A 56,967-nucleotide genomic window follows, 5' to 3' on the forward strand; every position below is an offset into this window, starting at 1 on the left:
ATCGCGGGATGGAGCAGTCTGGTAGCTCGTCGGGCTCATAACCCGAAGGTCGTAGGTTCAAATCCTGCTCCCGCAATCAAAAAAACTAAATATGGTTCCGTGGTGTAGGGGTTAACATGCCTGCCTGTCACGCAGGAGATCGCGGGTTCGATTCCCGTCGGAACCGTTATGGCTCGGTAGCTCAGTTGGTAGAGCAATGGATTGAAGCTCCATGTGTCGGCAGTTCGATTCTGTCCCGCGCCATCTTGCGGGTGTAGTTTAGTGGTAAAACCACAGCCTTCCAAGCTGTTGTCGCGAGTTCGATTCTCGTCACCCGCTTTAGTTTTTTTATTTTGGGCCTATAGCTCAGCTGGTTAGAGCGCACGCCTGATAAGCGTGAGGTCGATGGTTCGAGTCCATTTAGGCCCATTGAATTTTACTTGGTCCGTTGGTCAAGTGGTTAAGACACCGCCCTTTCACGGCGGTAACACGGGTTCGAATCCCGTACGGATCATGAAAGCATCCTTTGGAATGCTTTTTTTTTATGTTTTAAAAAAGGCAATTTTAAAAGTTTTTCCATAAATTAGGCACAGTAGGTCAAAATTTGTTATAATCAGTCCGTTGCAAGTTCCCGAAAGGATTCGCAGCTGCGAAGATGCCTTGTAACCGAATCGAAATTTAGGGGGAATACAAAAAATGACAGAGAAACATTTATTTACTTCAGAATCTGTATCTGAAGGACATCCAGATAAAGTGGCTGATCAAATCAGTGATGCTATTTTAGATGCGCTGCTTGCTGAAGATCCAATGGCACGGGTTGCCTGCGAAACCTCGGTGACGACCGGATTAGTATTGGTTTTTGGCGAAATCTCGACAAGTGCCTATGTAGATATTCAAAAAATTGTTCGCGAAACCATCAAAGGAATCGGTTATACACGGGCAAAATTCGGCTTTGACGGTGACACTGTGGCGGTATTGGTAGCCATTGATGAACAATCACCTGATATTGCTCAAGGCGTTGACAATGCATTAGAAGTACGCGATGAAGCGAATGAAGAAGAAATCGGTGCCGGAGATCAAGGATTGATGTTTGGTTTTGCTGTTGATGAAACACCAGAATTGATGCCATTACCAATTGCATTGAGTCACCGTCTTGTTCGGCGATTAGCAGAACTGCGTAAAACGAATGAATTGACCTATTTGCGTCCTGACGCAAAATCCCAAGTAACTGTCGAGTATGATGATCAAGATCAGCCTCGTCGAGTGGATACAGTTGTTATCAGCACACAGCATGATGATGCAGTAGACAATGAAACGATTCGTCATGACGTTATTGAAAAAGTGATTAAAGAAGTGATACCAGCTTCTCTTTTAGACGATGAAACAAAATATTATATCAATCCGACAGGACGATTTGTCATCGGTGGGCCTCAAGGGGATGCCGGATTGACTGGTAGAAAAATCATCGTAGATACTTATGGTGGATATGCAAGACATGGCGGTGGCGCATTTTCTGGGAAAGATGCAACAAAAGTTGACCGTTCTGCTAGTTATGCTGCACGCTATATTGCTAAAAATATCGTTGCAGCGAAACTTGCCCGAAAGGTAGAGGTTCAGCTAGCTTATGCGATTGGTGTAGCACAACCTGTATCGATTCGAATTGATACGTTTGGAACCGGAAAAGTCAGTCAAGAGAAATTGATCCAAGCTGTAAGAGAGAATTTTGATCTGCGGCCAGCTGGAATTATAGAAATGTTGAATCTACGTCGTCCGATTTATCGTCAGACAGCGGCATATGGACATTTTGGTCGTACAGATATCGACTTGCCATGGGAACAAACAGATAAAGTGGATGCTTTATTGGCAAGTGTGAAGGAATAAAGAGGCGACCTCTGTTGATGTAAATCAATAGAGGTTCTTTTTTTGACTTAGAAGAGGGGGAGATGAAAACGAATGTGACACGTGTGACGATTGCTGTTTTTGTTGCAACATTTATGACGGCTATCGAAGGGACGATCATTATGACTGCTATGCCGACGATCGTTGGTTCTTTACACGGGATCGAGATCATGAATTGGGTTTTTTCGATTTACTTATTGACTAGTGCTATGTTGACACCCATTTACGGTAAACTTGCCGATACCATTGGTCGTAAACCGATTTTTTTATTTGGGACACTGCTCTTTATGATTGGTTCCGCACTCTGTGGCTTGTCAAACAGCATGCTGACACTCATCCTTTCGAGAGCTGTTCAAGGAATCGGGGCTGGTGCGATGATGCCTGTTGCATTGACGATCATCGCCGACTTGTACCCTGTAGAAAAGAGAGCGAAAGTCTTGGGTTTGAACAGTACTGCTTGGGGGATTGCTAGTGTCGTCGGTCCATTAGCTGGTGGTGTGATTGTTGATACAGTCGGTTGGCACTGGATCTTTTTTATTAATGTGCCGATTGGTGTGTTTCTTCTTGGCATGATTTGGTTTTATTTTCATGAAAACAAAAAGACGAAGAAATCTGAGAAAATGGATTTACTTGGTAGTTTTTTGATGATGGTCACATTAGTTTCTCTGCTTTTAGGGTTTCAGTTACTAGGCGATCAGGGGTTAAGTGTTGCTGTGGTAAGCTTACTGATTTTGACTATTGTAACATTCCTGCTGTTTTATCGAGTAGAGAAAAAAGCAGCAGATCCATTAATTGATTTAGCGTTATTCCATTCTAGAACTTTTGTGGTAGTAAATATTGTCGCAGCACTAGCTAGCGGTTTTTTGATGGGTATCGATGTGTATATCCCAATGTGGATGCAAGGAGTCTTAGGAATGAGTGCAGGTATCGGTGGTCTTGTACTAGCACCGTTATCGATTTTATGGATGGTCGGCTCATTTCTAGCCAGCCGCTGGTTGCTGAAGCGGTCGGTTTCATGGGTCCTAACGGCTAGTCTATTAATTACGCTTGTTGGCGCAATCTGGCTTTTTATTACCCCAATGAAAACGTCTTTTCTCTGGTTTTTAGGAATCTCTTCAATTACCGGAATCGGATTGGGAGCGACGATGGTCGTTTGTACCGTGACTGCTCAAACCAGTGTTCCTCATTCACAAATTGGGGTAGCGACCTCCTTCAATACGCTATTAAGAACAATTGGTCAGACAATCATGGTTTCTGTTTTCGGGATCGTCTTGAATATCAGCAATAATTTTGGATTGAAAGAAGCAGGTATTCAAGATCAGGAAATCATGAATCGCTTAGTGGACCCAACTGCTGCTAAGAAACTTTCAACAGACATTCTGCTTCAATTACGAGGAATTTTGTACGATGGATTACATTGGGTATATGGATTAGGATTGTTGCTGATTGTGCTTGCTTTGGTGTTTGCCCGTACAATTCGGCGAGAATCTGGTACAATGATAAAAAAAGAATCGCAGGTGATTTGATGGCTTTTATACAAGCAAATATCTATTCAAATGTTCTTGAAATGGAAGTAATGGTAAACGTGATTCTCCCCCAAACTACCATCAAAAAGGTAGGTACAACTACAAAAAATGATCAAAAAGAATTACCAGTTCTATATCTATTACATGGAATGGGCGGTAATCATAGTGTCTGGGAAAGACGAACTTCGATCGAGCGCTATGTGAGCGACTATCAAATGGCAGTGATCATGCCTTCGACTGATTTGGCTTGGTATACAGATACAACTTATGATATGAAGTACTGGACCTTTGTTGCAGAAGAGTTACCGCAAATCTGCCGAGAGCTGTTTCCTCAATTGAGCAGTGATCGGGAGAAGACATTTGCTGCTGGTCTATCTATGGGGGGCTATGGTGCTGTTAAGTTGGGTTTGCGTAAACCAGAGAGTTTTGCTGCCGTTGCCTCTTTGTCCGGGGCTTTAGCGATTGCTGAAAGCATGGATTCTCTTTTAAAGATTCGAAATACTTCTTACTGGGAAGGGATTTTTGGCCCATTGGATCAGTTTCAAGGTTCAGAGAATGATTTGATCCATTTGATCGATACGATTGATCCGCAAAAGGCACCGCGCTTTTATATTAGTTGTGGAACAGAAGACCAACTGTTTCCTGCAAGTGAATATGCAGTTGCAAAAATGCAGGAACGTGACTTGGCAGTGACATTTGAGTCTGGTTCCGGAGATCACGATTGGCAATTTTGGGATCAGTGGATCCAACGGGTATTAAACTGGCTCGTTGAAGGAAAATAAAAAACATCAGAGACCGAAGAATAGTCAACGGTTCTCTGATGTTTTTTTTCGTTCGATACAAAACAGGACTGGTGGTTGGTTGCGCTGATTGATGAATTGATAGGACAGCACGTTAAATTGCGCTTGTGGTAATTGACGACAAAAGCGATGAACAGCTTCTAACTCTTCAGGTCCGCCTTCGTGGCCATAATAGCATACAAGGATGATCCGACCGCAAGGAACAATACGTTGGATCAATGCTTGCAGTGCCTGTTCGGTCGTCTCAGGTAAAGTAATGATTTTTTTATCGCTCTTTGGTAAGTAACCTAGATTGAAAATAGCTGCATGAACGGCATCAGGGACGTAATCCGCTACTGTTTCATGTCCTTGGTGGATCAGTTCAACTTGCGGCAGGAGTCCTTTTGCTAACAAGCGTTCTTTTGTTGTTGTTACTGCTTGTTCCTGAATATCAAAGGCATAGACTTTGCCTTCAGGTCCGACTAGTGTTGCCAACAGCTCGGTATCATGGCCATTTCCCATGGTGGCATCAACTACGGTCTGTCCCGGTTTGACGACTTCTTGTAAAAGGGTGTGGCTATAACGCATGGCTGTTTGTAGCATAGATAGCCTCTTTTCTAACATCAAATTTTCCTTGATAGGAGTCGCGGCGCAACATTTCTTTATCGATCTCATTCAAGACTTCCCATTTTTTGAGACTCCACATAGGTCCAATCAAAGCATCCCAAGGAGCGTCACCTGTCAGACGATGAATGATGATCTCCGCAGGAATCATTTCTAGTTGGTTGCAAATCAAAGAGACATAAGTCTCTCTTTGCATCAATTGCAGCTTGCCTTCATGATAGTCCCGGAGCATGCGGGTATTTCGCATCAAATGCAAGAGATGGAGTTTGATCCCTTGAATATCTGAGTCCAAGATTGTTTTCCGCACATTTTCCCGCATCATTTCTAATGTTTCACCAGGGAGTCCATTGATCAAATGGGTACAAACCTGAATGCCATGTTTTCTCAATTTAGCGACACCATCAAGATATGTTTGATAATCATGCGCACGGTTGATTGCGTTGCTGGTGGTTTCAAAGGTTGTTTGTAACCCTAACTCCACCCACAAATAAAAGCGTTGGTTCAATTCAGCTAGATAGTCTACCACATCGTCTGGAAGACAGTCAGGACGTGTACCGATAGAAACACCAACGACACCTGGCATGGTCAAAACTTGTTCAAACCGCTCTCGAATGACTGCAGCTGGGGCATGGGTATTGGTGAAATTTTGGAAATAAACGATGTACTTATCGACATGAGGCCATTTTTTGTGCATCACATCGATTTCTTTATGAAATTGAACGGGTAGCGGGGCTTCAGGTGCAACGATCATGTCGCCTGAACCAGATACGCTGCAAAAGGTACAACCACCTTTTGCAACAGTACCATCTCGATTGGGACAGTCGAAGCCAGCATCGATCGGTACTTTAAATATTTTTTCACCAAATTCCTGACGCAATGCATAATTCCAAGAATGGTAACGTTTATGCTGATTTTCGGCATAGGGGAATGAATTCATGGATTTTACCTTCTTTTCTTTTTTCTAAGATTGTTTTTGTTGGAAACGCCAGACAAAACGCTTTTCTAAATAGTACGGATAGGTCAGTAACAGCCAAGAGAGTCCCACACAAAATCCGCCGAGTACGTCGCTAGGAAAGTGAACACCTAGATAGATCCGACTGATACCGATCAGAAAAATCAGTAAGCCAAGCAAGATTCTCATACCCCAGCGTAACGCTTGTGACTGGAAAAAGACAGGAATCAGCAAAAGTAAGGTTCCATAAAATACCATGCTGCCAGTGGAGTGTCCGCTAGGAAAACTAGAGCTTGTCTCCAACACTAAATGTTCCAGTGTAGGTCTTTCTCGCATAAAGAATAATTTAATCAACGGATTGAAGACCGCTGAGATGCCAATCGTACCGAAACTGAGCCACAGTGCTTCGGAATAGAAGCGATTGATAAGCAACACGACCAATACAACAATGAAAAGCAGTCCAATCGTTACTGGATTAGCAAACTTGGTCACCCATAGGAAAAAGTCAGTCAAAAAAGGATAACCGCTACGGATCAAACGAGTGCTACTTTCATCGAAAGGATTCAGCCAAGTTGGATAGAATTTGACAACATAGCCTAAAAAGGCAAAAAGCAGCAAAAAACAGCTGCCGGCGAATTGATAATACAGTTTTTTGTTCATAAAAAAATCCTCATTTCTACAGGCAAACATAGTGAGTCTATTATACCATTTATCTTGGAGGGACAAAAGACAGTGGTGCAGGGGTGTTTCTTGAGGGACAATATTGTATAACAAGAAATTGTCGCTTACTTCTTCTTTCGAATAATGTACGTTAGATTACAAAGAGTTTACAGTTTGGCGAAAAGAAGGAAATAACTTTTATAAAATCTTAAGAAATTGTATACTAAACGTAGGAAAAAAATAGAAGACGGAGGAACGTTCATGAACATGAGTTTATCGCGCAAAGAGCGTCGCAGAGAAGGACAGTCCAGTGAATTTTATCAAACGATGAGAAAAAGTGCCGCTGTTGTAGGGACAACCATAACCGCTTGCTCAGTAGTAGCGCCTTTGCTGACTCCAGTTCAAGCGGATGCCGTAGAAAATACTGTGGTGAGAAGTAACTTTGCTGCACCTAATACAGCAGCATTCATTACAGAAATCGCAACTTATGCACAGCCTGTTGCCCAAGCAAATGATCTTTATGCTTCAGTCATGATCGCACAAGCCATTCTTGAAAGCGGCTGGGGAAGAAGTGCCCTGTCCCAATCACCTAACCATAATCTTTTTGGAATCAAGGGCAGTCATAATGGTCAGACAGTCTATATGAATACAGCAGAGTATTTAAACAATCAATGGTTGACTATGAAAGAACCCTTCAAAAAATACCCTTCTTACAAAGAATCTTTTGAAGACAACGCACGAACATTAAGAAATGTTTCGCTAGGAAACGGTAATTATTATTATGCAGGTGCTTGGAAGAGCAATACGTCTTCTTACCGTGATGCAACCCAATGGTTGACGGGGCGTTACGCAACAGCTCCCAACTATGCTTCTTCATTGAATACGGTGATCCAGCAGTATGGCTTGACTAAATATGATACACCAGCTTCAGGCAATGCCGGTGGTGGAGCAACGGTCAGTACGCCTAATACCGCTACAAATCCTGTCAGCAAGCCAGCAGCGACATCGTCAGTTTCTTCTGGTAGTCAAGGCTATACAGTTGCGTCAGGGGATTCTGTCTGGGGAATCGCTAATAAATTCGGCATCACAATGGATCAGCTATGTAGCTGGAACAATATTCGCAATAATTTTATCTACCCAGGACAAAAACTGACGATCAATGGTGGTACTGCCAAACAAACGACGAATACAGGGACCATATCTACCACGACAGCAAGTGCTGGTAGTTATACTGTTGCTTCAGGGGACTCGGTTTGGAGTGTGGCGAACAAGCATAGTATCACGATGGACCAATTGCGCAACTGGAACAATATCAAAAATGACTTTATTTATCCTGGTCAACACTTAGTCGTAAAAAATGATACTGGGTCAAAAAGTCAGGCCAACAAGACTACAGCAATAAGTTCTGTAACCAATGCTGGTAGTTATACCGTTGCTTCAGGGGACTCGGTTTGGAGTGTGGCGAATAAGCATGGCATCACGATGGATCAATTGCGCAGCTGGAACAATATCAAAAATGACTTTATTTATCCTGGTCAACGCTTAGTCGTAAAAAATTCTGGAAATAAACAGACAAGTAGCCCGACCACAGCTTCTACGAGCATTTCTTCATCAGCTGGCAGTCAAAAGTATACAGTGGCGTCTGGGGACTCGGTTTGGTCGATTGCTAATAAATTTGGTATCACGATGGACCAATTCCGCAGTTGGAACAATATCAAAAATGATTACGTCTATCCTGGTCAAAGCGTACGGGTCAGCGGTACGGCAACGGCTGCGAATCAGACGGCAAGTACGAGCAACTATACCGTAGTATCTGGCGATTCTGTCTGGGGAATTGCGGATAAATTTGGTATTTCCAGAGATCAATTTATTCAATGGAATAACATTAAAGACAACTTTGTTTATCCTGGCCAAAGCGTTCGCGTAAAATAGATTGCTATTCCGCTGTTTTTTTGATAGGATAAGTGCAAAGAATCTTTCACATTTGAGAAGGAATAGTAGAAACGTGTTGGAATCAAGAGAGTGCATGGCTGGTGGAAATGCACAGAAGACCTTTCGAACTCGCCTTCAAGTGATATTTGACTGAAATGAGTGTTTCTCAGAACCGCTCAAAGTAGGCAGATACGGCGATGGTCGTTAACACATCGAGGTCTGTTTCATAACAGATAAAATTAGGTGGTACCACGTTTATAACGTCCTATAAAAATCAATAGTGATTTTTATAGGACTTTTTTTTAAGTTCTGCTGATTTTTGATCAAGTCAGAGCACCAATTTTTAGGAGGCGTCCATAGTGAACTACAATCACAAAGAAATTGAAAAAAAATGGCAAAAATATTGGGCTAAGAAAAATGAGTTCAATACCCACGATCAACCGGATAAACCAAAGTTTTATGCGTTAGACATGTTCCCATACCCTTCTGGACAAGGATTGCACGTAGGGCATCCAGAAGGATATACAGCGACGGATATTCTAAGCCGCTTCAAGCGCAGCCAAGGATTCAACGTTCTTCATCCCATGGGTTGGGATGCTTTTGGGTTGCCTGCTGAACAATATGCATTGGATACCGGGAATGATCCGGCCGAGTTTACGAAAAAAAATATTGAAACATTCCGTCGTCAAATCAATTCACTGGGGTTTAGTTACGATTGGAATCGTGAGATCAACACGACAGATCCTGAGTACTATAAATGGACGCAATGGATTTTTACCAAACTTTATGAAAAAGGATTGGCTTATGAAGCCGAGGTTCCTGTCAATTGGGTTCCAGAGTTAGGAACGGTTATCGCCAATGAAGAAGTGATCGATGGCAAAAGTGAACGCGGCGGCTACGATGTTATTCGCAAACCTATGCGTCAGTGGATGTTGAAGATCACGGCTTATGCGGATCGCTTGCTAGATGATCTAGAAGAAGTTGATTGGCCTGAGAGCATCAAAGAAATGCAGCGGAATTGGATCGGTCGTTCTGTGGGTGCCAATGTCACCTTCAAAGTAGCGGGTAGCGATGCAGCATTCACCGTCTTTACGACACGACCAGATACATTGTTCGGTGCCACTTATACGGTTTTGGCTCCTGAACATGAGTTGGTACAAGCCATCACTACACCGGAGCAAAAAGCAGCGGTTGAGGCATATGTTGCAGAAACAGCGAAGAAGTCCGATTTGAATCGGACCGATTTGTCTAAAGAAAAGACGGGTGTCTTCACAGGGGCCTATGCGGTCAATCCAGCGAATGGGAAAGAAGTGCCAATTTGGATTGCTGACTATGTGTTGGCTTCATATGGTACTGGTGCGATCATGGCTGTGCCAGCTCATGACGAACGTGACCATGAATTTGCAAAAGCTTTTGGGTTAGAAATCATTCCTGTTCTGGCTGGAGGAGACGTTGAAGAAGCTGCTTATACTGAAGACGGTCCTCATATCAATTCAGAGTTTCTGGATGGTCTAGATAAAGAAGCAGCAATTGAAAAAATGAACCACTGGTTAGAAGAACAAGGAGTCGGTAAAAAAGAAATCAGCTACCGTCTGCGAGACTGGCTGTTTTCTCGGCAGCGTTACTGGGGTGAGCCTATCCCGATCATTCATTGGGAAGACGGTACTACAACCACTCTTCCGGAAGATCAATTGCCACTACGCTTGCCAAAAACCGATAATATCAAGCCAAGTGGTACAGGTGAATCGCCATTGGCGAATGTCAGCGAGTGGGTCAATGTCGTTGATCCAGAAACAGGCATGAAGGGACGTCGTGAAACGAATACGATGCCACAATGGGCGGGGAGCTCTTGGTACTTCTTGCGGTTTATCGACCCTCACAATAAAAATCGCTTAGCCGATTTTGACAAATTGAAACGCTGGTTACCAGTAGATATCTATATCGGTGGGGCAGAACATGCGGTGCTTCATTTACTTTATGCTCGTTTCTGGCATAAGTTCCTTTATGATCTTGGTGTCGTACCGACAAAAGAACCATTCCAGAAATTATTCAATCAAGGGATGATCCTTGGGGAAAACAATGAAAAAATGTCGAAGTCTCGCGGAAACGTCGTAAATCCGGATGATGTCATCGAACAATACGGAGCAGATACACTGCGCATGTATGAAATGTTCATGGGTCCATTAGATGCATCGATCGCATGGAATGAAAACGGCTTGGAAGGCAGCCGTAAATTCCTAGACCGCGTCTGGCGTTTGATCGTGGATGAAAATGGCAAAATGCGTGATCGAATTACTACATTCAATGATGGCAAACTAAGTAAAGTTTACAACCAAACAGTTAAAAAAGTTACCGAAGATTTTGAACAGCTTCATTTCAACACGGCTATTTCACAGCTGATGGTCTTTGTGAACGAAGCATATAAGTCCGATGCACTACCATATGAATATGTTGCTGGATTTGTCCAATTGTTGGCACCGATTGCCCCTCATATCGGTGAAGAACTATGGGCAATTCTCGGAAATAAAGAGGGCATCTCTTATGTGCCATGGCCAACTTATGATGAAAGTGCGCTAGTCGAAGATGAAATCGAAGTGGTATTCCAAGTGAACGGCAAAGTTCGGGCAAAAGCCAAAGTTCCTACGGATGCAGACAAAGCGACGCTCGAACAGTTAGCTCAATCAAATGAACTGGTAAAAGAACAATTGAATGGAAAAACGATTCGCAAAATCATCGTTGTACCAAATAAATTAGTCAATATCGTCGCTAATTAATTGAAAAGAGGGACTGTGCCATAAGTCTCCTACAAGTAAAACTATCCGAACATTAACTATTATTGCTCCTGCGGTGCAGGGACTCCTCGTCGCAAAAGTCAGAGGAATCTATCCTAGCAATAGACTATTATTCGGTTTAACTTGTTGGATGATGACTTATGGCACAGTCCCTCTAAACATGTCTAAACGGTCGGAGCAGATGCAACTCCGAGAAATAAGTCGAAATACCCAAAAATTTGAAAAGCAATTTCTGTGTATTCCTCCTTATTTCTCGGAGTTTAACACTTCTGTCCCCGCTTTTTTTGTACAAAAAAGCAGCGGTTCAGCTGATGCAAACATCAACTGCCGCTGCATACTATTTTTTGCGAATAATGCCGTAAAACAATACAGCTGTAGCCACTAATGGAATGAAGATCACCAATAGAAAGCCATTTGGATATGTTGCGCGAGTGAAGATTTCTGTGGAAGTATCATTTGTGCCGATCAAGTGGTTTGCTACTAAAAATTGTCCGACCAATGCGATCATTGCTAGAAAACCTACTGTTGCCCCTGTTCCAAAGAAGATTTTTTTCTTTGTGCTGTTCATTGCGTCTGCCCCTTTAATATTCTCTATGTCCCATTATACAAAAAATGAAAAAGTCTTCAATGCGATTTTGTCAAATCATTGATTCGTAATACACTTGAAATGAATTTGACATATTTTTCTAGTCAGCTGACTCTTTCTAAGTGAAACGGCAATCAAATCATTCGTTGAACTAAGAGGGGTCTCGTATAATAGAATTAACGCAAATGAAAGCGCAGAAAGAAGGAATAAAAATGGACTATCAATCTTTTGAAGGTCAAGAGGCTTTTTTCAATGATTATCAACGAGTAGCAAAAGCAGGTTACCAAGAAGAAGAAGTGATCGATGACGTGCTGGAACAGCTGAATCAGCAATTGACTGCGGACCAGCTAATTTACCGAGTGGAAGCGGAAAAAACGAAAGACGGCGAAGTCTTTCTGTTTCCTTTCAGCAAATTCATGTATACCGAAGATTTGGACGCAGCAATCTCGACAGAATTTCGCTATGATGGTGCTCCTTATGTCTATGAAACCTATGAGGATGAACAACCATAATTTTCAGCAAGGTATTTAAATCAAGAACTTTTTAAGAGGCATTTGCATAGACACAAAAATAAACACCCAAAGGATGACCCGCTTGATGCTGTCATTCTTTGGGTGTTTGTTGTTAACGGATAGGTGAGGCAATGAAAAAATCAAAGCAAACGCTGAGCGATTTGCAAATCACCTTCATAAGGTTCTTTTTGACCATTGACTTTCAAATATTGCTCAGCGCCTTTACCAGCTAGAATCACGATATCTTGACTAGCGGCTTCAGCAACCGCTGATTGGACCGCAAGGCTGCGGTCCATCTGTTCTTCAATAATGACAGTAGGTGCAGTGATCGCAGCGGCTATCTCGGCAGCGATAGCACGAGGATCCTCAAAGTTAGGGTCATCAGAAGTTAAATAGACTTTATCTGCATACTCAGAAAGCGCTCGACCCATGTCAGGACGTCGTGATTCTGCTTTGCCGCCGGCACTGCCGGTCACAAAAATCAGCCGTCCTTTTGGCCGCAATGTATGGGCTAGCTCACTCAGTGACTTAAAGCTTAAGTAGTTGTGGGCATAATCAACGATGATCAATGCGCCATTTTGTTTTTCCAGAACGATCATTCGTCCTGGAATCGTTACATTAGGCAAGACAGATTGTGCTTCTTCTTGGGTAGCTCCCGCAAGACAAGCAGCAACGATTGCAGCAGTAGCATTGTCGTGATTGAATTCTCCTAGCAAAGCCAACTGATAGTCGCCATTCACAAGAAGAATATCTTTTTCAGAATGGATGCGGAATGATTTAGGATCGCCCGATTCCGCTGGTAATACTTGATAATCTCCATCGCATTGGCCATAGGTGATCAATGGTACTTGATGAGCAGCACAAGTTTCTTTTAATAGTTCAAAATAATCGCTTTGTCGGTTAATGATCATTTGTTTACTATTGTGGATCAACTCGCGTTTGCAGAAAAGATAATCATCAAAGTCCGGATGTTCTACTGGACCGATATGATCGGGCGAAATATTTAGAAAGATTCCAATTTCATAAGTGATCCCAGAGACACGTTTGGTTTTATAAGCTTGGGAAGAGACTTCCATTACTAGATGTGTCATACCATTAGCGACTGCTTCGGCCATCATAGCATACAAGTCTAACGTTTCCGGAGTCGTCAAAACTGCTTCCTGATAGTTCTTTCCGTCAACAGTATTTTCTTCAGAGGAGAAAAAAGCTACTTTCTGATTGGTTGTTTTGGCTAAAATCTCCCGCACAAAATAAGCACAGCTCGTTTTGCCTTTTGTTCCTGTGATTCCAATTTTAAACAGCTGATCTTGCGGATTGTTGTAAAAAGCCTGGGCAATACAAGCCATGGCTGCTCGGATATCTGTAACGATGATGCCATAGGCGGAACAATTTTCATAAGGGTGTTCCGAAACATAACATTGAAGACCCTGAGCAACGGCACTTTCCAAATAGCTTTCTTTGAACGCGGCACCTTTACAGAAGAATAGCGTATTTGCGTCTGTCTGACGCGAATCATAACTTAATGAGGTAAAGATCAAGTCGTTCATTTCTTGTGGAACGGTATAATGCCATTCTTGGCCGATAAACTCTTTTAATAGATTTGCTTCGATCAACAACCCGCGGATCTGATGGGGGGTAATGGTAAGTAGTGACATCTTGGTTCTCCTCGTTTCAAAAAGTTTAGTTTATTATAGCATATTCAGGCAAATCGAATGGAAGACAGCATGCGATTGGTCGTTCTTCTTCAATAATGTGAAGAAACTTTAATATGTTGCAAAAATAGATTGCTCGAAGTCCTTTTTCGAATTAAAATGAAGGGGATATGTTTGTAGAAAGTTGGAGAGAACTGCCATGGATAATCATACGCAATCTGCGTCAAAACAATTAACGACACAAGAAAAAATGGCTCAAGGATCGGCTTGGATGACACTGGGAAACATTGGTTCTCGGTTGCTCGGTGCGATCTATATTTTGCCGTGGTACTACTGGATGGGAGCCAACGGAGATAAAGCAAATGCATTGTTTGGAATGGGTTACAATGTCTATGCTTTGTTTTTGATGATTTCTACTGCAGGAATTCCAGCAGCGATTGCGAAACAGATTTCCTACTACAACTCAAGAGAAGAGTATCGTACAAGTCAGCGCTTGTTCCTGAGAGCTTTACAGTTGATGGCAGGATTTGGGGTAGTAACTGCTGGTATCATGTACATAGCCGCTCCTTGGCTGGCAACCGCATCTGGTGGCGGAGAAGAATTGATTCCAACGATGCGCTCCTTAAGCGTGGCACTTTTGGTCTTTCCATGTATGAGTGTGATGCGAGGATATTTCCAAGGAAATCAAGACATGAAACCATTCGCGATTTCTCAGATCGTTGAACAGATCGCGCGAGTCTTCTATATGCTGTTGGCAACGTTTATTATCATGCGGGTGGTAGAAGGCGACTATACAGCTGCTGTGACTCAATCAACGTTTGCTGCCTTTATCGGCGTTTTAGCAAGTGTTCTGGTTTTGGTTTATTATTTCCAGAAGCAGCGGGTTCGGATGGATGTTTTGCTGGACATGAGCAAAGAAGAAACAGAGATCCAAACCAAAGAATTGGTTTTATCCACCATCAAAGAAGCGATTCCTTTTATTATTGTTGGTTCTGGGATCACAATTTTTAAACTAGTGGATCAGTATACCTTTGTTCGAATTATGAAAGGATTTACACAATATTCCAATGATCAGCTCTTAGACATGATGGCAATCTTTGGCAGCAATCCAGACAAGCTGACAATGGTCGTGATCGGCTTAGCAACGTCGATGGCATCTACAGGGTTGCCTTTAATCAGTGAAGCAGTAGCGAAAAAGAATCAAGGAAATTTAGCTAAATTGATCAGTAATAACCTCCAGTTGTATTCCTTTGTCATGCTGCCTGCTACGTTTGGAATGATCGTATTGGCGTATCCATTGTATACATTGTTTTATCGACCGGATACATTAGGGGCAAGCGTCCTCGTTGCTGCTTGTATCTCTGGCTTAATCCTGGGCTTGTTCATGCTGACTTCTAGCATGCTGCAAGGGATGTACCATAACACAGAAGCGGTTATCTTCTTCTTTATTGGTTTGTTGCTAAAATTTATTTTGCAGTATCCGGCCATCTGGCTGTTCCAAGTTTATGGTCCTTTAGTCTCTACAACATTGGCACTTGGTGTGACTTGCTGGCTGAATATTAGAAAAATGTTGACTAAAGGCCACTTCAATGCCAAGTTGACCTTTAGAAGAACGGTTTTGATTTTCCTGATGACTCTCATTATGTTAGTGATCGCGCTGATTGCTCGGCAATTGTTTGGTCTGGTCTTAAGTTCGGATCGCAAAGTCCAAGCCTTTATTCTTTCTCTACTGGTTGCAGCAGTCGGTGGCGGGGCCTATATTTATATGGCATTGAAAATCCGCTTAGCAGAAAAACTACTGGGCTCATCAATGATTCGTTTGCGTAAGAAATTGCGAATCAAATAACCCAATAAACCTGATTAGCCGCTGAGATCGCATGGATCGATCAGGCGGTTTTTTCAGTAAAAAAGATCGCAAAGAGAGAGGCGAGAAAACATGCGACTAGATAAATTCTTAGCAGATATGGGGTATGGCTCACGAAAAGAAGTGAAGCAAGCAATCAAGAAAGGCGTTGTTGCGGTCAATGGTCAACAAGTCAAAAGTGATAAATTCCAAGTAGCTGAACAAGAGGATCAGGTTTCGTTTGCAGGAGAACTGGTACGTTACCAGAAAGATTTCTATTATTTATTGAACAAACCGGCTGGTGTGATTTCTGCAACGACCGATCCGGAAAAGACAGTCTTGGATTTGTTTGCGGCGGAAGATTATCGCCGGGATCTTTTTCCAGTCGGTCGTTTGGATAAAGACACCGAAGGACTACTGCTAATTACGAATGATGGCCAGCTAGCTCATCGGTTATTGTCACCCAAAAAACACGTCGAAAAAGAGTATTATGCAGAAGTTCGAGGGATCATGACCGAAGAGGATCGTCACCAATTTCTCCAAGGAATCGAACTGGATGGGGAAACTCTCATGCCGGCACAGCTGACGATTTTAAAGGTAGACGAGCAGGCCGAGACATCCACGATTACCTTGATTTTGCATGAAGGGAAGTTTCACCAAGTAAAACGAATGGTGCAGGCAGTGGGAAAAGAAGTGACTTATCTCAAGCGTACTCGAATGGGCGGGTTACAGCTGCCGAAAGATTTGGCATTAGGAGAGTATCGCTCAATGACAGAAAAAGAGCTGGCACAGCTTTCTGCTGAACCAGCGGAAGATTGAATTGTTGCAGCGAATGAAGCCTGACGGCTGTGCCCAGTATGTGGAATGAGACTAGAGGCAATGTCTCTGCTGCTTCAGAAACATTCTGTCCATCACCAGAGCCCAGGCAGCGCTTTGATCTGCAGTGACTCTTGTGAGAATGGATGGGTCAAATAAAGTTCATAGGCATGCAGCTCAAGGCGAGCTGCAGTTTTTTTCTGATAAAGAGGGTCTCCGACGATAGGATGTCCAATGCTAGCAAGGTGGACACGAATCTGATGCGTACGTCCTGTATCTAATACACAATAGATCGAAGTCGTTTGGGCATTGCGAGCGGCAATCTCAACGTGTGTCACCGCAGATAAGCCATTGCGTGGGTCAATGACTCGTTTGCGACGGTCGTGGCGATCGCGTCCGATTTTTTTGCGAATGGTTTGGTTTTGATCCAATTGTCCCCAGACTGTTGCTTGGTAGCGACGATAAATTTGCTTACTTTCAAGCATTCGTCCCAAAATAGGCAAGACTAAGGGGTTTTTAGCAAATAAAATGACGCCGCTGGTCTCTTTATCTAATCGGTGAACGACATAGGGTCTTGTCTCTGGTGAAAGATATGCAGCCAGATCATTCATAAGTGTGTCGGTTTCATTTGGTTGGTTGGGGTGGGTTTTGATACCAGCGGGCTTATTGACAACGATCAGATGTTCATCTTCAAACAACACCGTAATCTTCTCTTTGTTCCCAGAAATCACTGGCTGATACGTGTAATCTGCTTCTTCTAGAAGAAGCGTGAGCTGATCCCCACCTGCTACTTCCTGATGAAAAAGGGCTGTTTCACCGTTGACGCGTACATTTTTGCGGGTTCGCAGTAAATGGCGTACTTTGCGAGGGACGAGCCATTCTTGTTCTAATAATTCCCGAATCGTTGTTCGGGGATGGTCATTAGGTAATGTAATGGTATATTCCATAAAAATCCCTTTCTAAGTTGTGATCTATTTGCTATTATAGCATCTTTAAGATTTTCTTATAAAAAAAACAACAAAAAACAGAAGTTTCGCTGATAGAATTGACGAGCAATCTTTTGTGGATGAAATTTACTGCTAGAGCCGTATTCCAAACGGTTTGATATATGCTACACTTTGTTAAAAGGAGCGTGGAGAAATGGATTTGAAACAAATCCTTCACAAGATAAAAGAATCGATCCAAACTTTCTGGCGTTGGATCAAGCCTTATCTACAGCAATTCCATCAATGGCGCAAACGCATTTGGAAGAAATATCATGTGAATAAAATAGTTATTTTACTGACTTTAGTGGGTATTTTAGTGATGAGCGGTTACTTGTTTTATATCGCCAAGAATACCAAAGTTAGTGAATTAGAATCAGGATTGAAAGAGTCCACTGTGATCTACGATGCTAAAGGAGAAGAAGCTGGGCAGCTCTATTCTCAAAAGGGCACCTATGTTGATTTAAAAAGCATTTCCCCAGCAGTCGTTCACGCACTGATCTCAACGGAAGACCGGAATTTTTATAATCACCATGGGTTTGATATCAAAGGGATCGCTCGGGCGGCCTTGCGGATGGTAGTCAATCGTAGTGCAGAAGGTGGCGGTGGGAGTACAATTACGCAACAGCTAGCAAAGAATGCCTATCTTTCTCTCGATCAAACCTTTAGTCGAAAAGCCAAAGAACTGTTTCTAGCGATTGAAATCGAAAAAAAATACTCAAAAGATGAAATATTGGAAATGTATTTGAACAGTTCCTATTTCGGTAATGGAGTCTGGGGGATTCAAGATGCTTCGCTCAAATATTTTGGTGTCAATGCTTCAGATTTGACGGTGGGAGAAGCAGCTACCTTAGTAGGTATGCTTAAAGGTCCATCAATTTATAATCCTATCGATCATCCAGAAAATGCGACGAACCGCCGAGATACTGTTCTAGGACTGATGGTGGACAACAAAATGCTGGATCAATCTGTGGCCGATCAAGAAGAGCAAGTTTCAATAGCTAGCCTGTTGTACGATGGCTATGGCAATTCAGAATCTGGCTATAAATATCCTTATTACTTCGATGCAGTGATCGATGAAGCGGAGTCTTACGGACTTGATGCGGATGATGTGATGAATCGTGGATACAAAATCTACACAGCACTGGATCAAAACTATCAGGCACAAATGGAAGCTGCCTATAAAAACGATGCGCTCTTTCCAGAAAATGCGTCTGATGGAACGATGGTCCAATCAGGTTCGGTGGCATTAGATCCGACAACTGGCGGTGTTCAAGCATTGGTAGGGCGACGAGGCGAACATGTTTTTCGCGGGTTCAATTTTGCTACCCAAATGAAACGCTCGCCAGGTTCGACAATCAAACCCATCAGTGTTTATGCACCTGCAATCGAAGCGGGCTATAATCCAGATAGTATTTTGGAAGACAAACCTCAAAGTTATTATGAGGCAAAGAATTACGATGGGACCTATTCCGGTGAAGTGCCGATGTATCAAGCATTGGCTCAAAGTTTAAATCTGCCAGCTGTTTGGACACTTCATGAAATTGGTCTCGACCGCGGATACAAAAAGACTCAGGAATTTGGGCTAACATTGTCAGAATCGGACAAATATTGGGGATTGGCGTTAGGCGGATTGGAAACTGGCGAATCACCGTTGACCATGGCTGCCGCGTATGGTGTCTTTGCTAGCGGAGGCTATTACTACCAACCGCATTTGATCACCAAAATCGTTGATTCAACGGGCGCGGTTATTGTAGATAATACTTCAGTCAAAGGAAAACAAGTCATCTCCAAAGAAACAGCAGACAAGATGACAAGCATGATGCTGGGTACCTTCTCTAATGGAACTGGGGTCAGCGCTAGCCCTTATGGCTTTACGATCGCAGGAAAAACCGGGACAACGGAAACAAACTTTGATTTATCAAAAGTCAATGATCAGTGGATCGTTGGGTATACACCTGATCTCGTAATCTCCACCTGGCTGGGCTTTGAACAAACGAGTGCCGAACACTATTTGACTGGAACCAGCGGGCAAGTCGTCGGCAAGATATTTAAAGCGGAAGCCGAAAGTCTGTTGCCTTACAGCCAAGGAAGTCAGTTCCAAGTAGCAGATGCCTATATGACTGGTGGGAAACTGATGGCAGCAGATGAAGTGCCAGATCCAAATGAATCAACGGACAACGATGACTGGAAAAAATCAGTTGACGAGTTTGCCGAAAATGCCAAAGAAGGATTAAAAGATTTTGGTGAGCGTGTCAAACAAGGAACCAAAGAGCTTTTTGGTAATCTATGGAATACGATCAATGGTAATTGATGTTAGCTTCTACTGCATGTGCATCCGAACAGTATGTTATAATAAGAAAAAAACAAAGTGAGGGAACAGTATGGCAAATATTTATGACACAGCGAATCAATTAGAACGAGAATTACGAGAATCCGAACAGTTTCAAGATTTAAAAGCCTCGTTTGATCGTTTGAAAGAAAACCAAGAAGCGTATAGCTTATTCAAGGAGTTCCAAGGCTTGCAACAAGCTTTGCAACAAAAAATGATGGCAGGCCAAGAAATGACAGAAGAAGAAGCACAGCAAGCACAAGAACTCTCTCAAAAAATTCAGCAAGATCCAATCGTTTCGGAATTGATGCAAAAAGAGCAAGCATTTAGTCTGGTGGCCAATGATTTGAATCGAATCATCATGGGCCCTGTGCGGGACTTATACGAAGCCTAAGCGCTAGCCTGCTGACTTACCGCAGCACAAAAGAGTCCAAGAGGGGTTCTCAAACAGAGGCCTCGGACTTGTGCCAATTCTATGCCAATTTACAGTGCTTTAGATAGCGTTAGAGGCTAATTTGAGCGGACAACATTCGAAGGATCGGGGACTTCCTCGACCCTTCGAATTTTTTGTTCAAAAAGGCGAACAAATTTTCGTGTTTTGCTGACGAAAAAACAAAGAAATGTTATGATAGAAGCAAAAGGGGGAAAGGTATCATGCGTTTTTTACATAGTGCTGACTTGCATATTGATCGTTCTTTCGAAGGGATCCGCATGTTATCGGATAACGTCAAAGAGCAGCTTCCGCTGATCAATCGAAAAATAATCAAAAAACTGGTTGATACGGCACTGGAGCATGAAGTGGATTTTGTTCTCTTGGCGGGGGATACCTTCCACCAAGCCCGTCCAAGTCTGCGGATCCAGCATGACTTTTTTCAAGAGATTTCCCGACTTGCGTCAGCAGAGATCCCTGTCTATATGATCTTTGGTAACCATGATTACTATGATCCGCAGCGTTATTGGTTTGATTTTCCTGAGAATGTTGTGCTGTTTCCCAGTGAGACGGTTGAAACGATCAAAGGCGTAACCAGAAATGGTGAGACCTATGCTATCAGTGGCTTTAGTTATCAGCAGCCTTGGATTACACAGAACAAGATCAGGGAATTTCCTAATCGCCAAGCGGTTGATTTCCATATCGGTATGTACCACGGGGATAGTGCGGGGGAACATTATGCACCATTTTCTGTGAGTGAAATGAAGCAGAAAGGCTATGATTATTGGGCACTAGGTCATATTCATGTTCCTAAGATCCTTTCAGAAGAGCCTGCGATCGTTTATCCAGGGACCCCACAAGGCAAAACGCAAAAAGAACAAGATACAGGCGTTGTTTTAGCCACTTTGAGTTCCCATGGTACCGAGATCCAGACGGTCGACGTAGCAGAAATCACATGGGCACAACAAGAAGTCTCATTAGCAGCTTGTAAGGATCAGCGTTCGATTTTGCAAACGATTTTGAAGGAGGTCAACACGAATCAGCCACGACTGATCAAATTAGTGCTGACAGATACGGATCAGTTATCTTCAGATTGGTTTTCTGAAACCGAAAAAAATGAAATGATCGCCTATTTGAACGAGCAGCTGTCAAGAGACGTATTACAGACAATTTATGCAATCGAAGTCTACAAAACAGAGACAGACAAAATTCCATTAGCGATCCCGGCGTCCTATGTTGATCAATTACTAGCTATTTATCAAGACCCGTCTATTTTTGCTGAAGGACTGAATGATTTGCTTCGTCATCCGTTGCTTTATCGCGGGATTGATCAAGGTGCCTTTCAAGAAGAGGTCTTACAGCAGACGAAACACTTGCTGGAGAATGATTTCCAGTGGGAGGAAGAAGTATGAGAATCTTAAAAGCAGAAATCACTGGGTTTGGCCGTTACCATGATCAAGTGATTGAATTTTCCCAAGGAAATCAATTGCTTTTTGGCAACAATGAAATCGGCAAGTCGACATTGTATCAGTTTATTGCGGCTATGCTGTTTGGTTTTCCTAAAAGAACAGCTAAGAAAAAGGATTATACCCCCAAAAATGGGGCCGCTTATGGAGGCAGATTGTGGCTAGTTGTCGAACCTTACGGGGAAGTGATGATCGAACGTTACCGTCAAATCGATCGAGGAAGAGCCAAAGTCCATTTCAACGGGCAGACCGGCGACGAGGAAATGCTGGCACAGTTGCTGCAACCCTTGAATCAGACGTTGTTTTTCGATGTATTTACTTTTCAGCAAGAACAACTTGCCCAAATTGACAAGCTGCAAGAAAATGAATTGCATCAAGCACTGATTTCTTTGGGAATCAGTGGGAGTCAAAAGATGCTGCAACAAGTGGCTCGCTATGAAGCAATCAATCAACAAAATTATAAACCGCGGGGACAAAAACTCCCTTTGAACCAAGCGTTGAAACGTTTGGAGAAACTACAGGAGAAAATTGCCCAAAAAGAAAGCGAAGAACATCGCTTGCAACAGCAGTATCAGCAGATTTCACAGATTCAAAAAGAATTGCGGCAATTAGAAGAACAGCAGCAAGTGCAAAGCGATGCTTATCAAGCTGTTCAACAACAGATCAGCCATTGGCCATTGTATGAAGAATGGCAACAGCTATCAAGCCAGCCAGCTGCAGTAGCAGAAAAAGACGCTCAGGAAATCAGCAGATTTTATCAGACCTATCAGCACTTAACAGAAGATATTCATCAAAAAGAAGCAGAACTTGATCGTTTGGAACAAGGGCAAGCTTCAGATAAATATTTCTTTTATCTGGACAACGAACATTTGATCACTCAGATCCTTCAGAAACAAGTTGAGATGGCCCGATTGATGGATCGGCAGGAACAGGCGCTAGAAAAGGAACAACAAGCACGAATGGCGTTGAACCAGCTGATCAATAGACGGCAATGGTCAAAAGAATCACCACCACTGCAGACAGAACAAATCCAGGAACAATTAATGAATCTGGAGCAAAGCGACTACCAGTTAGAGGAAGCAAACAAGCGCTTAGAGTGGTTAGAAGAGAAGGAAAATCATCTTCAACATGCTTTATCACGGTTGGAACAGGCGCACCCAGGATTGATGGGAGAGCAAAAAATGGCTATTCCTATGGTGCCATTAGTAGGTGGTTTGGTTGCTTGTGTTGCAGCATTCTTTTTACCGTCTCCTTGGCGCTGGTTGTGTATAGCGGCTGGCACCGTTGGTATTGGACTAGCAATTTGGGAGGCAATGAAACAACGTCCTCATAAACAAGGTGACAGCAAAAAACAATGGCAAGAGTTATTGTTGCAAACGGATCTGGTTGCCTCAGAGATCGCAGATCTGACAGAAGCCAATAATTTACAAAAACAACAGAATGAACGATGGCGTCAGGCGCTGCAACCTTTTTTTGGCACGGAACCTTATCACAGATGGTCGGTCTTCTTGCTGCAGTACCAAGAGGATGTTACTAATTATCAGTTGCATGCTCATCAGCTTCGCGAAGCCAAAGAACAACTGCAAGAGGTCACAGAACAGCTTCAGCCTTATCAAGCGATGTTTACACCTTTTGCTGATTGGTTGCCCCTGCAAAATAAGACAATACTGGAGCAGGCTCAGCTATTGCATGAATTCAATGAAGAGATGCAGGCTGTTAAATTGGCGCGTTTACAGCAGCCCAGCACGTTGTTGGCGCAGCAACTTGCTCGCAAAAAGGCGGAGCGGGCTGAATTGTTGAAGGCTTCTCAAGAGATTCTCTCACAAGTTGGCATTGATCAGCCAGCAGAAATCAGTCTTTGGCTCAAACAATGGGAGACGCATCAGCGAGCGGCAAAGCGGGAAGCCGAATTAGCAGTCATGCTGGATCCGATTTTCCCGGAACCAATCACACAAGAAGAATTGCTGGAAAAGAAAACGCAAGTGGCACAAAAGCAAAAAGAGCTGCACCAGCTTAGTCGACAAAAGGCAGAGCAAAGGCAACGGCTTGAACTAGAAGTAGCCGCCAGCCAAAAAAGCGGTACGTTGAGCCAGCTCTATCAGGAAGAAAGCGAACTGCGGGCAAAAATCGAGGAATTGGCTCTTGCTTGGAGCAGTCGACAATTAGCTGCTTCGGTATTGTCCGATTTGACGACTGAATTGTCTGAGCAACAATTGCCGCAATTACTAGAAAAAGCTTCGATATATTTCAGATTGCTTTCCAATGACCGCTATCACCAAGTAACACTGCATGAGGGGCAATTAGTTGCCAGCAATGCTAGCGATAGTTACTCGATCATCGATCTATCAACAGGAACAAAAGATCAGCTGATCATGGCGATCCGCTTCGGTTATCTTGCGTTGCAACAAAATCATCCTCTTAGTCCCATCATTATCGATGATGGCTGGTTGCATTATGATAGTGCACGAAAAGAACGGTTAGCGGAATTATTCGCTGAGTTTGGCCAATATTACCAAGTAATTTGTTTGTCTTCTGACCAAGAAATGGTAAGCTATTATCATAAATACCAGCAATCCGTACAAGAACTTAGTCAAAGGATGTGAGAAATTTGGCTATGCGCCAAATGTTAACATGAAAAAAATTCGAGAATTGACCGTAGATGAGACGTTTCAACTGTTTTTGTTGATTAAAAATGCGGAAGTTCGTATCGCAAAAAATGGCAAAAAGTTTATCGCGTTTACTTTTCAAGATACTTCTGGAACAATCGACGGAAAGTTTTGGGATGCTTCTGAGGAAGAAATCAATCGCTTCGAGGCTGGTAAGGTCGTTTTATTAGATGGAAAGCGAGAAGTTTATCAAGGAAATCCCCAAGTCAAGATTTTGCATCTGCGTCTGGCAAAACCAGAAGAACCTCATGACCCGAGCCAGTACATGGAAAGAGCCCCTCTGAAAAAAGAAGACATGGAAGAGGAAATTAATCAGACATTGTTTGAAATCACCAATCCTCATTGGAATCGTATCGTTCGTTTTTTGCTGAATAAATACAAGAAAGAATTTTTTGATTTTCCAGCAGCTAAACGGAATCACCATGCCTTTGCTAGTGGATTGGCTTACCATACAACGACCATGTTGCGAATCGGAAAATCTTTGATCAAAGAGTATCCGGAAATCAATGCACCGCTTTTGTATGCAGGAATTATCCTGCATGATTTAGGAAAAGTGATTGAATTGACGGGACCAATGACCACAGAGTATACATTAGCTGGAAATCTGGTTGGACATTTAGTGCTAGTAGATGAAGAAATCACCCAAGCGTGTATTGCTCTGAAATTTGATGATAAACAAGAAGATATCGTTGTGCTGCGGCACATGGTTTTGGCTCATCATGGATTGTTGGAATATGGCTCACCAGTTCGCCCAAGAATTATGGAGGCGGAGATCCTGCATCAAATCGATAACATCGATGCTTCTATGCAAATGATGTTGTCATCTATTCGCTTAACGGAACCAGGAGAATACACTGAGCGGATTTTTGGGATGGATAATCGTAGTTTTTATGTGCCGAAAGATGTATAAATAAAAAAAGATTGGCTTTTGCCAATCTTTTTTTTCTGTTATTTTTCAGAGGAATCTGTAGCAGATGAACTAGTTGTTTCAGTTGATTCTTTTGTAGAATCAGTTGCATTCTCTTTGTTATCTGATGCATCTGTAGCAGAAGAATCAGTTGAATCTTTTGTTTCTGCTGCAGAAACATAGTCAGAAAGAATATCAGCTAGATCTTCATCTTTCATTTTCACATTGGCAGCTTTCAGTTCTTTACCAATCGTTTTTGCCACGAATGTAGAATCGTTCAATAGCGTATTTTGTGCGATTTCTGTGATTTGATCTTTGTATTTATCCATGTCGTTGCCTTTGTCTTGGTTTTTGACCATTTTGACAATGTAATAGCTTGTTGTATAAGTAGAAGCATCCGTAGCAGAAATGACCTCTGAAATTTCACCATCTTTTAATGCAAAGGCAGCTGTTTGTACTTCAGCTGGCACAGTTGTTGAGGTTGAGTCGAATTTGACTGTACCGCCATCTTCTGCAGTCGCTGTGTCTGTTGATTTTTCTTTTGCTAATTTACTAAAGTCAGCACCATCTTTTTGAGCTTCTTTTAATACATCTTTTGCATCATCTTCACTAGTCAATTTGATCAATTGTGCTTCAACTTCTGGATGGAAAGAATCCCAAGCTGCTTTCAGCTCATCATCACCAATATCCATGTTCGCTTTTAGCCCTTCTTGTAATGCTAATTGCTGTCTGATTTGTTCACGATAGCTTTTTTTAGTAAGTCCAGAAGCTTCCAATGCAGACTCAAATTTATCACTGTCGCCATATTGTTTCGCAGTTTGATCGTATTGCTTGTCGATCATTTTCTCTGTAACATCATCCCCATATTTTTGATCGAAGACTTTTAAGACGATCAATTGGCGGATAAGACTTTGGTTATTCTGATCTGTTTTTGCTTGTTCGTAAAAATCTTCAACCGTGATTTTACCGCCTTTCATGGTTGCAATCTCATTACTTGAACTTCCGGAACAAGCAGCTAATGTCAAAACGCTCAGTGCACTGACTGCTGCTAAAATCAATTTTTTCTTCATTCGTTTAAGCACTCCTATTTTCTAAATATTTCAAAGAATCACAGCTAATACTATACCACACTCTTTTTTTAATTGGGAAGAAAACAAATGATGTTTCAAACAAAATTCATAGATTCTCCAATATTTGCTACTTATTTTCTTCTTGGGGAACTGATTTGGCTTGTATCGTCGTGACATGTTGGTTCAAACGATCCACGTGGGTCTTTATCCGCTCGATTCTTGGCTGTGCTTGGAATTTGAATGATTCAAAATCTTTTGTGAAAGACTCTTTGACAACAGGAATCGTTTCGTCAACCGTTTTACGCGTCAATGTGACAGCATCTTTTAAGTTTTTGACACTTTCATTAAACTCAAGAGTCGCTTCCGTGGTCTCATCGACATAACGAAGCATTTGTTCACGGGTTTCTTTACCGCTTTTTGGTGCAAATAGCAGCCCGCCTAAGCCGCCGGCGAGAGAGCCGAATAACAAACCTTTGATAAAGTTACCGATCATTTAGTCCACCAGCTTTCCGATTTTTTCAGCGATCTCTGTTAGCTGTTCCTGTGAGTAATCCTCTGCATGATTACCGAAATGCATCGAGAAATCATCTTTTTCATCGTAACGAGGAATCAAATGAATATGGGAATGAAAAACAGATTGATAAGCCAATTCTTTATTGTTATTGATTATGTTGAGTCCATTGATCTCAGGAAAGGCTTTTTCGATTGCCCGAGCGATTTTAGGAACGCGAGCAAAGACCTCTGCAGCAAGGGCTTCATCATACTCAAAAATATCCGTTACGTGGACTTTCGGAATAACTAATGTATGTCCAGGTGTTACTTGGGAAATATCCAAAAAGGCATAGACTTGATCATCCTCATATACTTTGTAACTAGGGATGTCACGATTGTTGATCTTACAAAAAATACAATTTTCCATTTCATAAACCTCCTTGTTCTTCTAGTCCTACTTTACCATATTCTGCTGATTTCGGCAGTTTTTGTTCTTGAATTCCTTCAAAAGCAGGCCATCGCTTCTTTTCCATGTAAAGTACGGATGTTTGTGGAGAGAAACGCTTGCATTTGTCCGCTTGCACCAATAGACTTAAAAGCAGAAATAGAAAAGGACGGATACGATGAAACCAATCATTAAAGAAACGTTACAGAAAAAAAAGACCAAACGAGAAAAAATCAGCTATCTTGCCTATGCATATAAGGAGTGGCTGATTGCAGGACTAGCAGTCATTCTAGTAGGAGGTTCGCTGATCTATTCGATGACAAGACCAAAAGAAGTTGTTTATACAGTGGCTGTTGTTTCTGAGACCAGTGAACAGCAGCCCACACAATCTGAATTTGAAAAAGCAGCGACGGATTGGGTGAAGCAAAACGTGGCGCCTGATCACGAAATAACAGTTACATTTGTTTCCTATGAAGATCCAGCCGCTGTCCAAGCCTTTACGACCCGTTTAGCTGCCGGAGCAATTCAAGCCGTCATTTTTGATGCGTCCGAAGCAGACATGTGGGTCGAGCGTTTTGGTAGCAGTGAGCTGCCAAAAGAACCATTGCAAGTAGCTGGACACGAGTATGTTGTTCAAATAACTAATAACGGAAAATAGCAGATTTCAAGAAGTAGATGACTGCTCTTTGACCGCTGCTTCATGGTATAATAGTTGATATTGGAGGAACGAAAATGACATTACAAGTAGAAAATGTAACAGGCGGTTATACACAGCTACCTGTTCTAAAAAATATTGATTTTTCGATCGCGGATGGTGAACTTGTGGGGTTGATCGGTTTGAATGGTGCTGGTAAAAGTACCACGATTAAAGAAATCATTGGTCTGCTACAACCTCACACTGGAAAAATCACTATCAACGGACTATCGCTGAAAGAAGATCCGCAAGCGTATCGCAAGCAGATCGGCTACATTCCTGAAACGCCTTCTCTTTATGAAGAATTGACTTTAAAAGAGCATATCGAAGTAACGGCAATGGCCTATGACATCCCCAAAGATGTCGCACTGCAACGGGCGGAGCGGTTATTAAAAACATTTCGCTTGGAAAATAAGTTGGACTGGTTTCCAGCAAATTTTTCTAAGGGAATGAAACAAAAAGTCATGGTTTTGTGTGCTTTTCTAATTGAACCAAGTTTGTACATCATCGATGAGCCTTTTTTGGGCTTAGATCCATTGGCAATCAATGCATTGCTTGAATTGATGAATGAGATGAAACAAACCGGGGCATCGATTTTAATGTCGACCCATATCTTGGCTACAGCTGAGAAATATTGTGACAAGTTTATCCTGCTTCACAATGGCGAGATTCGAGCCCAAGGAACGCTGTCGCAATTACAAAGCCAATTTGGGGCTGAAGGAGCTTCCCTCGATGAGTTGTACTTAGCATTGACAAAGGAGAGTCAGCTATGAAGGGGTTCTTCTCACAACGCTTGCAACGACACCAGAAACAGATGAGTCGCTATTTGCGTTATGTTTTCAATGATCATTTTGCGATCCTCATCACATTTCTAATGGGTGGACTGGGTCTATATTATTCGAATTTTTTAAAAACGCTCCCTCGGCCGTTCCCTCAGGGGGGGATCGTATTGCTATTGATCTGGTTGGCACTTTTGTCAGTCGGCAAGTTGGCAACATTGGTGAAACCAGCAGATTTGATTTTTCTTTTAGCTAAAGAAAAGCAGATGGCGGACTATCTTGCTCAAGCACTGCGCTATTCAATGTGGCTGCCTTTTGGGGTCTCCTTTTTAGTCGTTGGTGCGACGATGCCTTTAGTCGTAGTAGTTACTGAACAAACGTTTGCGAGCTTTTTCTTTTATTTAGGGACGATTTGGTTATTAAAAGTTACGGATCTCTGGTTACAGCGTTTGTCTCTTTATCAAGGACAAGAACAGCGTAACAACCAGCGTGTTCTGTGGGTGATTGCTGCAGTAAGCAGCCTTTTAGCTAGTCTGTATGTTGCACCTTGGGTTGGATTGCTCTTAGCTGTTCTACAAGCTGCTTGGTTCAACCTTCAGTGTCGTCCGACAGGTCTTCTATTAGGTTGGGATCGCATGATCCACATGGAAGAAACGAGACTTCATCGCATTTATCGGTTTATCAACTTATTCACAGATGTACCTCAAATCACAGCAGCAGCCAAACGCCGCAAGTATTTAGATGGTCTGTTGAATAGGATTCCTTTTGGACAGGAACAGACTTATCGCTATCTATATGCTCGCCGCTTTTTGCGAGGGGAACAATATAGCGGGCTTTTTTTCCGTTTGACACTGATTGGTGTATTAGTGCTTTTCTTTGTTCAAGAATGGTGGCTTAGTCTAGGGTTAGGATGTATGTTTCTTTATTTGATCGGTTTTCAGCTACTGCCGATGTATAATGAGTTTCAGTACATGATTTTGACTCATTTATATCCAATCGAGGAAGGGCAAAAACAGACAGCCATTAATTGGCTATTGCTTAGATTATTAGGCGGAGCTGCTTTCATTTTTGGTGTAGTCGGCTTGTTCCGAGCGGCAATTCTTTGGCAAGGAGTGCTAGTGCTGTTGGGCTTTTTGTTATTTACAGGACTCTTTTTGGTTTTCTATGTACCTGCCCGCTTGAAAAAAATGCAAAGTCAATAAAGATGGCTGGACGTTACTCGAAAAAACCGAACGCATATGCGCTTGACGTTGACTCTTTAGGAAGCTAGAATAAGAGATACTGTGAAATAAGGAGAGAAGCTAGGATGGATATTCGCTTGGATCAAGATTGGCGCCTGAGACCAATCAAAGGCGACACCGGCAAAGCCTACATTGGCTTGAAGGACAATGATAAAGTCTTTATCAAACGAAATACGACCCCGATGCTTGCGGCACTCTCCAAAGAGGGGATTACTCCTAAACTTGTGTGGACCAAGCGTACCGGCAATGGCGATACGTTGTCTGCTCAAGAGTGGCTAGATGGACGTGTATTGGACCCCGAAGAGATCGGTCAAAGAAATGATGTGATCGATGTATTGTATCATTTGCACCATTCCAAAACATTAGCGAAGATGCTGAGCAAAATCGGTGGTCAAGTGATGACACCAGAAAAAATGTTAGTTGAATATGAAGAAAACTTACCTAAAGCGGTTGTTCAAAATCGCTTTATTGCTATTGTTTATCGTTATTTAAGAGAGAATATTCCAGAATTTCAGGAACAAAAGGCCTCCGTTGTTCATGGGGATGTCAATTACCGTAATTGGCTTGTTTGCCAAAACTATCTGTATTTGGTTGATTGGGATTCGATCATGTTTGCGGATCCCGCAATGGATATCGGTACGATCTTAGGGCATTATGTTCCATTATCCAGCTGGCCGCATTGGCTAGTGCGTTACGGGATTCATGGCAGCAGTGAAGTGATCGAGAAAATTTATTGGTATGCTTTATTAAGTATGCTTCAGGAAGTAAAGAAGTACTACCAACGCGGGGATTATAAAGCAATGAATGCAGAGATTCTGCAATTAAAAAGAATTTATAGTGAATGAGAAGATGGAGCGAAGCAACAAGTTCCATCTTGTTTTTTCGGAAAGGAAACAACATGAGAGTAAGAAAACGTGCGGGAGCAGAAGAATTAGTCCAAGCGCATCCCGAATTTGTAGTAGCTGAACCGACAGCGTGGAAAGGCCGTTGGAAGGAACGATTTGGCAATGATCACCCATTGCATATTGAAATCGGTATGGGAAAAGGCCGTTTCATTACCGAAATGGCTAAAGCACATCCGGAAATTAATTATATTGGCATCGAAATGCAAATCAGTGTGGTTTCCATTGCACTGGATAAACTGATCGAACAAGATATCCCTAATGTGCAGCTGCTGCACGTTGACGGTTCCGCATTGACGAATTATTTTGCGGATCATGAAGTCGATCAAATCTATTTGAATTTTTCAGATCCTTGGCCAAAAAAGAAGCATGAGAAACGCCGACTAACATCGAAAGCTTTTTTGGCAGTCGATGAACAAATTTTACGTCCGAATGGTGAAATTCATTTCAAAACGGACAATCAAGGCTTATTTGAATATTCACTCGCCAGCTTTTCACAATATGGTATGGTTTTAAAACAAGTATGGTTGGATCTTCATCAAAGTGACTATGAAGGAAATATCATGACCGAGTATGAAGAGAAGTTTTCCAGCCGCGGTCAAAGAATCTACCGGGTAGAAGCCCAATTTGTGGCACCAGAAGATACGACCAAAAGTTAAATAAGCGAGTCTTAGCGTTCAGACTGTAGCACAAGGCAGAAAATGTCTTTGTTCTACAGTTTTTTTGTATAGAAAAGTAAAAGCTGCGTATCTCTTTTTAGGAGGGTGACAATGGACATTTGTACATTTTCAGATGAGTTGGTGGAGTATGCGAAGGTGCAGAAAATGCAAGATCTATCCATACTGCCAACAGTCGAAGGGATGACTCTGATTTTCAGCAAAAGTTACTATCGGCAAATGTATCGCAAAGTTACTACAGAAGACGCGCAACAATTGATCACTCGATTCAAATTTCTGGGCGGTATGGAAGTAGGAGAAAAACGAAGAGCGCAATTAGGGGCTATCAGCTATCCTTTGGCAGATGGAGAGCAGCGTATCCGGGTTTCGACTGTTGGGGATTTTCAAGGTCAAGAAAGTTTAGTTCTACGTTTTTTGCACCCTTTAGGTAAGTTCCATCGATTCTTTATGAATGAACAATATGAAACGATCGCAGATGCATGCCGCTATCGAGGGCTCTATCTCTTTTCTGGTCCTACTGGATCGGGGAAATCCACACTGATGTATCGCTTAGCTTCAGCTGCAGCAGGTCAGGTGATCACGATCGAAGACCCGGTTGAGATCGTTGAGCCTCGTTTTTTACAGTTGCAGACCAATCCAATGATCGGCCAGGATTATGATGAGCTGATTCGTTTGTCGTTGCGGCATCGACCTGAGCTATTGCTGATTGGTGAGATCCGCAACAAAGAGACGGCCAAGGCTGCGATCCGTGCGGCACTGACAGGACATCGGGTTTTTGCGACGATCCATGCACGGGGATTAACGGAAACAATTGCGCGATTGCAAGAGCTGACAGAGGAAGCAGCTGTGATCGACCAATGCCTCCAAGGAATCATTTATCAGCGCTTACTGCCAGATCTTCACGGAGTCCCTCACGCATTGATGGCCTACACCTTTTATGAACCCCACAAATCCTCAATGACTTGGGATCAAGCACTAACAAGGATCAGAGAAAAGGAGCAGATCACCCATGAGGTTTTTGACAAGGAAAAGTAAACGGCTTTCCCGCAAACAGACCCACGCCTTATTAGCCACATTTACGGTTTTATTAGAGAGTGGTTTCTCATTACAAGAGAGTTTGCTTGTTCTACTTCGCAGTGGCCAATTTGATCCGAATACAGTAAAAGATATTGATCAGCGACTGAAACAAGGTCAACGACTCAGACAGGCCTTTTCTTTGCTGCATTTATCTGAAGCCGAACAAAATCAGCTGGACTTGGCAGAGACCCATGGCAATCTGGTGGATACGTTGCAGCGAATGGTCGCTTACCAGATCCTTTTGGAAAAACAAAATCAGACATTACAAAAAGTGTTGGCGTATCCCCTTCTATTGCTGGTATTTGTCTTTACCGCTCTCTTTGCCATGCGTCGGTTTCTATTGCCTCAACTTCTGGCCTCCGGTATGATCGATGCGAATCATTGGGGCATTCTCTTTATTACGGCAGCACCATGGATCGGTGCGGTCATTGTAGGCGGATTGGGAGGTTTCGTTCTTGTTGTAAGAGGAATCTTTGCCAAGCAGACAGCGTTGAAGCGAGCCACTTTTTTGAGTCGATTGCCTTTTTTGGGAGACTTGTATCGCTGCTATCAAACTAGTTATTTTGCATTAGAGTGGGGAAAATTGTTTCAGCAAGGCTTGGAAATTCGTCAGATCATTATGTGCATGCAACAAACAAGTACAGCAACATTAGTACAAGAACTAGCTGTTCAATTAGAGCTGTGCTTGGCAAGTGGCGGATTGTTGCCGGACAAATTAAAGGACTATGTATTTTTGACGCCAGAGTTTTCATTGATTGTGTTCCAGGGCGAAATGCGTGGGAAATTAGGAGAAGAATTGTTTGTTTATAGTCAGCTTTTGACAGATCGGCTTTTCCAACAAATCGAGAAGAAAATCCAGTGGATTCAACCAGTCATTTTTTTATTAGTGGCCCTTCTGATCGTGGGTGTTTATGCTGCAATGTTTTTGCCGATTTACGGCAATATTCAAGGAGTGATCGAATGAGAAAATTGAAGCATCAAGGGTTCACATTGGTGGAGATGCTGATTGTACTGTTAGTGATCAGTATTTTGATTTTATTGTTTGTACCAAACTTATCCGCACAACGTACAGTGATAGATGAGAAAGGAAATGCGGCAATCGTCAAAGTCGTAGAAACCCAGATTGAGTTGTTCCAGCTTAATGAGAATCGAACACCTACTCGACAAGAATTACTAGCTGGAAATTATGTAACGGAGGAGCAGTATGCGATTTACCTTGCCCATCGGAACGAATAGCAGTTTTTTTACTTGGCGGGGATTTACAATGGTGGAGAGTTTGATTGTCCTCTTAGTCGTTTCGATTTTCATCTTTCTTCCGCTAATAGCTATCGACCGTTACCAAGCATATTTTGAAGTGTGGGGGTTTTGTGCTCGTTTGGAAAAAGGATTGGCAGTAGCACAACAAACAGCGATTATTGATGCTCGCGAAACGAAAGTCGCTTATTCTGATTCACCAGTTCCTACGATATATTTTCATTCGACGATCACAGGTGAAATCAAAATGGAGCCACTTGAAGTACCCTCGCAGCTCGCAGTACGTGTTTTTCCTGTACTTACATTCACCAGTCAATCTGGCAATTATACGCGGATGGAAACATTACGGTTTGAATGGATGGACCAAGAAAAAAAGATTACCTACAAATTTCTTTTTGGAAGTGGACGATATGATAAGATCATCGAATAAAGGATATATCATGCTAGAAAGTATCATTGGCTTTGGTTTGCTGACGACGAGTGTCTTCCTTTTTCTGACTGTCCAGACCCATATTTTACAGCAAAGTGCACAGTTACAGGCCCAGGTGGCTGCTATTCGGGTATTGTATGAAGAAGTCCAATGCCAAGCATTTGAACAGGAAGTCGTTTATTCGACACAACGTACAGAGTCGTATCAGTTGTCTTTCGGTTTCAAGCGTGACCGAAGCTATGGACGGATTGTAAGAGGTCCTCTTATCATGGAGATCAACTATGAAGAGTAAGGGTTTTACTTTGTTGGAATGTTTGCTGTCTTTAATGATCTTAGGACTCAGTGTGTTGTTGATCAACGGAATCATTCGCCAGATGCCTCAAGTTAATCAACAGCTTTTTGCTCGCAAAGACCAAGAATGGCAGATATTTTTGATTCAGTTAGAAAGGGAGCTTCAAACGTGTACGTATGTTTCAGTGAGTCCGTATACACTTTTTTTAAAAAGCAGCAAAGAAAATGTAGTCACGATCGATCGAATCAATGGGAAAGTCCGTCAAAGAGACAATAATGGCTACCATCCGTTATTGACGGAAGTATCATTGATTTACTTTGAAAAAAGGGCATCCTCGATCCAGTTTACAGTGACTTTCGAGAATGGAGAGGTGAGAATTGGTCAATGGCAGATTCCTGCATAAGGGCGGTATCTTTTTGTCAGCAATGATGCTGATTCATTTGCTGAGCCTTATGTTGCTAACGGTTTTAGAAAATACTCGGACAACTACTGATTTCTATATTAAGACTCTTCACATGTATGAGGCACGAATCATGAAAGAACTTTTTTTGGCGGATTATCAGCGGTTAACCTATGCCGAGCAGGGCAGTGTCAACTACAATGTAGGGAGGGTCATTTACGAACAAAAAGAAGAGCTGTTGTTGATTCAATGTGTCGTCAATCAGCGCACCTTCCGTTTTACCGAAATTTTGTCAGGTGATTTGGAAAAAATAGCAACAGATCTTGAGTAACTATAATACAGAAAAAGGCACAGACATACTGTGTCTTTTTTCTGTATAAAAGAGTTGAAAAGTATGTTTGTCTCTTCACAAATTATTCTGAAAGATAGCGATTGATTATTTTGGCTGAATCAGCTAAAATTAAACAGGTATGTATGTTGTTATAGTTTTGAAAAGAGGTGCAAGATGTCCCCAGAAAAAATGGAAGAGTCTTTTCATTTATCGCTAGAAGCGATTCAAGTGCTCCAAAACGCATTAGAAACATCTTATTTGGATGCATATATCGAGACGATCGAGAATTTTATTGATCAGTATCGCGTACGGGTGATCGACGGAGTACCTAGTGAAGCGGATGCTCAACGGTTGGAAGCGATTTATAAAAAATTAGAGCAGATACCCTTAACAGCAGAAGAACGGCGTAAACTTGCTCAACTACTTCTGTTAAAGGGCGGACAAACCGAACATCTGCAGCCTAATCATCAGCTGACACCAGATAGTATCGGTTTTTTGTTTGTGTATTTGATCGAGCAATTGACACCAGCGAAGCAACAAACCAAGATTCTGGACCTTTCGGTTGGAATGGGGAATCTTGTCTTAACGCTCTTGCTCAATTTGCAGTTAGCGCAAAGAGATGTGCAAGCAACAGGTGTTGACATTGATGAAACATTACTGAGTGTTGCTGCAGCTACAAGCGAATGGACTCAAGCCCCGCTGCATTTGTTTCATCAAGACGGGTTGCAAGAATTGTTAATCGACCCAATGGACATTGCTGTCAGTGATTTGCCAGTCGGCTATTATCCACAAGATGAAAAAGCAGCATCGTTTCTTACTTCAGCTCCCGAAGGCGAAGGACATAGCTTTGCCCACCATTTATTGATGGAACAAGCAATGAACTATGTGAAAGAAGATGGCTATGGACTATTCTTAGCTCCGGCTAATTTCATGGAAACTGAACAAAGCGATTATTTGAAGAAATGGCTCAATGAAAAAGTTTATCTGCAAGGAATCATTCAATTGCCAGACGAGCTTTTCAAAAATGAGCGATCAAGAAAAAGTATTGTGCTGATTCAAAATCATGGTGCAACGAGCAAGCAAGCACCAGTGTTACTTGCTAAACTCGCATCTCTCAAGGAACCAAAAAACATCAAGAAATTTTTCGAACAATTTGAAGCTTGGAAAGCATCAAATTTGTAATATAAATCGGATAAGGAGAAAATTATGTCTAAAACAATTGCAATCAATGCTGGAAGTTCAAGTCTAAAATGGCAGTTATATCAAATGCCAGAAGAAACGGTGGTCGCTAAAGGGATCGTTGAACGTATCGGATTAAAAGATTCGATTTTTACCATCAAATATGGGGAAGATCAAAAATTCGAACAAATCATCGACATCAATGATCATGAAGTCGCAGTAAAAATGCTTTTGGATCAATTGATCGAATTGAACATCTTAGGTTCATATGATGAAATCACTGGTGTTGGTCACCGTGTCGTTCATGGAGGAGAAGACTTCCCGGATTCTGTTGTGATCACAGATGAAGTGATGGAACGCATTGAAGCATTGGCAGAGTTTGCACCATTGCATAATCCAGCCAACTTGATGGGGATCACTGCTTTCAAGAAGATCTTACCAGATATCATTAGTGTTGCTGTTTTCGATACTTCTTTCCACGCAACCATGCCAAAACACAACTACTTGTACAGTCTGCCATTGGCTTACTACAACGACTATAAAGTTCGTAAATATGGTTTCCATGGTACAAGCCACCGTTATGTGTCAGAACGTGCGGCTGAAATGTTAGGCAAACCGATTGAAGATTTGAAAATCATTACTTGTCATTTAGGAAATGGCGCATCGATCACTGCAGTTGATGGTGGAAAATCTGTTGATACATCAATGGGCTTCACACCACTTGCAGGAGTGACGATGGGTACTCGTTCTGGTGATATCGACCCAGCTGTATTGCCTTATTTAATGGAAAAATTAGACCTATCGATCGATGAAATGATCGATGTTTTGAACAAAAAATCTGGTTTGTTAGGACTTTCCGGTATTTCTAGCGATATGCGGGATCTTGAAGCTAATTATGACAAAGAAGAAGTAAAAGTTGCGTATGATGTCTTTACTGACCGCATTCGTAAATATATCGGTGGCTATGTAACAACAATGAACGGTGTTGATGCAATCGTCTTTACTGCTGGTATCGGTGAGAACGATGCCCATGTCCGCAGTGAGGTTATCAAAGGAATGACTTGGTTTGGTTGTGAACTTGATGAAGAACAAAATGCCAAACGCGGCGAAGAGTTAGTCATTTCTACAGAAGATTCTAAAGTGAAAGTCTTGTTGATTCCAACAGACGAAGAATTAATGATTGCTCGCGACGTGGAACGTTTGCGCGGTTAATTGTCGGAGATCAATTGGAACAAATGAGTTTCATTATTTGAATAAAAAAAGTGTTAAGCCTTGGCTTAACACTTTTTTGTTTTGAACAGCTGTACACCTTGGATACCAATGAATAATGCTTGAAAGTTGCAAATTTGGTTAGCGCTATTCTTATTTTTCTTTATATTTTCAGAAAATCCAACGGTGGAACTCAAAACTTATCTAGCCATTTTCTCATAGCTTTTTTGACTTTGGTTCCATTTCGTTGTCAGAGGTTGCTTGGTTTACCAGCAATCCGTCCGCAAAGGCGGCCACGTCTTCGCCAGTTACTTGAAGAACACTTTTTTCTTGTTGCGCATTGTCTTCAAACAAATCCAACAGATCAACGAGTGGTTGGAAATCGCTGGCAAGATTTACTGGATCAACTTTCATAAAGTACTTTTGGATTTCTTTATAGACGATTCGATAATCATTCGGCAACTGATTTGCCCGTTTTTGCAGAGCACGCCATTCTTTTTTACCTTCTAATGCTTCTTTTATTCCCATCTTCATCCCTCACTTTAGTTTTTTGGTCACTTGATTCAAGTGTTCTCGCAATTTGTCTCGCTCATTTTTGGCACCAGCTGCTTCAGCGATTTCTGAGATGAAGGTAGTCATATTTTCACCGATCACGCTATTGATCGGCAGTTTTTCTGCGGCACTTTCTTCAAAAAGACCGACGATCCCTTCCAAGATAGGGTACAGATTTCTTCCAGAAAAATCACTGTAGCTCCAGATCTTTTGATTGTGTTCGCGCCACGCATCTTGGTAGCCAGCGGGTAACTTATCAATACGAAGTTGAAATTCTTTTTGTTGCTTATTCATGTCGTTACCTGTTATTTTGTCATAAAAGTTCATGGTGGGCCTCCTAATTAATAAATAGTTGTTTGTAGCGTCTCATTGACAGAAAAGAGAAAAAACTTAGTAATATGGCTAGCCACAAAAGGGTCAAGAGGCTGCTTTGGGAACCAAAAGAGAATGTACCAGCAAGCAAATTCTTTGTCGTTTCGATAATGGGCGTCATTGGCTGGTTCTCAGCAAATAGGCGCACAGGTTTTGCCATTCCAGCGACTGGCACAAAGGCTGGACTGATAAAAAGCAGGAAGATCAAAATATACGAAAAGGCTCCTGCTCCAGCATAATCTTTTGCTGTTAACGAGAAGGGGATAGCTAGCACAGTGAGACTAACGGCAAAAAGTACGATCAAAAGGGTGAAAAGCAGGAAGTCACCAATCGTTGCTTGTGGTCGATAACCCAATACTAGTCCGATCAGCAGTACAGAAAGTACAGAAATAAGCATAAAAATTGTTGAGGCGACAATGTGCGATCCTAGAATCACCCAACGTTTCATTGGCATAGATAATAATCGCGTCAGGAATCCTTTTGTTTTATCATTGTTGATCCTCAAAGCAGTGTAAGCCGATCCCATTGCCATAGATATCAGCAAAAATCCTGGCATAACGTAGCTAAGATAATCTGAAGGCTCTCCTGCAGTGCCCCCGACTAAAATATTGCCACCAATGACATAAACGAAAAAAAGTAAGATGAAAATAGGCATAACGATACTTGTAATGATCGTATCGACACTTGTTAAATTTTGTCTAACGATGCGGTTCGTTAATGTGAAAAGTTGCTTGATTGTCTTCATTTTTTAGTCCTCCTTTCCAGTAGCATCCAAGAATATTTCTTCCAAACTAAGTTCAATCGGAGCAGTTGTTAGAATGTCAATATCATTTTGCAAGAGTTTCATCATCGACTCTTTTAAATCATTTCTAGCAAGAATAATGGTGTCATTTTCAACCATATAGTGAATCGCAGATTCGTTTAGAAGAGAAGTCGCTTGATCGATCACTTTTTTTGGAACGATGACTTTGTGCAGATCTCTTGCTTGCTTTTTCAATTCTTGTGGTGTGCCAATCAATGAAATCTTCCCATCGTTGATAAAAGCGATTCGATCAGCTAAACGGTCTGCTTCATCAAGGTATTGAGTTGTCAGAAAGATCGTCTTTCCTTCTGCTTTAAGTTGAAGGATTAGTTGCCAAATCTCTAATCTGTTTTTTGGATCCACACCAGTAGTTGGCTCATCAAGAAACAAAATTTCTTTGTCAGGAAGCAGAGAGTCTGCAATATCTAGTCGTCGCTTCATTCCTCCAGAATAGGTAGCGACTTTTTTATAGAGAAAATCTGCTAAATGAAGTCGTTCTGATATGGTATCTATTTTCCTGCGAAGATGAGGGATGTCCAACAGCGTGCCAATTAATTTCAAATTTTCAAAACCGGTAAATTCATCATCTAGTGTGATCGATTGACTATTCAAGCTGATGACATCCCGCACTTGATCGGAGTCATTTCGTAAGTCTAACCCTAAAATTGTTGCATTGCCGGATGTAGGGCTAGCGAGTGTAGTTAGAATATTGATCAGTGTTGACTTTCCAGCACCATTTTCTCCAAGTAAAGTAAAGATTTCGCCTCTTTTGATTTCAAGAGTAATTCCTTTTAATACGTCAAGATCACCATAGGTTTTTGTAAGATGATCCACAGTGATGGCTTTCATAGTTATCCCTCATTCCTGATTGAAAAGTGTCTCGTGCTTGATTTTATCTAGCTGATCTACAAGAAACGTCCATTTACTCCAGAAATCTTGGAGGTAAATTTCCCCATTTGCGTTCAAACGATAAAACTTCCTTGCCGGTCCAAGGTCAGATTTCCTTTTTTCAACAGTTACCAATTCTTTTTTTTCTAAACGGAGTAAGACCGTATAGACGGTGCCTTCGACGATATCTTGAAACCCTAATTCGATCAGTGTATTCGTGATTTCATAGCCATAAGTCTCTTTGCTGTTATGGATGACTTGAAGCACGACACCTTCTAGCACACCTTTTAGTAATTCAGTCATTCCTTTCACATCGCTCATCCTCTCAAAAACCATTTGTCTCAATACCTAGTATTACTCAGTACTGCTACATAATAATACTTAGTAGATGGACTGTCAACTATTAAGTATCATTAAGCAGAGATGCAAAAAAAGTAACACCTTGAAAAAAGCTTCCCGCTTAGTGGCGAATGGTACTCAGGAGACTGGATCCTGTTAAACTGAGCTTTATTGTGGGCTGCTCTGCAACTTCTTCGTTCGAATCTAAGTTTGCAGCTAATCATCGAAGACAGTGATTAGCTGTTGCTCGCCGTTGTTATCACTCTTAAGAACAAGTTCAACAAGATAGGCTCTGATTTGATGAATTGTGTTCAGTAAAGAGAAATAGGACTTCGGTACCGATCATGGTGTGAATCATTGACATGAAATGTTAGACATCGATTGAGAAGGGAGCAAAAAAAATCGAGATTTATTGGGCTCTGTTATGAAACTAAGGATTGTTTCGTTAGGGAATGCCGCTGATACATAGGCGCCCAATGCACTTGATTTGACTGAGACAGTAAGCAAGCCTAGACTAAAAGAGGAAAGCTCACAATTGCTGCTCTTTATGCCCAGTCGGTGGAAATGTTCTGCCAGATGTTGAGAGAGGCTGTGTCCTGCTAAATAACAAAGAACATTGAATAAAAAATCGTCTGATTCAGCATATAAGTGTATGAATAAACATTGATGTGATGAATCAGGTTATTTTTATTAACAAATTCTTGAATCTAGAATAAAAAAACGGTAAAAATAATTTTAATCGATAAAAAATGTTATTTAATTAACGTACAATTTTTTAGGTTGTTAGATCAGTGATTTCCTAGTATCTAGTAAAAAACTCTCATTTTCGACTCAGCATATCGCCATTTTACAAAACATAATCTAAGCAAAATAACCTTGTAAAGGAAGCCAAACGGGAATAAACTGGCATTTGTGAATTTTCAGAAAAATTTCTAAATTTGTTTTTTATAAGGAGCCAGTAAGTATGGAAAAAGAAAAGACTTTCCTAGGACAGCCGCGAGGGTTGTCGACACTATTTTTCACTGAGATGTGGGAACGATTCAGCTACTATGGCATGCGGGCCATCTTAGTTTACTTTATGTATGATGCTGTAACAAATGGTGGCTTAGGCCTGCCTAAATCAACGGCTGTAGCGATCATGTCAATCTACGGTTCACTCGTTTATATGTCTAGTATCGTTGGCGGATGGATCTCTGACCGCTTATTAGGATCGAACAAATCCGTTTTTTATGGCGGGATCCTTATTATGTTTGGACATATTGTTCTGGCAGCGCCTCTTGGTATTGCTGCACTATTTGTTTCTATGATGTTGATCGTTATTGGAACAGGTTTGTTGAAGTCCAATGTGTCAGGGATGGTCGGCCACTTATATTCGAAAGAAGATGTGCGCCGAGATGCAGGATTTTCAATCTTTTATATGGGGATCAATATTGGTGGACTTTTAGCACCGATCATTGTGGGTATTTTAGGACAAAACGTCAATTACCATTTAGGTTTTTCAATAGCAGCTATCGGAATGTTCATTGGTTTGGTGCAATATTATGTTCAAGGGAAGACAACGTTGAAAGATGTTGCAACGACACCAACTAATCCATTATCTGCGCAAGAGAAAAAAATCTTTTTCCGTAACGTTATCATCGTACTAGTGCTTGTAGCAGTGGTTTTCGGCGGTGCAGCTGCGATGGGCTATCTGACCGTTGATTTCTTTATCAATTGCATCAGTATCTTAGGAATATTTTTGCCGATCTACTACTTTACTAAAATGTTGCGTTCTCGTGATGTGACACCGGATGAAAAGAAAAAAGTTTTAGCGTATATTCCTTTGTTCTTATCTGCAATCGTTTTTTGGTCCCTAGAAGAACAAGGGTCATCAATATTGGCACTTTTTGCGGCCGATCGGACACAAGATACGTTGTTTGGGATCACGATTCCGGCGAGTCTTTATCAAACACTAAATCCATTGTTTGTCGTGCTGTTGACACCGGTATTTGTTTGGTTGTGGACGAAACTTGGCAATAAACAACCTAGAACGGAAGTGAAATTTGCAATTGGTTTGATTTTAGCAGGTTTGTCTTTTGTCTTGTTGATGTTCCCAAGTATGCTGTTCGGAGTCAATCAACGGGTAAGCCCATTGTGGCTAGTCTTTAGTTTCTTTATCATGATTGCTGGCGAAATGTGTCTGTCACCAGTTGGATTGTCTGTAACGACCAAATTAGCACCAAAAGCCTTCGAAGCGCAAACTCTTGCTATTTGGCTATTAGCAGATGCTTCTTCGCAAGCGATCAATGCTCAAATTGCTCGTTTCTATACACCGCAAACAGAAGGGGCTTATTATGGCATTGTCGGTGGTGTTGCAGTAGTCGTAGGGATTATTCTTTACATGGCAAGAAAACCGATTCGTAAGCTGATTGGGAATATTCACTAATCAACGGACTTGATCTTGAAAAAGATCAAGTCTTTTTTTGCACTTTTAGTCAAGTTATGAGAAAATAAATGGGAACATATGTTCCGTAGGAGGGGTTAAATGCACACGCGACGCTATAAAACGATTCTTTCACCAAACAATACAATGAATCTCTATCGAGGGTGTACACATGACTGTATTTATTGTGATAGTCGCAGCAGCTGCTATCAGATGGCACATCGGTTTGAAGATATCGAGATCAAAGAAGCAGCAATAACGATTTTGGACCAGCAATTAAAGAAGCGCCGACAGCCTTGCATGATCGTTACCGGTGCTATGTCAGATCCTTACGTTCATGCAGAACAGCGTTTGAGACAAACGAGGCAAGCACTGGAAGTAATCAAAAAGAACGGTTTTGGTGTCGCGCTTTTGACCAAATCAACGCGTGTGTTGGAAGATTTGGATTTGCTGATAGAAATCAACCAGCAAACGAAAGCAGTTGTTAAAATGACTCTGACGACTTATGATGAAGCACTATGTAAAAAATTAGAACGACAAGTCGCTACCACTTATCATCGTTTTTTGGCGCTTAAGAGGTTTCAAGCAGCAGGGATTCCTACTGTTGTTTGGTTATCACCTATTCTTCCTTTTATCAATGACAGCGAGGAGAATCTGTTGTGGGTTTTGGACTACTGTCGCCAAGCGGGAGTGAAAGGCATCATCTGTTTTGGATTTGGGGTGACGATGCGGGAAGAAAATCGCGCATACTTTTATCAGCAACTAGACCGTGATTTTCCTGGTATGAAGGAAAAGTATCAGCAAGCTTTTGGCGATCGGTATGTTTGCGACAGTCCGAATCAGCAAAAGCTAATGGCTATTTTTTGTGCATTCTGCCAAACCTATCAAATCCTTTATCGACCAGAAGAAGTCTTTGCCTATATCCATCGTTTTGAAGACCAGCAGTTGACACTCTTTTAATTCGCGTCTTTTAAACAAATGAAATAGCCGCAAGGACTGAGAGTGTTCCAGTGTACGAGCAACACCTCGTCACCCTGTCACGAGGTGTGCCAGTTCTCTTATCCTGCGGCTATTTTTATTTGATTTTTCTGATATGCGATTCCTTATGGTGAAAAAAACGAACGTGGTCTTCTTAAAGAGCCTGCCAGTCGATGGGCTGCCGCATGACCTGCTGGTCGCGGATCAACAGCATGTCTTGGAAAGTTTGTTTTAGAAAATAGCGGTCATGGCTCACAGCAATTAACGTACCACCAAAGCGCTGAATCAATTCTTCAATTTCTTCACGAGCATAGATATCCAAATGATTGGTAGGCTCATCTAATAGCAGGACGTTGATTTTTTTATGAAAAAGTTTCAGCAGATAAAGGCGAATCTTCTCACCGCCAGAAAGATCCTGAATGCGTTTTGAGACATCATCCTGATAAAAACCGATTTGTGCCAGTTGTTGTCGTGCAGATTGTTCATTGCCTATGAACTGATAGGCAAAGGATAGGACCCGCATAGCGGGATTAGAAAATGAGAGCTTTTGAGGCAGATACCCGATCTGCAGATTACTGCCGGATTTGATCGTTCCCGCGTCAAGCGCCAAAGTACCTAACAAAAGCTGAATCAAGGTCGTCTTACCGGTGCCATTTTCACCAATGATCGCTAAGCGCTCACCACGGTAAATCGAGAAACTACTGTCTTCAAAGAGTAGCCGATCAGCCATGACTTTACCGATATTTCGGGCGATAAAGACTTCTCTGCCTGTTCGATCACTTTGATTGACTGTGCGTATCCTTTTTTTAGGAGGCAGCGGGGGCTTAACGAGAGTGATCTTCGTTAAACGCTTTTCAATTTCTTTGGCTTTACGGAAAAAGTCCTCATTGTCCCCTTCATTCCCCCATTGGCGATAACGGCGAATCATCGCTTTAAGCCGCTGGCATTCTTTTTGCTGCAGCTCATAGTTCTTAGTCAGTTCTGCGATTCGAGCTTGTTTCAATGAACGATATTGGCTATAGTTTCCCGGATAAGAAATCAATTGACCATCTTCGATCTCACAGATCCTAGTCGTCACTTTGTCCAGAAAAGCGCGGTCATGAGAGATGACGATATACGCTTTTTTCGTATTGATAAGATAGTTTTCCAGCCAATGAAGACTAGCTAAATCAAGATGATTCGTGGGCTCATCCAGTAAAAGCAAGTCATGCTCTGTCAACAGCAATCTTGCTAGTTCTACTTTGACTCGCTCCCCACCACTTAACGTCTGCAAAGAAGTTTCTTGCAACTGCGCTATTCCCAATCCTCTTAAACTAGCAAGAATCCGGTCTTCTAACAGATAGCCACCGAGTTCTTCAAATTGTAGCTGTAATTGTCCATAGCGGTCCAATAATTTCGATAAGTCAGCGTCAGGATCGCTCATCTGTTGTTCACAACGTCGCATCTTGCGACTTATCTCTTGCAGTCGGGGGGAAGAGGTTTGTAAATACGTCAGCACCGTTTCTGAAGAGGGCGAAAATTCTTGTGCCAAATGACCAATAGAAAGACTTTTACGTCGGCTGATCGTTCCAGTATCATTTTTCTCGGTCCCGAGTAATAAATCTAATAATGTTGTCTTACCAGAGCCATTGATGCCGATTAAACCAATCTTTTCACCGGGATCAATTTGGAAAGTTAATTGTTCAAATAGCGGGGTACCGCCAAAATTTTTACTGATTTTATTTGCTTGAATTAGCATGATCTCACTCCTTGAGACCACTCAAAAAAGCCATGGAAATCCATGGCCTGCGTTATTTTTATCTGATGTTGTTCGAGATAAACACCTTGAGATGGCCATTGATTTTACGAATATTCAACTGTTTTAGACAGACTCGTCCCTAAAACGGTTTTTGTAAAACCAATTGCATGGCTAAATGCGATATGGTAACGCTGATAATTGACGTTACATGTTATTTTAGTCATGCGCATCATGGTGTTTCCTCCTTTTGCTTATTTGCCAATAGTGTACCGCAAGTGACCTTACTTTGCAATTAGTCAGTTAGTTTTTTCTTGACTGGAACAATTTCAGAAAGGTTACTTGCCTTCGGTTGCCCAATCACTAATGGAACGGTCTCATGGACCACGTCACTGTAAGTGAGTCCAAACCAACGTTCCGGAGAAATAGTATGCCGTTTGATAAAGAGTTTGGTTAACATTACTTGCCGCTCCCATCGGGTTAATGAGGTGACATTCGACAACTCTTCTTCGATCAGAACAAACTGGAAGTCGCCAACTTGACGTCCCGGGGTCAATGAGTATTTTTGCGGCTGTTTTGGTAAGCGACCATCCTTCATCAATTCTTGAATAATTTGTCGGATGTAGACATTGACTTCTTGAGAAACCCGAAAACCTAAGTAGAGTTTCAATTTTACGATGAAATCTGTCTCAGCCATCGAGACTTCGTACTGTTTTGTATAAGGTTCATCTGTGACTTCCACATTCACAAACCAATAAACTTTGGCGCGTTTCGGCCGTTTATCAAGGATCGAATAAATAAACTGACGGCCAATCGTATTTCCTTGCAGTTTAGGAACTAAAAAGACGACATTGGTCTGAGAAAATGGCAATGTCTCATCATTCCGCAATTCCTGTAGTTGGGGAATGTATTCGGTCAAGTCAACTTCTTCGGCAGCTTGTTCTTGAATGTGGTTGCCCCATTCCCAAATGAGCATGATGGCGATAATCAAAGCGGCCATCAAAACCGCAACGAACCCACCGTGGAAAAATTTTGCGGCACTCGAGATGAAGAAGATGCCTTCGATAGCTGCAAAAAATAAGGTAATAAATGGAGCGATAAATCGCGCTTTTTTGAATTGACGCAAAAAGAAATATAACAAGACTGTGGTCATCAGCATAGTTACTGTAATCGCTAAACCATAAGCGGCCTCCATTCGCGTGGATGTCCGGAATAAGAGAACGACACCGGAACAAGCGATCCACAGCATCAGGTTAAGCGCGGGGATATACATTTGTCCGATGGAAGAACCAGGATACATGATCTGCATCCGCGGCAACAAACGCAACTTGATTGCTTCCGAAACTAACGTGAAAGATCCGGAAAGTAAAGCTTGGGAGGCAATGATTGCAGCCAACGCAGAAAAGCCGACGCCAAAAACGGTCCAACCTTGAGGCAAAGCCTGGAAAAAAGGGTTTAGGTTTTCAATCTGTTGATAGGCAGGATCTTGATAAACCTTTAATAACCAAGCAGCTTGACCTAAGTAATTAAGCATCAAACAGATTTTGATGTAAGGCCAGCTGGCATAAATATTCTTTTTGCCCACATGTCCTAAATCGGAATATAGTGCTTCAGCACCAGTGGTTGCCAGAAAGATATTCCCGAGAATGAACAGACCTGAGGTGTTATCAGGGCTAAACAGCAGCCCGATGGCATAACGAGGATCCAACGCACGAATGACAGACAGATCACCGGAAAAGTTGATCAAACCGACGATCCCCAAAAAAGTAAACCAACCAAGCATGATCGGTCCAAATGCTTTCCCAACGAATTCTGTCCCAAAGCGTTGCAGGCTAAAAAGAACGAAAAGGATCGTTAATGTAATCCAAACAATAATGGATTGATCATTCCCAAAATGATCATAAAACATCGGAATGCCCCGCAACCCTTCAATGGCTGTCGTGACAGTGACGGCAGGAGTTAGTACACCATCTGCCAATAACGCAGCGCCACCAATGATTGCCGGAATGATCAAGTAGCGGCTTTGCTTACGAACAAGTGTGTATAAGGAAAAAATTCCGCCCTCACCGTGATTATCCGCGTTCAAAGCGATTAAGACGTACTTAATCGTGGTAAGCAGAGTCAGAGTCCAAAAAACGAGGGAGACACTTCCCAATACAAAGTCCGGGGAGAGTGTTTTCAACCCGCCGTTGTCTTCAACGATTGCTTTCATCACATAGAGTGGGCTGGTCCCGATATCTCCATAGACCACACCCATGGCGACCAAAAGGCCTCCCGCGGTTAATTTTTTCATTTTACTCATAGATTTTCCCTCCAAATTGAACTGCAAAAAAGACCCAAGAGGCCCTTTGCCACTTAGGTCTTGCAAGAAACATCATAGACCAGCGGATTCCCGCTTGCTGTTGATCTATGATCATGGAAAAACCCATGTGCTACTCCCCTAAATTGCTATAATTATCTTTGTTTTGCTGATTCCTGTCAACTTTTTTCATTTAAAATGTAAATAAACATTTTAAATTTTATGTTTATTCACGTAAAATTACGTTAAGTCTTATTTCTAAGGGGGATAGTAAATGATTGAATTGAAACATGTAAGTAAAACGTACGGAACAAAAAAAGCATTGAAGGACCTTTCTTTGACGATTCAGCAAGGTGAGATCTTTGGTTTTTTAGGACATAATGGTGCGGGAAAATCAACGACCATCAAGAGTCTAGTTAGTATTTTACAGCCGACGAGTGGCGAAATCGTTTTTGATGGCAAAGCATTAGCCCAATACCGAGAAGAAATAAAAAAACAGATTGCTTATGTCCCGGATTCACCGGACATGTTTTTGCAGTTGACCGCCGGAGAATATTGGGATTTGATCGCAGCTGCTTATGAAGTACCGGAAACCCAAAAAAAGGTACGCTTAAATGAACTGGGACAGTTATTTGATATGACGACGCATGCAGAAGAAACGCTAGCCAGTTTTTCCCATGGTATGCGGCAAAAAACCATTCTAATTGGAGCATTACTGCCGGATCCGGATATTTGGATCTTAGATGAGCCTTTGCAGGGATTAGACCCGCAGGCAGCGTTTGATCTAAAAGAAATGATGAAAGCACATGCTGCGAAAGGAAAAACGGTTATTTTCTCGACGCATGTCTTGGATACTGCCCAACAGCTTTGTGATCAGTTAGCTATTTTGAAAAAAGGCGAATTGCTTTATAACGGTTCTGTCGATGAATTGCTTGCACAAAATCCAGATCTTTCTTTGGAAGCGATCTATTTAAAAATGACAGGTAGAGGCGCGGAAGAGCCATCGTTGATAGAAAATGGAGGCGAGTTCAGATGAACAAGCGACAGTTATTGACGTTGACAAGCGTCAATCTTCGGTACGCCAATCCGCAAGTCACAGATAAAGCCCGTAAAAAAGGAAAAAGCGGGACACAATTGACTCGTTATTTGATCCAACAATATGTATTATCAGGTTTCGTTTTTTTAGTGATTTACGGTCTAACAATGATCGCACTGGATTTCAGCCGTTTGCCAGGTTTTTTCACTTATTATGTTGCTCTTTTTGGCGTTCTAGGATTTTCTCAAGGAATCTCGTCCATTTTTAATGTCTTCTTTGAGAGTCAAGACTTGCCTGCATATTTGCCATTGCCTTTCCGGCAAGCAGAAATTTTCACCGCCAAGATTCTTGTTGTCTTTTTAACAGTGGCACCATTTGTTTTTCCGTTATTTGTCTTATTTCTTTTAACAGGAATGCGTTCACAGGTCTTTATTCTGCTCACGCTTTTGTTAGCGATTGTGCTCTTTTTATTATTTCTCGTGATTGTTTTTAGTATTTGTAGTTTGATCGTTTTTGGATTAGCTCGAACAAAATTGTTTCGTGAACATAAAAAAATGATGACCAGCTTGTTGTTGGGAATTTCTATGATCGTAGTAGTGGTAGGGATCTTGATGATGAATCAAACCAGTTCCTACGATACACAGATCATGGATCGCGGGGCCATTGCCTTTTTACTGCCATTTTTCTATATCATGCACAGTCCCTTTGCAGTTGCAGGAATCGGGAGCTTTGCTATTGTTCTAGTGGTTTGTTTGTTGCTGCTAGGAGCGATTCGGTTCTTTATTTTACCGAAGTTTTATGATCAGGTGGCGATGGCTGTGCCCGACCATGGAAGCGTGCGACGGAAGCAGAAATCCGGGCAAGGATTGTCGCAGATGTTATTCAGTTATAATTCCCAGCTGGTTCGTGATCCCAACTTGATTATGCAAGTATTGTCCACTTCACTGATGACACCGATCATTTTTATTGTGACATTTGCATTGAGCGGTACGTTTGATCTAGGACAAATGGATGCTCGTTTTTGTGGAGTGTTCTTTTTGGCAGGTATCGCATTAGCTGTGATGATGGTCAATCCAACCTCTTTTATCAGTACCTTGATTTCATTGGATCAGCAAAATTTTCTGTTTGTTCGTTCATTGCCGTTGTCTATGAAAAAATATTTACAAGCAAAATTCCGATTTGGCCTAATGCTTCAAATGGTTTTGACTGGCGGGATTGCCTTATTGGCGATTTTGCTCTTTAAGATGCCGATCCTATTGGCAACGACTTTCTTTCTAGGTACGTTACTTGGTTGTTACTTGCTATGCTTAAAATATTTTGCCCGTGATTATCGCTTGCTTTTGCTTGATTGGACCAATGTCAGTCAATTGTTTACCCGGGGTGCCGGAAGTGTGGGAATGATCGTCGGTATGATGGTGGCACTTCTCCTTAGTATTCTGTTACTCGTCGGTTACGGTTTTGCAGCAACGATGATTCCATTTTGGCTCTTGAATGGTCCAGTCTTGCTAGTTCTGTTAATTGGTAGCGTGCTATGGCACAACTACTATCAAAGAAAATTTTGGCAGTTGATTCACTGAGTCTAGTCGTCATCAATAGCGCATAGAAAAAGAAATAGATTTAATCAGAAAATTCAGAAAAAAGACTTTACAAGTATTCAGAAACATGATTAGATAATAAATAACCTATTACTTTGCTTTCATTTTTTGCTGGCAAGCTTGCTCCACAGGCTTGTTGCAAGAGACTGTGCCAAACGTCATACTGATTAGAAGGAACCAGAAGTTGTCCGCTTCAAGAAAGACAGCTGGGTCATTTTGAGCTGAGACGGATGGCGCAGTTTTTTTAATGGCTAAAACTAACAAATCGTGAAAAATAGAAAAAAACACTCTGACAAGAACCTTTTTGTCAGAGTGTTTTTGTTTTTGATTTGAGTATGTGTTGGTTCATTCAGAGATTATGCTTCCTCTTTTTCGTTGGTTGTTGGCAGATGATTGTCAAGGTCTGTCCGTACGACCAATACGTCACAAGAGGCATGACGGATTACATACTCAGAGACTGAACCAATAAAAATTCGTTCGACGGCATTGAGACCAGTAGCGCCGATCATGATTAAATCGATTTGATTATCTTCTGGTAATTGTTTCGCAATGATTGGTTTTGGCGAACCGTATTCGATGACAGTCTTTACTGCAGTTACTTGGTTCTTACGGGCATAGTCTTCATAATCTTTCAATGTTTGCTTAGCCATTTCAGTCGCTTGCTCAGCCAACATGCCATCAAAGGAAGAAACAGTTTGAAAGGCACGGGTATCGATTACATGGGCTAGTACCAGTTCAGAATTGTTCCGTTGGGCCACATTGACCGCTTTTTTAAAAGCTAATTCTGACTCACTTGAGCCATCGACTGCAACCATGATTCGTTGATATTGTTGTAACATATGAAACACTCCTCTCAGATAACTTCATCTTTATTGTAAAACTTTTTGACTAAAAAGAAAAACCTAATTATCTATTTTTTTCATCTTACGGGCAAACAGCAAACTGAATGAGGCAGAAGTAATCATTAACACTGCTAAATAAACGAGGGCAATCAATTTTTTGTCTAAAAAAGCCACGATGATTGCAAGAATACCTAAAACACCATGAAGATAGCCATAAATGGTCAAAAAAGTTTGATTTTTAGTATTTTCAGGAATAAGGGAAAAGAAAATGGCATGTTTTGTTAACAGTAAGTAGCAGACGCCAAACAACAAAACAGCAGCAATCAAAAATAATAGAAAAATCATCCGTGAAATCCGTCCTTCTCTTATAAGATAGTTTTAGTATAGCGAAGTGCTAAAGGAATAGCAAAAAGCACAAAAAAGCCACCTGTCTAAAACAGATGGCACATTCAATAAAGAATGGGTAATATCCGTAGATGCCGTTCTTTTTCCCGTAGTATTGATCCCGCAAATTCTAGCAGGTGGGTTCCACGGTCTAAGCATCGAACTACCAAATGAAAAGGCATGTTACCAGCTTTGACACAAGACGGATCCCAATATATCAATAAAAATGTTCGGTCAACACACAGATGGGACAACTCGTACATCACAGAATTCCCACCTTCATAGTAGCATAGGACAACAAAAGTAGCAATAAAGAAGATTGAAAACGGTGACAAAAACCTTTTTCGCTTCCATGAAGCGGCTGCTGAGGGTTAGGTCTGTTTTTTTCGTTGCTGCAATTGTTGATATCTTTGACCTAGAGCTTGCTCGTATTTTCCGGTAGCCTTTGGCTGATAATAGTGAGCTTGCTTGATTTTATCGGGTAAGTATTGCTGATCGACCCACGCATCATCAAAGTTGTGCGGGTATTGATAACCGACGCCTCGGTTCAAGGCTTCAGCTCCTTTGTAATGACTGTCTCTTAGATGATCAGGGACATCCCCGGCATTGCCTGCACGAATATCTGCGATGGCAGCGTCTAGTGCCATATAAGCCGAGTTGGACTTAGGGGATAGACAAAGGTCGACCACAGTATCTGCTAAAGGGATCCTCGCCTCAGGTAAGCCTAATCGTTCCGCTGCTAAGACAGCATTGACTGTTCGAGCAGCTGCCGCTGGATTGGCCAACCCGATATCTTCATAACCGATCACCATCAAACGCCGGCAGATGATTGCCAAGTCTCCTGCTTCTACCAGACGACCCAGGTAATGGAGTGCCGCATCAACATCACTGCCGCGGATCGATTTTTGAAAAGCAGAGATGACATCATAATGGGCATCGCCATCTTTGTCATGGGTCAATGCTTTGCGCTGAACACACTCTTCAATAATTGGCAAAGTCAAATGGATTTTCCCATCAGAACTTGGCGGCGTGGAGCGAGCAGCGAGTTCTAATCCATTGAGTGCACTGCGGAGATCCCCATTGGTCGCTCGTGAAAGATGGAGACGAGCTTCTTCTGTCAACTGGATCGATTCTGTTCCCAAGCCACGTTCTTTATCAGCTAAAGCCGCATCAATGGCGGCTAAAATATCTGATTCTTGCAATGGTTTTACTTCAAAAATCTGTGTACGACTACGGATGGCTGGGTTGATAGTGATATAAGGATTTTCAGTTGTGGCCCCGATCATAATGATTTTTCCGCTTTCTAAATGAGGCAGTAAGAAATCTTGCTTTGTTTTATCCAGACGATGGACTTCATCCAAAAGTAAAATGACTGTGCCGCTCATTTTGGCTTCTTCGGCGACGATTTGAAGGTCTTTTTTCGTATCAGTCGCAGCATTCAGCATGCGGAATGCGTAACGTGTCGAACCGGCGATTGCACTAGCGATACTTGTTTTTCCGGTCCCTGGTGGACCATACAGGATCATGGAAGAGAGCATCTTGGCCTCAACCATCCGGCGAATGATCTTTCCGGGTCCAACTAAATGCTGTTGACCTACGACTTCATCAAGGTTGCGGGGACGCATGCGGTACGCAAGTGGTTGCTGCATAATAAGCTCCTTTCTTTTTTCTTTAGTATATCATAAGAACGTATATTCCCATAAGGAAGCGGGTATTTTGCTATTGAAACTAGTCAGTGGCGATAGAAAGGTCAAACAATTGATAAGATGGTCGTAATCAATAGTAAGTTCCTTGAGAATTGTGTAAAATAAAGAAGGTGAAGAAAATGAATGAAATTGAACAATTATTTGCACAACAATCAACAACAGCGATTGCCCGGCAATTATTAGGGATGTATCTGGAACATGAGACGCCCAGTGGGAAATTAGGCGGTTATATCGTCGACTGTGAAGCTTATTTAGGACCAGAAGATCTGGCTGCTCATAGTTTCGGGATGCGTAACACGCCACGAGTTCGAGCAATGTATGAAAAGCCGGGAACGATTTATTTATATACGATGCATACTCATTTGATTTTGAATTTTATCACACAGCCTGAAGGCATTCCCCAAGGGATCATGATCCGCGGCGTGGAGCCCGTCGAAGGAATCGCACAAATGGAGATAAATCGCAGTAAATCCGGTCCTGATCTCTCGAACGGACCTGGAAAGCTCGTGAAAGCTTTGGGAATTACGCCTGATTATTATGGCCATTCAATTTTTACAAGTCCACTGCATCTTGTCAACGAGAAACGGCGAACACCGAAAGAAATACTCGCTGTTCCCAGAATCGGTATCCCGAATAAAGGGGAGTGGACCCATAAGCCGCTGCGGTTTGTCGTAGCAGGTAATCCATATATTACCAACAGCAGAAAATCTGCTGTCCAGCCAGATCACGGCTGGCAATAGGAAAGAAGGAACGTATAATGGCTAAAGAAACAATGCTGACTTATTTGGACAGACAATTAACAAAAAAAATCCCTGAGTACGATGTTGCCCTTGATTGGGATGCAAGAAACCATACCATCGAACTTGTTTTACGCTTATTTGCAGAGAACCCGAATCATTTGCAGGTAGATGATGCCCAAGGAGTAGCCTCTGAAGAAGAGATCATCGAATTTGAAGACGGTATTTTATTGTTTGATCCCCAAAAGTCTTCCTTTGCAGAAGAGGACTTTTTGGCAGTCATTCCCTACGCAGGCAAAAAAGGAATCCAAAAAGCGTTGCTGGATGCTTTGGTTGATTACATCAAAGAGATTCTGACGGAGGGAGAAAGTGATTTACTAGATTTTCTAAACGATGAGAGTGAAGAAGCGGTCTTCGAACTAGTTTTCGATCAAGATCAGTTGTTAGACCGTATGAATACTTACCAAGAAAGCGATGGGGAATCGTATATTCCTTATCCAAGTTATTAAGGAGCAGATAGATGAAATGGAATGAAGTGAAAGTAGCTACTGCAAGTGAAGCAGTTGAAGCGGTCGCCAACATTTTGATGGAACAAGGGGCCAGTGGTGTAGCAATCGAAGATGTTCTTGACATTGAAAACTTTAAAAGCGATGCCTATGGTGAAGTGTTAGACAAAGAAACCTATACAACGCTGGATGAAGGCGCCCAGGTAACGGCTTATTTCCCCGAGACTATCTTTTTACCTGAAATTTTGCCATTTATTGAGGCGGCGATCGCTCGTTTACCGGAATATGGGTTAGCAATTGGCAAAAATGAGATTACCTCCAGCGAAGTAGTAGAGGAAGAGTGGGCGACTGCTTGGAAGAAATATTATCATCCAGTACGGATCACTCGCTATTTGACGATTGTTCCCAGCTGGGAACAATATGAAACGACGGACCCTGCCGAGAAAATCATTACGCTAGATCCAGGAATGGCTTTCGGAACTGGTACCCATCCGACGACGCGCTTGACGTTACAGGCGTTAGAAATGTATTTACGAGGCGAGGAAACGGTCCTGGATGTTGGAACCGGATCAGGGGTTTTAAGTATTGCCAGCCGCCACTTAGGGGCCAATCAAGTATATGCCTATGACCTTGACGAGGTGGCTGTTCGGGCGGCAAAAGAAAATATGGCACTAAACCCAGTTGCCGAAGCAGTGAATGTTGCTGCCAATGACCTTTTAACAGGTATTGAAATCGAAGCAGACATTATTGTAGCGAATATTTTAGCTGATATCATCTTACTGATGATCCCAGATGCTTGGCGGTTGCTGAAGCCTACCGGAACATTAATTGTTTCTGGAATCATCGAAGCGAAAAAACAACTTGTGATCGATGCCATGACAGAGCAAGGATTTGTTGTTGACCAAATCTTGAATCAAAAAGATTGGTATGCGATTGCACTAAAAAAACCAGAGTAGGGAATGTCATATGCAGCGATATTTTTTGAATGAGGATTATGAGGCGAAGCCTGTTTATGTAGTAGAGGGAGAACCGTTTCATCACATGGTACGTGTGATGCGGATGGTTCCGGATGACTGTGTCTACTTGGTCTTTCAAGACCAAGTAGCGATCCTCGCGAAAATCCAGCAGATCGATGAACAAGCGGTTCATTTGATTGAAGTAGAAAAGGAACAGCAAGACAAAGAATTACCGATTCATGTTACGATCGCCAGCGGGTATCCTAAAGGAGATAAATTGGAATTGATCGTCCAAAAAGGGACAGAATTGGGTGCCGCTAAATTTATCGGTTTTCCCGCCCAATCCTCGGTAGTTAAGTGGGACCATAAGAAACTCCAAAAGAAACAGCAGCGGCTGCAAAAAATTGCCCAAGAGGCTGCTGAACAAGCGCAGCGGCAACGAGCACCGATCATCCAACTGGCTGCTTCGGACAAAGAGTTGTGGGATAGTCTTTCAAACTATGACTATGTGATCGTTGCTTATGAGGAATCTGCTAAAAGCGGCGAGAATGCCAAACTGATCGATATTTTGTCCAAAGCAGCGCCCGGCAGCAAAATCTTAGCAATTTTCGGACCCGAAGGTGGGCTGACACCTGCTGAAATCACTCGTGCTGAATCTCAAGGTGCTGTGATCTGTGGGTTAGGGCCACGTATTTTGCGAACCGAAACCGCCCCATTTTATTTTTTGAGTGCTGTCAGCGTACTAACTGAATTAGTAAGGAAGTGATCAAGTGACGCAATTCAAAGACAAGCTTAGTTTTCGATTTTTACAAGCTGGACTGACGGATTGGTTGTTAAAAGATACGTTTACTGAATTTAACACACTTGGTGTCCAAGAAGTCATCGTGTTGCCTAGTGATTTGCGCAGAGCGAAGCAGTTAACTGAAGGCTCCGAGATCCAAGTCGGCTGTGCAGTTGATTTTCCCTTGGCACAAGGAACAATCGCTAAGAAAGCTTTTGAGATCGGTCAT

Annotated in this window: 56 protein-coding genes, 6 tRNA genes, 1 other RNA gene, 1 riboswitch and 1 other annotated feature (1 of these 65 only partly in view); of the genes, 42 read left to right on the top strand and 21 right to left on the bottom strand. The window is 42.1% G+C overall.

Going from position 1 to position 56,967, the window contains the following annotated elements:
- Positions 1-2 precede the first annotated feature (2 nt).
- The 9 genes from DVW06_RS05475 (at position 3) to DVW06_RS05515 (ending at position 4,186) form a co-directional block, all read left to right on the top strand.
- A tRNA-Met gene (locus DVW06_RS05475) sits at positions 3-76 on the top strand.
- A 17-nt stretch (positions 77-93) separates the two neighbouring features.
- Positions 94-166: transfer RNA gene (locus DVW06_RS05480), tRNA-Asp, on the top strand.
- Between the two features lie 4 nt (positions 167-170).
- A tRNA-Phe gene (locus DVW06_RS05485) sits at positions 171-243 on the top strand.
- A 4-nt stretch (positions 244-247) separates the two neighbouring features.
- Positions 248-318, top strand: a tRNA-Gly gene (locus tag DVW06_RS05490).
- 16 nt (positions 319-334) lie between these two features.
- Positions 335-408, top strand: a tRNA-Ile gene (locus DVW06_RS05495).
- 13 nt (positions 409-421) lie between these two features.
- Positions 422-493, top strand: a tRNA-Glu gene (locus DVW06_RS05500).
- Positions 494-595: 102 nt separating this feature from the next.
- A riboswitch (SMK box riboswitch) is annotated at positions 596-678 on the top strand.
- Complete coding sequence (gene metK, locus DVW06_RS05505) at positions 676-1,860, top strand: methionine adenosyltransferase (protein WP_003128403.1); 1,185 nt, start codon at positions 676-678, stop codon at positions 1,858-1,860. (Overlaps the previous riboswitch by 3 nt.)
- 62 nt (positions 1,861-1,922) lie before the next feature.
- On the top strand, positions 1,923-3,404 hold the full coding sequence (locus DVW06_RS05510; protein WP_137264492.1) for an MDR family MFS transporter: 1,482 nt from the start codon (positions 1,923-1,925) through the stop codon (positions 3,402-3,404).
- The gene (locus tag DVW06_RS05515) at positions 3,404-4,186 is read left to right on the top strand and encodes an alpha/beta hydrolase (RefSeq protein ID WP_021149016.1); all 783 of its coding nucleotides are present in this window, start codon (positions 3,404-3,406) and stop codon (positions 4,184-4,186) included. Before DVW06_RS05510 ends, DVW06_RS05515 begins: the two co-directional genes overlap by 1 nt.
- 24 nt (positions 4,187-4,210) lie before the next feature.
- On the opposite strand, the gene DVW06_RS05520 is transcribed toward DVW06_RS05515, so the two are convergent.
- Genes DVW06_RS05520 through DVW06_RS05530 form a run of 3 tightly spaced genes read right to left on the bottom strand, consistent with a single transcriptional unit; the run spans position 4,211 to position 6,419 of the window.
- Positions 4,211-4,786, bottom strand: coding sequence for a tRNA (mnm(5)s(2)U34)-methyltransferase (locus tag DVW06_RS05520; protein ID WP_005472914.1), 576 nt, complete (start codon positions 4,784-4,786; stop codon positions 4,211-4,213).
- Positions 4,761-5,744 carry a TIGR01212 family radical SAM protein gene (locus DVW06_RS05525; RefSeq protein WP_137264493.1) on the bottom strand — a complete coding sequence of 328 codons (984 nt, stop codon included), beginning with the start codon at positions 5,742-5,744 and terminating at the stop codon, positions 4,761-4,763. Before DVW06_RS05525 ends, DVW06_RS05520 begins: the two co-directional genes overlap by 26 nt.
- 24 nt (positions 5,745-5,768) lie before the next feature.
- On the bottom strand, positions 5,769-6,419 hold the full coding sequence (locus DVW06_RS05530; protein ID WP_003128409.1) for a phosphatase PAP2 family protein: 651 nt from the start codon (positions 6,417-6,419) through the stop codon (positions 5,769-5,771).
- 261 nt (positions 6,420-6,680) lie between these two features.
- Between DVW06_RS05530 and DVW06_RS05535 the strand changes: the two genes are divergently transcribed.
- Positions 6,681-8,351: a LysM peptidoglycan-binding domain-containing protein gene (locus DVW06_RS05535; protein WP_005472912.1), complete on the top strand. Its 1,671-nt coding sequence runs from the start codon at positions 6,681-6,683 to the stop codon at positions 8,349-8,351.
- A 43-nt stretch (positions 8,352-8,394) separates the two neighbouring features.
- Positions 8,395-8,622, top strand: a binding site (T-box leader).
- An 88-nt stretch (positions 8,623-8,710) separates the two neighbouring features.
- A complete protein-coding gene (gene leuS, locus DVW06_RS05540) occupies positions 8,711-11,125 on the top strand; it encodes a leucine--tRNA ligase (RefSeq protein ID WP_137264494.1) in 2,415 nt (804 codons plus the stop codon).
- A 355-nt stretch (positions 11,126-11,480) separates the two neighbouring features.
- On the opposite strand, the gene DVW06_RS05545 is transcribed toward leuS, so the two are convergent.
- Positions 11,481-11,711, bottom strand: coding sequence for a hypothetical protein (locus DVW06_RS05545; RefSeq protein WP_003128412.1), 231 nt, complete (start codon positions 11,709-11,711; stop codon positions 11,481-11,483).
- Between the two features lie 230 nt (positions 11,712-11,941).
- Between DVW06_RS05545 and DVW06_RS05550 the strand changes: the two genes are divergently transcribed.
- Positions 11,942-12,241, top strand: a complete 300-nt coding sequence (locus DVW06_RS05550) for a DUF5960 family protein (protein WP_005472910.1) — start codon at positions 11,942-11,944, stop codon at positions 12,239-12,241.
- Positions 12,242-12,381: 140 nt separating this feature from the next.
- On the opposite strand, the gene murE is transcribed toward DVW06_RS05550, so the two are convergent.
- Positions 12,382-13,896 (bottom strand): UDP-N-acetylmuramyl-tripeptide synthetase, encoded by a 1,515-nt coding sequence (murE, locus tag DVW06_RS05555; protein ID WP_003128415.1) that lies wholly within the window; start codon positions 13,894-13,896, stop codon positions 12,382-12,384.
- A gap of 196 nt (positions 13,897-14,092) precedes the next feature.
- Between murE and DVW06_RS05560 the strand changes: the two genes are divergently transcribed.
- On the top strand, positions 14,093-15,739 hold the full coding sequence (locus DVW06_RS05560) for a putative polysaccharide biosynthesis protein (RefSeq protein WP_003128416.1): 1,647 nt from the start codon (positions 14,093-14,095) through the stop codon (positions 15,737-15,739).
- A gap of 90 nt (positions 15,740-15,829) precedes the next feature.
- Positions 15,830-16,555: a pseudouridine synthase gene (locus DVW06_RS05565; protein ID WP_123866832.1), complete on the top strand. Its 726-nt coding sequence runs from the start codon at positions 15,830-15,832 to the stop codon at positions 16,553-16,555.
- Between the two features lie 92 nt (positions 16,556-16,647).
- Here the strand turns inward: DVW06_RS05565 and DVW06_RS05570 are convergent, their stop codons facing one another.
- Complete coding sequence (locus DVW06_RS05570) at positions 16,648-17,499, bottom strand: RluA family pseudouridine synthase (protein WP_003128418.1); 852 nt, start codon at positions 17,497-17,499, stop codon at positions 16,648-16,650.
- 193 nt (positions 17,500-17,692) lie between these two features.
- On the opposite strand from DVW06_RS05570, the gene DVW06_RS05575 reads away from it, so the two are divergent.
- The 5 genes from DVW06_RS05575 (at position 17,693) to DVW06_RS05595 (ending at position 25,339) form a co-directional block, all read left to right on the top strand.
- Entirely contained in the window at positions 17,693-19,849 is a 2,157-nt protein-coding gene (locus DVW06_RS05575) for a PBP1A family penicillin-binding protein (RefSeq protein WP_003128419.1), read from the top strand.
- Positions 19,850-19,919: 70 nt separating this feature from the next.
- The gene (locus tag DVW06_RS05580) at positions 19,920-20,261 is read left to right on the top strand and encodes a YlbF family regulator (protein WP_003128420.1); all 342 of its coding nucleotides are present in this window, start codon (positions 19,920-19,922) and stop codon (positions 20,259-20,261) included.
- Positions 20,262-20,521: 260 nt separating this feature from the next.
- Positions 20,522-21,709: a metallophosphoesterase family protein gene (locus tag DVW06_RS05585; protein WP_003128421.1), complete on the top strand. Its 1,188-nt coding sequence runs from the start codon at positions 20,522-20,524 to the stop codon at positions 21,707-21,709.
- Positions 21,706-24,366, top strand: coding sequence for an ATP-binding protein (locus DVW06_RS05590; protein WP_005472902.1), 2,661 nt, complete (start codon positions 21,706-21,708; stop codon positions 24,364-24,366). The genes DVW06_RS05585 and DVW06_RS05590 overlap by 4 nt, the downstream gene beginning before the upstream one ends.
- A 28-nt stretch (positions 24,367-24,394) precedes the next feature.
- Complete coding sequence (locus tag DVW06_RS05595; RefSeq protein WP_137264519.1) at positions 24,395-25,339, top strand: 3'-5' exoribonuclease YhaM family protein; 945 nt, start codon at positions 24,395-24,397, stop codon at positions 25,337-25,339.
- Between the two features lie 38 nt (positions 25,340-25,377).
- Here the strand turns inward: DVW06_RS05595 and DVW06_RS05600 are convergent, their stop codons facing one another.
- The 3 genes from DVW06_RS05600 to DVW06_RS05610 form a co-directional block, all read right to left on the bottom strand.
- Positions 25,378-26,406, bottom strand: coding sequence for a peptidylprolyl isomerase (locus DVW06_RS05600; protein WP_003128425.1), 1,029 nt, complete (start codon positions 26,404-26,406; stop codon positions 25,378-25,380).
- 127 nt (positions 26,407-26,533) lie between these two features.
- Entirely contained in the window at positions 26,534-26,899 is a 366-nt protein-coding gene (locus DVW06_RS05605; protein ID WP_021149029.1) for a YtxH domain-containing protein, read from the bottom strand.
- On the bottom strand, positions 26,900-27,325 hold the full coding sequence (locus DVW06_RS05610) for an HIT family protein (protein WP_005472896.1): 426 nt from the start codon (positions 27,323-27,325) through the stop codon (positions 26,900-26,902).
- Between the two features lie 196 nt (positions 27,326-27,521).
- Here DVW06_RS05610 and DVW06_RS05615 point away from each other — a divergent pair, with 196 nt between their 5' ends.
- The 14 genes from DVW06_RS05615 (at position 27,522) to DVW06_RS05680 (ending at position 37,811) form a co-directional block, all read left to right on the top strand.
- Positions 27,522-28,001: a hypothetical protein gene (locus tag DVW06_RS05615; RefSeq protein ID WP_003128429.1), complete on the top strand. Its 480-nt coding sequence runs from the start codon at positions 27,522-27,524 to the stop codon at positions 27,999-28,001.
- 74 nt (positions 28,002-28,075) lie between these two features.
- Complete coding sequence (locus DVW06_RS05620; protein WP_003128430.1) at positions 28,076-28,810, top strand: ABC transporter ATP-binding protein; 735 nt, start codon at positions 28,076-28,078, stop codon at positions 28,808-28,810.
- Positions 28,807-30,018 (top strand): ABC transporter permease, encoded by a 1,212-nt coding sequence (locus DVW06_RS05625; protein WP_029487323.1) that lies wholly within the window; start codon positions 28,807-28,809, stop codon positions 30,016-30,018. Before DVW06_RS05620 ends, DVW06_RS05625 begins: the two co-directional genes overlap by 4 nt.
- Positions 30,019-30,122: 104 nt before the next feature.
- Complete coding sequence (locus tag DVW06_RS05630; RefSeq protein WP_003128432.1) at positions 30,123-30,902, top strand: phosphotransferase family protein; 780 nt, start codon at positions 30,123-30,125, stop codon at positions 30,900-30,902.
- Between the two features lie 53 nt (positions 30,903-30,955).
- A complete protein-coding gene (gene trmB / locus DVW06_RS05635; protein ID WP_003128433.1) occupies positions 30,956-31,618 on the top strand; it encodes a tRNA (guanosine(46)-N7)-methyltransferase TrmB in 663 nt (220 codons plus the stop codon).
- Between the two features lie 111 nt (positions 31,619-31,729).
- The gene (gene comGA, locus DVW06_RS05640; RefSeq protein ID WP_005472888.1) at positions 31,730-32,671 is read left to right on the top strand and encodes a competence type IV pilus ATPase ComGA; all 942 of its coding nucleotides are present in this window, start codon (positions 31,730-31,732) and stop codon (positions 32,669-32,671) included.
- Positions 32,646-33,677, top strand: a complete 1,032-nt coding sequence (gene comGB / locus DVW06_RS05645) for a competence type IV pilus assembly protein ComGB (protein WP_005472886.1) — start codon at positions 32,646-32,648, stop codon at positions 33,675-33,677. The genes comGA and comGB overlap by 26 nt, the downstream gene beginning before the upstream one ends.
- A complete protein-coding gene (comGC, locus tag DVW06_RS05650) occupies positions 33,674-33,949 on the top strand; it encodes a competence type IV pilus major pilin ComGC (RefSeq protein WP_029487321.1) in 276 nt (91 codons plus the stop codon). Before comGB ends, comGC begins: the two co-directional genes overlap by 4 nt.
- Positions 33,918-34,397, top strand: coding sequence for a competence type IV pilus minor pilin ComGD (gene comGD / locus DVW06_RS05655; protein WP_003128438.1), 480 nt, complete (start codon positions 33,918-33,920; stop codon positions 34,395-34,397). Before comGC ends, comGD begins: the two co-directional genes overlap by 32 nt.
- A gap of 10 nt (positions 34,398-34,407) precedes the next feature.
- Positions 34,408-34,689 carry a hypothetical protein gene (locus tag DVW06_RS05660; protein ID WP_005472881.1) on the top strand — a complete coding sequence of 94 codons (282 nt, stop codon included), beginning with the start codon at positions 34,408-34,410 and terminating at the stop codon, positions 34,687-34,689.
- Positions 34,679-35,092 carry a competence type IV pilus minor pilin ComGF gene (gene comGF, locus DVW06_RS05665; protein WP_137264495.1) on the top strand — a complete coding sequence of 138 codons (414 nt, stop codon included), beginning with the start codon at positions 34,679-34,681 and terminating at the stop codon, positions 35,090-35,092. The genes DVW06_RS05660 and comGF overlap by 11 nt, the downstream gene beginning before the upstream one ends.
- 49 nt (positions 35,093-35,141) lie before the next feature.
- The gene (gene comGG / locus DVW06_RS17430; RefSeq protein ID WP_050801522.1) at positions 35,142-35,420 is read left to right on the top strand and encodes a competence type IV pilus minor pilin ComGG; all 279 of its coding nucleotides are present in this window, start codon (positions 35,142-35,144) and stop codon (positions 35,418-35,420) included.
- A 174-nt stretch (positions 35,421-35,594) separates the two neighbouring features.
- Positions 35,595-36,602: a class I SAM-dependent methyltransferase gene (locus DVW06_RS05675; RefSeq protein WP_003128442.1), complete on the top strand. Its 1,008-nt coding sequence runs from the start codon at positions 35,595-35,597 to the stop codon at positions 36,600-36,602.
- A 24-nt stretch (positions 36,603-36,626) separates the two neighbouring features.
- A complete protein-coding gene (locus DVW06_RS05680) occupies positions 36,627-37,811 on the top strand; it encodes an acetate/propionate family kinase (protein ID WP_003128443.1) in 1,185 nt (394 codons plus the stop codon).
- A 213-nt stretch (positions 37,812-38,024) separates the two neighbouring features.
- Here DVW06_RS05680 and DVW06_RS05685 read toward each other — a convergent pair whose 3' ends face one another.
- The 5 genes from DVW06_RS05685 to DVW06_RS05705 are packed head-to-tail and all read right to left on the bottom strand — an operon-like array spanning position 38,025 to position 40,734.
- The gene (locus tag DVW06_RS05685) at positions 38,025-38,336 is read right to left on the bottom strand and encodes a DUF1048 domain-containing protein (protein WP_005472877.1); all 312 of its coding nucleotides are present in this window, start codon (positions 38,334-38,336) and stop codon (positions 38,025-38,027) included.
- A 9-nt stretch (positions 38,337-38,345) separates the two neighbouring features.
- Entirely contained in the window at positions 38,346-38,687 is a 342-nt protein-coding gene (locus DVW06_RS05690; protein WP_003128445.1) for a DUF1048 domain-containing protein, read from the bottom strand.
- Positions 38,688-38,697: 10 nt separating this feature from the next.
- The gene (locus tag DVW06_RS05695; RefSeq protein WP_137264496.1) at positions 38,698-39,477 is read right to left on the bottom strand and encodes an ABC transporter permease; all 780 of its coding nucleotides are present in this window, start codon (positions 39,475-39,477) and stop codon (positions 38,698-38,700) included.
- 3 nt (positions 39,478-39,480) lie between these two features.
- Entirely contained in the window at positions 39,481-40,383 is a 903-nt protein-coding gene (locus tag DVW06_RS05700) for an ABC transporter ATP-binding protein (RefSeq protein ID WP_137264497.1), read from the bottom strand.
- Between the two features lie 9 nt (positions 40,384-40,392).
- Positions 40,393-40,734: a PadR family transcriptional regulator gene (locus DVW06_RS05705; protein ID WP_005472869.1), complete on the bottom strand. Its 342-nt coding sequence runs from the start codon at positions 40,732-40,734 to the stop codon at positions 40,393-40,395.
- Between the two features lie 991 nt (positions 40,735-41,725).
- Here DVW06_RS05705 and DVW06_RS05710 point away from each other — a divergent pair.
- Together DVW06_RS05710 and DVW06_RS05715 are read left to right on the top strand one after the other, a co-directional pair.
- Positions 41,726-43,186 (top strand): peptide MFS transporter, encoded by a 1,461-nt coding sequence (locus DVW06_RS05710; protein ID WP_003128449.1) that lies wholly within the window; start codon positions 41,726-41,728, stop codon positions 43,184-43,186.
- A 99-nt stretch (positions 43,187-43,285) separates the two neighbouring features.
- Positions 43,286-44,143, top strand: a complete 858-nt coding sequence (locus DVW06_RS05715) for an SPL family radical SAM protein (RefSeq protein ID WP_137264498.1) — start codon at positions 43,286-43,288, stop codon at positions 44,141-44,143.
- 172 nt (positions 44,144-44,315) lie between these two features.
- Here DVW06_RS05715 and abc-f read toward each other — a convergent pair whose 3' ends face one another.
- The 3 genes from abc-f to DVW06_RS05725 form a co-directional block, all read right to left on the bottom strand.
- Positions 44,316-45,899: a ribosomal protection-like ABC-F family protein gene (gene abc-f, locus DVW06_RS05720; RefSeq protein ID WP_137264499.1), complete on the bottom strand. Its 1,584-nt coding sequence runs from the start codon at positions 45,897-45,899 to the stop codon at positions 44,316-44,318.
- 104 nt (positions 45,900-46,003) lie between these two features.
- Positions 46,004-46,132: a hypothetical protein gene (locus DVW06_RS17645; RefSeq protein WP_005472862.1), complete on the bottom strand. Its 129-nt coding sequence runs from the start codon at positions 46,130-46,132 to the stop codon at positions 46,004-46,006.
- A gap of 59 nt (positions 46,133-46,191) precedes the next feature.
- On the bottom strand, positions 46,192-48,198 hold the full coding sequence (locus tag DVW06_RS05725) for a KUP/HAK/KT family potassium transporter (protein WP_005472860.1): 2,007 nt from the start codon (positions 48,196-48,198) through the stop codon (positions 46,192-46,194).
- Positions 48,199-48,469: 271 nt separating this feature from the next.
- Here DVW06_RS05725 and DVW06_RS05730 point away from each other — a divergent pair, with 271 nt between their 5' ends.
- Positions 48,470-49,231, top strand: coding sequence for an ABC transporter ATP-binding protein (locus tag DVW06_RS05730; RefSeq protein WP_005472856.1), 762 nt, complete (start codon positions 48,470-48,472; stop codon positions 49,229-49,231).
- Positions 49,228-50,808, top strand: coding sequence for a hypothetical protein (locus DVW06_RS05735; RefSeq protein WP_003128454.1), 1,581 nt, complete (start codon positions 49,228-49,230; stop codon positions 50,806-50,808). The genes DVW06_RS05730 and DVW06_RS05735 overlap by 4 nt, the downstream gene beginning before the upstream one ends.
- A 374-nt stretch (positions 50,809-51,182) precedes the next feature.
- Here the strand turns inward: DVW06_RS05735 and DVW06_RS05740 are convergent, their stop codons facing one another.
- The 4 genes from DVW06_RS05740 to DVW06_RS05755 form a co-directional block, all read right to left on the bottom strand.
- Positions 51,183-51,665: a universal stress protein gene (locus tag DVW06_RS05740; RefSeq protein WP_003128457.1), complete on the bottom strand. Its 483-nt coding sequence runs from the start codon at positions 51,663-51,665 to the stop codon at positions 51,183-51,185.
- A 63-nt stretch (positions 51,666-51,728) separates the two neighbouring features.
- Positions 51,729-52,013, bottom strand: a complete 285-nt coding sequence (locus DVW06_RS05745; RefSeq protein ID WP_005472853.1) for a hypothetical protein — start codon at positions 52,011-52,013, stop codon at positions 51,729-51,731.
- A gap of 118 nt (positions 52,014-52,131) precedes the next feature.
- A non-coding RNA gene (ssrS, locus tag DVW06_RS05750) (6S RNA) lies at positions 52,132-52,326 on the bottom strand.
- Positions 52,327-52,423: 97 nt separating this feature from the next.
- A complete protein-coding gene (locus tag DVW06_RS05755) occupies positions 52,424-53,701 on the bottom strand; it encodes a replication-associated recombination protein A (RefSeq protein WP_005472852.1) in 1,278 nt (425 codons plus the stop codon).
- Between the two features lie 176 nt (positions 53,702-53,877).
- Between DVW06_RS05755 and DVW06_RS05760 the strand changes: the two genes are divergently transcribed.
- The 5 genes in view from DVW06_RS05760 to DVW06_RS05780 are tightly spaced (at most 17 nt apart) and all read left to right on the top strand, a layout consistent with a single transcriptional unit that may run on beyond the window.
- Complete coding sequence (locus DVW06_RS05760; protein ID WP_005472850.1) at positions 53,878-54,498, top strand: DNA-3-methyladenine glycosylase; 621 nt, start codon at positions 53,878-53,880, stop codon at positions 54,496-54,498.
- Positions 54,499-54,515: 17 nt separating this feature from the next.
- A complete protein-coding gene (locus DVW06_RS05765; protein WP_003128461.1) occupies positions 54,516-55,004 on the top strand; it encodes a DUF3013 family protein in 489 nt (162 codons plus the stop codon).
- Between the two features lie 11 nt (positions 55,005-55,015).
- Complete coding sequence (gene prmA, locus DVW06_RS05770; RefSeq protein ID WP_003128462.1) at positions 55,016-55,957, top strand: 50S ribosomal protein L11 methyltransferase; 942 nt, start codon at positions 55,016-55,018, stop codon at positions 55,955-55,957.
- A gap of 10 nt (positions 55,958-55,967) precedes the next feature.
- A complete protein-coding gene (locus DVW06_RS05775) occupies positions 55,968-56,723 on the top strand; it encodes a 16S rRNA (uracil(1498)-N(3))-methyltransferase (RefSeq protein ID WP_005472847.1) in 756 nt (251 codons plus the stop codon).
- 4 nt (positions 56,724-56,727) lie between these two features.
- A protein-coding gene (locus tag DVW06_RS05780) for a hypothetical protein (RefSeq protein WP_005472845.1) crosses the window boundary here: on the top strand, positions 56,728-56,967 show its start. Its footprint extends 420 nt past the window's final position; only the first 240 of its 660 coding nucleotides appear in the window; the start codon lies at positions 56,728-56,730; its stop codon lies off the right edge, out of view.

Origin of the sequence: Enterococcus sp. ARL09-542 (assembly GCF_005234805.1) — a bacterium.
GTDB classification, from domain to species: Bacteria; Bacillota; Bacilli; order Lactobacillales; family Enterococcaceae; genus Enterococcus_D; species Enterococcus_D gallinarum.

Bases quoted from the DNA above. Each gene is read 5' to 3' on its own strand.
- DVW06_RS05700 (WP_137264497.1), bottom strand. From the start codon at position 40,383: ATGAAAGCCATCACTGTGGATCATCTTACAAAAACCTATGGTGATCTT.
- DVW06_RS05715 (WP_137264498.1), top strand. From the start codon at position 43,286: ATGCACACGCGACGCTATAAAACGATTCTTTCACCAAACAATACAATG.
- DVW06_RS05775 (WP_005472847.1), top strand. From the start codon at position 55,968: ATGCAGCGATATTTTTTGAATGAGGATTATGAGGCGAAGCCTGTTTAT.
- DVW06_RS05740 (WP_003128457.1), bottom strand. From the start codon at position 51,665: ATGTTACAACAATATCAACGAATCATGGTTGCAGTCGATGGCTCAAGT.
- DVW06_RS17645 (WP_005472862.1), bottom strand. From the start codon at position 46,132: ATGATGCGCATGACTAAAATAACATGTAACGTCAATTATCAGCGTTAC.
- DVW06_RS05510 (WP_137264492.1), top strand. From the start codon at position 1,923: ATGAAAACGAATGTGACACGTGTGACGATTGCTGTTTTTGTTGCAACA.
- DVW06_RS05525 (WP_137264493.1), bottom strand. From the start codon at position 5,744: ATGAATTCATTCCCCTATGCCGAAAATCAGCATAAACGTTACCATTCT.
- DVW06_RS05590 (WP_005472902.1), top strand. From the start codon at position 21,706: ATGAGAATCTTAAAAGCAGAAATCACTGGGTTTGGCCGTTACCATGAT.
- DVW06_RS05530 (WP_003128409.1), bottom strand. From the start codon at position 6,419: ATGAACAAAAAACTGTATTATCAATTCGCCGGCAGCTGTTTTTTGCTG.
- DVW06_RS05565 (WP_123866832.1), top strand. From the start codon at position 15,830: ATGCGACTAGATAAATTCTTAGCAGATATGGGGTATGGCTCACGAAAA.
- trmB (WP_003128433.1), top strand. From the start codon at position 30,956: ATGAGAGTAAGAAAACGTGCGGGAGCAGAAGAATTAGTCCAAGCGCAT.
- comGF (WP_137264495.1), top strand. From the start codon at position 34,679: ATGAAGAGTAAGGGTTTTACTTTGTTGGAATGTTTGCTGTCTTTAATG.
- DVW06_RS05735 (WP_003128454.1), top strand. From the start codon at position 49,228: ATGAACAAGCGACAGTTATTGACGTTGACAAGCGTCAATCTTCGGTAC.
- DVW06_RS05675 (WP_003128442.1), top strand. From the start codon at position 35,595: ATGTCCCCAGAAAAAATGGAAGAGTCTTTTCATTTATCGCTAGAAGCG.
- DVW06_RS05660 (WP_005472881.1), top strand. From the start codon at position 34,408: ATGCTAGAAAGTATCATTGGCTTTGGTTTGCTGACGACGAGTGTCTTC.
- DVW06_RS05535 (WP_005472912.1), top strand. From the start codon at position 6,681: ATGAACATGAGTTTATCGCGCAAAGAGCGTCGCAGAGAAGGACAGTCC.
- prmA (WP_003128462.1), top strand. From the start codon at position 55,016: ATGAAATGGAATGAAGTGAAAGTAGCTACTGCAAGTGAAGCAGTTGAA.
- DVW06_RS05730 (WP_005472856.1), top strand. From the start codon at position 48,470: ATGATTGAATTGAAACATGTAAGTAAAACGTACGGAACAAAAAAAGCA.
- comGC (WP_029487321.1), top strand. From the start codon at position 33,674: ATGAGAAAATTGAAGCATCAAGGGTTCACATTGGTGGAGATGCTGATT.
- DVW06_RS05585 (WP_003128421.1), top strand. From the start codon at position 20,522: ATGCGTTTTTTACATAGTGCTGACTTGCATATTGATCGTTCTTTCGAA.
- DVW06_RS05610 (WP_005472896.1), bottom strand. From the start codon at position 27,325: ATGGAAAATTGTATTTTTTGTAAGATCAACAATCGTGACATCCCTAGT.
- DVW06_RS05765 (WP_003128461.1), top strand. From the start codon at position 54,516: ATGGCTAAAGAAACAATGCTGACTTATTTGGACAGACAATTAACAAAA.
- DVW06_RS05685 (WP_005472877.1), bottom strand. From the start codon at position 38,336: ATGGGAATAAAAGAAGCATTAGAAGGTAAAAAAGAATGGCGTGCTCTG.
- DVW06_RS05520 (WP_005472914.1), bottom strand. From the start codon at position 4,786: ATGCTACAAACAGCCATGCGTTATAGCCACACCCTTTTACAAGAAGTC.
- DVW06_RS05745 (WP_005472853.1), bottom strand. From the start codon at position 52,013: ATGATTTTTCTATTATTTTTGATTGCTGCTGTTTTGTTGTTTGGCGTC.
- DVW06_RS05600 (WP_003128425.1), bottom strand. From the start codon at position 26,406: ATGAAGAAAAAATTGATTTTAGCAGCAGTCAGTGCACTGAGCGTTTTG.
- murE (WP_003128415.1), bottom strand. From the start codon at position 13,896: ATGTCACTACTTACCATTACCCCCCATCAGATCCGCGGGTTGTTGATC.
- DVW06_RS05710 (WP_003128449.1), top strand. From the start codon at position 41,726: ATGGAAAAAGAAAAGACTTTCCTAGGACAGCCGCGAGGGTTGTCGACA.
- comGD (WP_003128438.1), top strand. From the start codon at position 33,918: ATGCGATTTACCTTGCCCATCGGAACGAATAGCAGTTTTTTTACTTGG.
- DVW06_RS05680 (WP_003128443.1), top strand. From the start codon at position 36,627: ATGTCTAAAACAATTGCAATCAATGCTGGAAGTTCAAGTCTAAAATGG.
- abc-f (WP_137264499.1), bottom strand. From the start codon at position 45,899: ATGCTAATTCAAGCAAATAAAATCAGTAAAAATTTTGGCGGTACCCCG.
- comGB (WP_005472886.1), top strand. From the start codon at position 32,646: ATGAGGTTTTTGACAAGGAAAAGTAAACGGCTTTCCCGCAAACAGACC.
- DVW06_RS05760 (WP_005472850.1), top strand. From the start codon at position 53,878: ATGAATGAAATTGAACAATTATTTGCACAACAATCAACAACAGCGATT.
- DVW06_RS05575 (WP_003128419.1), top strand. From the start codon at position 17,693: ATGGATTTGAAACAAATCCTTCACAAGATAAAAGAATCGATCCAAACT.
- DVW06_RS05725 (WP_005472860.1), bottom strand. From the start codon at position 48,198: ATGAGTAAAATGAAAAAATTAACCGCGGGAGGCCTTTTGGTCGCCATG.
- DVW06_RS05695 (WP_137264496.1), bottom strand. From the start codon at position 39,477: ATGAAGACAATCAAGCAACTTTTCACATTAACGAACCGCATCGTTAGA.
- DVW06_RS05620 (WP_003128430.1), top strand. From the start codon at position 28,076: ATGACATTACAAGTAGAAAATGTAACAGGCGGTTATACACAGCTACCT.
- DVW06_RS05615 (WP_003128429.1), top strand. From the start codon at position 27,522: ATGAAACCAATCATTAAAGAAACGTTACAGAAAAAAAAGACCAAACGA.
- comGG (WP_050801522.1), top strand. From the start codon at position 35,142: ATGTTGCTAACGGTTTTAGAAAATACTCGGACAACTACTGATTTCTAT.
- DVW06_RS05560 (WP_003128416.1), top strand. From the start codon at position 14,093: ATGGATAATCATACGCAATCTGCGTCAAAACAATTAACGACACAAGAA.
- DVW06_RS05595 (WP_137264519.1), top strand. From the start codon at position 24,395: ATGAAAAAAATTCGAGAATTGACCGTAGATGAGACGTTTCAACTGTTT.
- DVW06_RS05550 (WP_005472910.1), top strand. From the start codon at position 11,942: ATGGACTATCAATCTTTTGAAGGTCAAGAGGCTTTTTTCAATGATTAT.
- DVW06_RS05570 (WP_003128418.1), bottom strand. From the start codon at position 17,499: ATGGAATATACCATTACATTACCTAATGACCATCCCCGAACAACGATT.
- comGA (WP_005472888.1), top strand. From the start codon at position 31,730: ATGGACATTTGTACATTTTCAGATGAGTTGGTGGAGTATGCGAAGGTG.
- metK (WP_003128403.1), top strand. From the start codon at position 676: ATGACAGAGAAACATTTATTTACTTCAGAATCTGTATCTGAAGGACAT.
- DVW06_RS05630 (WP_003128432.1), top strand. From the start codon at position 30,123: ATGGATATTCGCTTGGATCAAGATTGGCGCCTGAGACCAATCAAAGGC.
- DVW06_RS05580 (WP_003128420.1), top strand. From the start codon at position 19,920: ATGGCAAATATTTATGACACAGCGAATCAATTAGAACGAGAATTACGA.
- DVW06_RS05605 (WP_021149029.1), bottom strand. From the start codon at position 26,899: ATGATCGGTAACTTTATCAAAGGTTTGTTATTCGGCTCTCTCGCCGGC.
- DVW06_RS05515 (WP_021149016.1), top strand. From the start codon at position 3,404: ATGGCTTTTATACAAGCAAATATCTATTCAAATGTTCTTGAAATGGAA.
- DVW06_RS05545 (WP_003128412.1), bottom strand. From the start codon at position 11,711: ATGAACAGCACAAAGAAAAAAATCTTCTTTGGAACAGGGGCAACAGTA.
- DVW06_RS05690 (WP_003128445.1), bottom strand. From the start codon at position 38,687: ATGAACTTTTATGACAAAATAACAGGTAACGACATGAATAAGCAACAA.
- DVW06_RS05625 (WP_029487323.1), top strand. From the start codon at position 28,807: ATGAAGGGGTTCTTCTCACAACGCTTGCAACGACACCAGAAACAGATG.
- DVW06_RS05755 (WP_005472852.1), bottom strand. From the start codon at position 53,701: ATGCAGCAACCACTTGCGTACCGCATGCGTCCCCGCAACCTTGATGAA.